Source organism: Klebsiella sp. BIGb0138, assembly GCF_004342285.1.
In the GTDB taxonomy this organism is placed as follows: Bacteria; Pseudomonadota; Gammaproteobacteria; order Enterobacterales; family Enterobacteriaceae; genus Klebsiella.
Genome location: NZ_SMCV01000004.1, coordinates 346029 through 401841, shown reverse-complemented (window position 1 = coordinate 401841; position 55813 = coordinate 346029). Strand labels below are relative to the sequence as shown.

Here is a 55813-nt window from a genome sequence, read left to right as displayed (position 1 = left end):
ATGATCATCCCCGGAATCGCCGCGCACAGACCAATCAGAATCATCCAGCCAAAGTCGGCGTGCATTTGCGATGCCAGCAGCATCGGCGCCGGCCCTGGCAGCAGGAATGCCGCGGCCGCCGCAACGCCGGCGAACAGCGGGATAACCAGCTTCACCAGGTTGGTGCCGGTATGGCGCGCCATTGAGAAGGCCACGCTAATCAGCAGCACGATGGCCACTTCGAAGAACAGCGGCAGCGCGCAGATAAGCCCGGCGAGGCCAATAGCATAATGGGCGCGGCTGTGGCCAAAAGATTTCAACATCTTAACGGCTATCTGATCGACAGCGCCGGTCTCATGAAGAATCTTGCCGAACATCGCCCCCAGCGCCACGACGATCGCCAGAAAGCCCAGCGTACCGCCCATCCCTTTTTCCATCGTCGCTGCGATTTTATCCAACGGCATGCCGGAAAAGAGGCCTGCGCCAATAGAAACCACCATCAAAGCCACGAAAGCATGCATACGCGCCTTCATGACTAAAAACAGCAGCAGCAAAACGGAGCCGACTGCCGTTAAAACAAGCGTTAATGTACTCACTAGTTACTGCCTTTGTTGATCACCTCAATGGTGCTCGCGACCACGCCTTCCAGCGGCTGATCAATATCGACGATTAATACATCGCCTTCGTCTGCACCCGGTTCCTGCAGCGTTTCAAACTGCGTCACCAGCATCTGGGTTTTGAAGAAATGCCCTTTTCGCGCCTTCAGACGGCTTTCGATCAGGTCGAAATCCCCTTTCAGGTAGATGAAAGAGAGGTTTGGATTGCCCTTGCGCAGAATGTCGCGATAGCTCTTTTTCAGCGCCGAGCAGACGATCAGCGAGACTTTATTGGTCCGCTGCATGGCAAACGCGGCATCGTTCAGCGCCTGCAGCCACGGCGTGCGGTCGTCATCGTTTAACGCCTCGCCGGATGCCATCTTATTGATATTGCTACGCGGATGCAGAAAGTCACCATCGAGAAACGCGGCATGCAGCTGATGCGCCACTTCGCTGGCGACAGCGGATTTACCACTGCCGGAAACGCCCATCAGGACATAGACGTGGTGATCATGGTTAATCGTGCTCAAAGCTTCCTCCCACTGGACACATACGCGAGGCGCTTCCGGCTGCAGTGATACAGCGTGAAATGCCGCCTACAGGTTGATTGTTACGGGTAACTGTTATCGGTAACATTGTCATGCCGGACTTAGGGATTAGCAATCACCATTCGTGCCAGAAGTGAATATGTGTGATCTACTTCAAACTTGTCAGTTTAAATAGATCCACCCGGTGACAATGTGAAACCTAAATCTAACATCTTAGGCATCACCGCTTCACCACGAATACGCGCCAGCAGACGTTCGGCGCCGATGCGCCCCATCCGCTCACGCGGGGTCAGCACGCTGGCCAGACGCGGCTCCATCACCTGACCAATATCATGGCCGTGGAAACCGGCAATCGCCATATCATCCGGAATTTTCAGCCCCAGGCGCTGGCACTCAAAGGCGGCGCCCACCGCAAGGTCATCGTTGGTGCAGAAAATTCCGTCAAGCTGCGGGTATTCGCGACGCGCCTGGCGCATCAGCTCAATCCCCGACGAGTAGGAGGACGATTGCTCGACCATCACGCTGTACGGCGTCATGCCGGCATCGAGCATCGCCTGCTCATACCCCTTCTGCTTGATGATAGTACGTTCATCAAGACGCGCGCCCAGATAGGCCACATGGCGATGGCCGCGGGCAATAATCGCCGCGGTCATCTGCCGCGCGGCTTCGAAGTTATCAAAGCCAACGGCAATATCGAGACACGGCGACTGGCTGTCCATCAGCTCGACAACCGGGATCCCGGCAACTTCGATCATTTTCAGCGTGCGCGGCGTGTGGGTGCGTTCGGTGAGGATCAGGCCGTCGATGTTCCATGAGAGCATGGATTCAAGGCGTTTCTCTTCCATTTCCGGCTTATAGCCGTAGTGCGCCAGCATCGTTTGATAGCCAAAGGCGTCGGTGACGCTTTCAATACCGCGCAACACTTCCGAGAAGACCTGGTTGGTTAACGAAGGCAACAGCACGCCGATGGCGCGACTGGTGGCATTGGAGAGGATATCAGGCGCGCGATTGGGAATATAACCCAGTTCATCGAGAGCAACGGCAATCTTGCCACGCAGGGCCTCGGAAACCTGTTCCGGGTTACGCAAAAAGCGACTGACCGTCATTTTGGTCACGCCGACAAGATCGGCTACATCCTGAAGTACGGGTCTTTTCTTTTTCATCGTCCTGACTGGGATAAAGGGGAGACATTCTCCCAGTTTATCACGGACAAAGCGCAACCCGGCCTAATGATTAGGACAGGTTGCGCAATTTATTTAGACCGGCGGCAGATCGAAAAGCAGAATTTCGCTATCGCTATCGGCGTGAACCGAAATCGCCTGCTCATCCCAAATCGCCAGGCCATCGCTGGTGGTCGCTTTGGTGCCGTTGATGGTCACTTCGCCTTTCACCACCTGAATCCATACGCGACGTTCCGCGGCAATCTGGTGCACCGATTGTTCATCTTTCAGCAGCGCCCAGCGGTACAGCTCCATATCCTGGTGTACTTTCAGCGAGCCTTCACGCGCATCCGGTGACAGCACCAGCTGTTTACCCTGCAGGGCATCGAAGCGGCGCTGCTCGTAGCGCGGGGCGATGCCATTTTCTTCAGGCATAATCCAGATCTGATACAGGCGCAGACGGTCAGTGCTGCTCGGGTTGTATTCCGAGTGACGCACCCCGGTCCCCGCGCTCATGATCTGGAACTCGCCTGCCGGAACCTGCTCTTTGTTGCCCATACTATCCTGGTGCTCAACCGCCCCTTCCAGCACATAGGTCAGGATTTCCATGTCTTTGTGCGGGTGAGTCCCGAATCCCTGGCCGGCGTCGATCACGTCATCGTTGATCACCCGCAGCGCAGAAAAGCCCATGAAGTTCGGATCGTAATAGTTCGCAAAAGAGAAAGTATGCCAGGAATCCAGCCAGCCATGATTTGCGTGGCCGCGTTCGTTAGCTTTACGTAAATAGATCATCTTGCACCCCCGTATGTTTTCGATGGAATAAGTGTGGACGCAATCCGTTGCCGATCATAGAGGGTGAAAATTGACTCCTCTGTTCAAAAAATATGAACAACCACAGAGGAGCCAAAGAGGCTTATTTATCGAGGGTTATCGTCGCCGGAGAGGACTGTTCAAAGCCGCGTTCCAGGATCTCCATATTGGTGAGAACGTCAGATTCCTTGACGTAATTTTGCCGGCCGTTGACGAGGGTCTCATACAGGGAATCATAAACGCGACCATAGTCCCCCGGCTCGACGCGGATCTCTTCCCGCACGCTGACGCCGCTCTCATCCACATATTCCAGCACGCCGACGCTGTCATCCGCCGCAAAGCCCGCTTCACCCGGCATAATATTGGCTTTCAGGCTGGTTTCCTGCCGATCGATGCCGTATTTGATAAACGAACCTTTATGGCCGTGGACGATAAATTTCGGGTACTCCAGCTTAACCAGGTGGCTGGTTTTGACGATGGCCTTCAGGTCACCGTAGAACAGCTGCGCTTCAAACGTATCATCCGGGTTGGCTTTGTTCCGCAGGCTGCGGATGTCATAGGCCACGCGGTCCGGGCGGCCGAATAACGAGATGATCTGATCCATCGTGTGTACGCCCAGACCATAAAAGGCGCCATCCTGCGGCAATCCCGGCTGGGTTTCCGCCACCGGACGATAGAGATCGAAATGGCTTTCCACCTCGACGATCTCTCCCAGCTTGCCGCTTTCAATCACCTTTTTGGTGGTCAAAAAGCAGGAGTCAAAGCGGCGGTTCTGGTATGGCGTTACCGTCAGACCTTTGCTCTTCGCCAGGGCGAACAGCGTTTTCGCCTCTGCAAGCGTCGGCGTAAACGGTTTTTCCACCAGCACGTTTTTGCCGGCTTCCAGCGCCCGCCTGGCATAGGCAAAGTGGCTGTCCGCATGGGTGCAGACAATCACCAGGCTGACCTGCGGGTCATTAAGTACCTCGTCGAGATCGCTGGTGAAGTGGATGTGCGAGTATTGCGGCGCCTGCTCTTCCGGCTTCGCGCTACGGCGATAGATATGGGCGACATGCCAGCGGTCTTTGCGGTGCAGAACGTAAGGAAGATGGTAGCGGGTGGTGCTTTTGCCGAATCCAATAAATGCGCAGTGCAGAGTCATAACGCAGTCCTTAGTTGAGGTTTCTGCTGCTAACCATAGCGCACCCCGGCGATGAACTTAACTCTTAACCCATTAAAGATGGCGGAAAACGATCGGCGAAAAAAAGCAAAAAAAAAGCCAGCACCTGGCTGGCTAAAGTAATACTGGAAGCAATGTGAGCAATGTCGTGCTTTCAGGCTTTCCGCAAGGGTCTCCCTGAATGCAGGACAATAATAATCATTCTCATTCGCACTTGTCTACCTCTTTTTGCAAAAATTAGGCGTTGACGCGTTTTTTAAAGTCAGGAATGTTTAAAGAGACTATTGAGCGTACCAGGCCTGCCGCGCAGGCGCTAAGGAGAAGAGGAATGAGTGAAATTGTGATACGCCACGCCGAACCGCGCGATGCAGAACCCTTACGTCAGCTGACTGCGCACCCGGAGGTCTATCACGACACGCTACAACTTCCCCATCCTGCCATGGAAATGTGGCAGGAGCGCCTGCAGCCGAAACCTCACAGCCACCATCTGGTGGCGACCCTCGATGAGCAGGTCGCCGGCCATCTGATGCTGAGCGTTGAACCCCGGCCGCGGCGCAGCCACGTCGCCACCTTTGGCATGAGCGTCGCGGCGCCATTTCACGGTCGCGGCGTAGGCAGCGCGCTGATGCGCGAGATGATTAATCTGTGCGATAACTGGCTGCGGGTTGAACGTATTGAATTAACGGTGTTTGTCGATAACGCCGCCGCCGTTGCCGTCTACCGCAAGCACGGGTTTACCGTTGAGGGCACGGGACGAAACTACGCGCTGCGCAACGGCGAGTACGTCGACGCTTACTTTATGGCGCGGCTCAGATCATAAAGGCGGGATCCGCGGCAGAATCGCCCCCTCCCCGACGGGAAGGGGCGAGATCGGCAGAGAAGCTAGTATCCGGCGGTTAAATCATCCGGTGAACGCGGGTCTGACGCCCCGTACAGCGTCCCGTCCGGGCCCACCATAATGCTCTGGGTGCTGCCCATCGCCTCCTTCACCGCCACTTTCTGCCCCCTTTCTCCCAGCAGCTTCAGCGTATCCGGGCTAAAGCCCTTCTCTACCCACAGCTCATCCGGCAGCCACTGGTGATGGAAGCGCGGCGCGTTGGTCGCTTCCGCGACGTTCATCCCGAAATCGATGCTGTTGACCACCATCTGCAGCACGGTGGTGATAATACGGCTACCGCCCGGGCTCCCGGTGACCAGCCAGGTTTTGCCATCTTTCACCACGATGGTCGGCGACATTGACGACAGCGGGCGTTTTTTCGGCCCCACGGCGTTGGCATCGCCGCCCACCAGTCCGTAAACGTTCGGGACGCCGGGTTTTGCCGAGAAGTCATCCATCTGGTTATTCATCAGTATCCCGGAATTACCGGCCACAATACCGGTTCCGAAGGTGGTATTCAGCGTATAGGTGACCGCCACCGCGTTACCGTCTTTATCCACCACCGAGAAATGGGTGGTCTGGTTACTTTCATACGGCGCCAGCTTACCGGGACGGATCTGGCTTGAAGGCTTCGCTTTATTGATATCAATCTGTTCGGCAATCGATTTGGCGTAGGCTTTGTTGGTCAGCGCCTGCCACGGCACTTTGACAAAGTCCGGATCGCCGAGATACTCCGAGCGGTCGGCATAGGCATGTTTTTCGGCTTCCGCCATCACCTGCATGGCGTCTGCGCTGCCGAAGCCGTATTTATGCATATCGAAGTTTTCGAGGATATTGAGGATCTGCACGATATGGATCCCCCCGGAAGAGGGCGGCGGCATCGAGAATACCTGATAGCCACGGTACTCGCCGCCGATCGGCATGCGCTCGACCGCCTGATAGCCCGCGAGGTCGGCCCGCGTTATTAGCCCGCCGTTTTTCTGCATCTCATCGGCTATCTGATCGGCTATCGCCCCTTTATAAAAAGCATCCGGGCCGTGTTCCGCGATCAGCTCGAGACTTTTCCCCAGTTGCTTCTGTACCAGTTTGTCGCCTTTTTTCAGCGGCTCACCGTTTTTCCAGAAGATGGCTTTGCTGTTCGGGTGGTTCGGCAGCACTTCGCTGCCGTAGGTCTTCAGATCGTCGGCCAACGCATCGTTCACCGTGAAGCCCTCTTCCGCCAGCTTGATTGCCGGACGGATCACTTTGTTAAGCGGCATGGTGCCGTATTTTTCCAGCGCCAGAGAGAAGCCTGCGACGGTACCCGGCGTACCGGAGGCCAGGTGCGAGGTCAGCGATTTTTTGCTATCGGGGTTCCCCTGATCGTCGAGGAACATATCCCGGGTTGCCTGCTCCGGCGCCATTTCGCGAAAATCGATGGCGGTGGTGTGCCCGTCTTTGGTCCGCAGCATCATAAAACCGCCGCCGCCAATATTACCGGCCTGCGGGTGGGTGACCGCCAGCGCGTAGCCCACGGCTACCGCCGCATCGACGGCATTCCCCCCCTGGCGCAAAATATCGACGCCCACCCGGGTGGCCGTCGCATCCACCGAGGCGACCATTCCCTGCCGGGCGCGGACCGGATGAAAGACATCTTCTTCTACGCCGTAGGAGACGGGAGGCGGGACGGGCGCGGCCGCGACGGTAAAACTGCCGCCGGCCAGCAAAACAGCGATGACCACCTGACGCCAGGAATGTGCTTTTATCATTGTCTTACTCCTGAAATGTGTTTTTATCCCCGCATAAGCCTGGTTGATAAGTCCTAAAAAATCATTGTTATGCCGGAAAGGAAGTACACTTAAGTGATCCCACGCACGGGAGGAGAGAATAATGAAAGCACGCTTATTTCTGGCGGCGCTGATGCCGCTTAGCGTTCTGGCGCAGCCGCTCAATACCACCAATAACCCTAACCAGCCGGGGTACGTGGTCCCCAGCCAACAGCGGATGCAAAATCAGATGCAGGTCCAGCAACAGCAGCACCAAAGCATGCTTAAGCAGGATATGCAGAACCAGACGCGCGCCCAGCAGCAGCATCTGCAGACCCAGCTGAATAACAATCAGCAGCGGGTCCAGCAGAGCGGCAATTTGAATTCGTCACAGCAGGCGCTGCCGAATCCCAACGGCGGCATGTTGCCACGGCAGACGACCCCGTAGCGGGGCCGTTTGCCGGCGGCTCAGGGTTGGAAGTGCGGGCCAATAAGGTCAATCGCGTCGGTGCAGATACAGTCCACTCCCCAGCGCAACAGTTCAGCGGCGCGCTGGGGTTTATTGACGGTATAAACGAGGATGCGCAGACCCGCGGCCTTCAGGGTCGCCACGCGCGCCTCATCCAGCAGCTTATGGTTAAGGTGGATAGAGACGCAGCCCAGGCGGGCGGTTAACTCGCGCCAGTCCTCACGCCACTCATCCAGCAACAGCCCGCGCGGCAGCTCGGGTACGGCGTGCTGCGCCGCCTCCAGAGCGTCAATCTCAAACGATGAGAGCAGCGGCGGCGTCATGCCCTGCCACAGCTCACGAGCCGCCAGCGCCACCGCTTTGCCGGTCAGCGGAGCGGTGCCGGTGGTGGGCTTGATTTCAATATTCGCCATCATGCCGTGCTGGCGGCAACGTTGTGCCACCGCAGAGAGCAGCGGCAGCGGCTCGCCTTTGAACTGGTGGCTATACCAGCTTCCGGCATCCGCTTTCAGCAGCTCGTTCCACGTCAGTTCACCCGCGATGCCCCAGCCGTTGCTGGTGCGATCCAGATGGTCGTCGTGGAGCAAAAAGATTTGCCCGTCTTTCGACAGCTTGGCGTCAAACTCGATCATCGTATGACCGAAACGCGCGCCAACATCGATCGCCGCCAGGGTGTTTTCCGGGGCCAGTTTACCGCCGCCACGATGGGCGACGATGTGGGGATAAGGCCAGTCACTCATGCGCGTTGTCCTGTTTCACCATCAAAGAGGTGCAGATGATCCTCCGGCAGATGCAGCCACAGCGTGCTGCCCGCTGACGGACGCTGCTGGTGAGGCAGTCTGACCACCAGTTTCTGCTCGCCCCAGCGCCCGTGGGCCAGGTTATCGGCACCTAAAATTTCCAGCGTATCCATCACCAGCGGTACGCCACCTTCCACCTGGGAGCTTAATGCAAAATGCTCCGGACGGATACCTAGCGTCATCTTACGCCCGGCATGGCGGCGATGCTCGCCATCGATAGGTAAACGCAGGCCGCCTTCCAGTTCAAAACGACGACCATCTGCGCTGATACGCCCTTCCAGCAGGTTCATCGCCGGGCTGCCGATAAAGCTGGCAACGAAGCGGCTGGCCGGTTTTTCGTAAACGTCCACCGGCGTGCCGATCTGTTCGGCAACGCCTTTATTCATCACCATCACCCGCTGGGCAAGAGTCATGGCTTCTACCTGATCGTGCGTCACGTACAGCGAGGTGGTTTTCAACCGGCGATGCAGCTGCTGAAGTTCGAGGCGCATCTGCACGCGCAGCTTGGCATCGAGGTTTGACAGCGGTTCATCAAACAGGAATACCGCCGGGTCGCGGACAATCGCGCGGCCCATTGCCACGCGCTGACGCTGGCCGCCGGAGAGCTCGCGCGGGCGGCGCTTGAGCAGGCCGTCCAGCTCCAGAATCCGCGCCGCTTCCTCCACCCGCTCGGCGATCAGGCCTTTGCCCATCCCGCGGATTTTGAGCCCCCAGGCCATGTTCTCTTCCACGCTCATGTGCGGATAGAGGGCGTAGTTCTGGAACACCATCGCGATACCGCGATCCTTCGGCTCCATCTCGGTGACCCGCTGGCGGTTAATCCAGATATCGCCGCTGGTCACCCGCTCAAGCCCGGCCACCATGCGCAGTAACGTTGATTTGCCGCAGCCGGACGGCCCGACCATGACGATGAATTCCCCGTCCGCGACGTCCAGCGTCAGCGGTTGAATCACCTGGGTTTTGCCGTCCCAGCTTTTGGTTACAGCCTGTAGTTTTAAACCTGCCATTTTATTTCTCACTGTCCACTAAACCACGCACAAACGCCCGCTGCATGGCTAAAACGATAACGACCGGGGGAATCAGCGTCAGCAGCATCGCGGCCATCACCTGATTCCACTGCGTGGTGCCTTCGCCGGTGGCGATCATGCCTTTGATACCCGCCACCGCGGTGCCAAGATTGACGTCCTGAATAATCAACAACGGCCACAGATACTGGTTCCAGCCGTAGATAAAGGTGATCACAAACAGCGCCGCCAGATTGGTTTTCGACAGCGGCAGCACGATGTCGCGGAAAAAGCGCATCGGTGAAGCGCCATCGATACGCGCCGCCTCAATCAGTTCGTCCGGCAGCGTCATAAAGAACTGACGAAACAGGAAGGTGGCGGTCGCCGAGGCCATCAGCGGCAGCGTCAGCCCGGCGTAGCTGTCGAGCATTTTCAGATTGGCGATCACTTCCACCGTGGGAAAAATACGCACTTCAACCGGCAGCATCAGGGTGATAAAGATCATCCAGAAGAACAGATTACGCAGCGGAAAGCGGAACCAGACGATGGCGAATGCGGAGAGCATCGACACCACGATTTTCCCCACCGTGATGCCAAACGCCATGATGAAGCTGTTCAGCATCATCAGCCAGAACGGCGCGCTGTTGGCTCCGACCCCCTGGGTCCAGATAGTGGCCATATTCTCCAGCAGGTGTCCGCCGGGAATTAACGTCATCGGCGTCTCAAAGACCGCCGTGTTATCCAGGGTCGCCGCGACAAAGGCGACATACAGCGGGAACAGGATCACGGCAATCCCGGCAATCAGCATGGTGTGGCTGAAAATCGTCAGCCCGCGACGGTTCTCGATCATTGGTAGCGCACCTTACTTTCAACGTAGCGGAACTGAACGACCGTCAGCACGATCACCAGCAACATCAGCACTACCGACTGAGCGGCGGAAGCAGAGAGATCGAGTCCGGCGAAACCTTCGCGATAGATCTTATAAATCAAGGTGGTGGTAGCCTGTACCGGACCGCCCGCGGTGGCCGCATCGATCACCGGGAAGGTATCAAAGAAGGCATACACCAGGTTGACCACCAGCAGGAAGAAGCTGACCGGCGCAATCAGCGGTAGCGCCAGCTTAAAGAAGCGGCGAATCGGCCCGGCGCCGTCAATTGCCGCGGCTTCCACCAGCGAGCGCGGAATAGATTGCAATGCAGCGAAGAAAAACAAGAAGTTATAGCTAATCTGTTTCCATACCGACGCAAACACCACGAGAAACATCGCCTGACCGCTGTGCTGCGCATGGTTCCAGTCGTAGCCCATCTCAGCGAGGAAGTGGGTGATCAACCCGCGCCCGGGGTTAAAGAGGAAAATCCATAGCACCGCCGCCACCGCCGGCGCCACGGCGTAGGGCAGCAGCATCAGCGTTTGATAGAAGCGGCTGCCGCGCACCACATAGTCAACCAGCGCGGCAAAGAACAGCGAAATGATCAGCCCGCTGAAGGTGACCAGGCTGCTGAACTTGATGGTGGTCCAGAATGAGTCCAGATAGTACGGGTCGTGGAACAGCGTAACGAAGTTGTCCAGGCCGACAAACTGGCTGGAAAGGCCAAATGGATCGACGCTCTGCAGCGAATACCACAGCGCTTCGCCGGCGGGCCAGATAAAGAAAATAATGGTGATAATCAGCTGCGGCGCGACCAGCATATAAGGCAGCCAACGCGAGCGGAATACCGGACGGGATGATGACATGAGGTTACTCTTTTGCTTAACGATGCCGGATAACGTCCCGGATGGCGGCGCAAGCGCCGTATCCGGGCGACTTCACGCGATCGCCCCGGCAGGCTCAACGCCGCCGGGGGAACCTTCCGGCATCTGTACCTTACGACTTAGTCGACTGCTCAAAACGACGCAGCAGCTGGTTACCACGCTCAACCGCTGAATCCAGCGCCTGCTGTGGCGTTTTCTTACCGGTCCACACGCTCTCCAGCTCCTCGTCCACAATGGTACGGATCTGCGGCATGTTGCCCAGACGCAGCCCTTTGGTGAACGGCAACGGCGGCTTGTTCAGCATCTGGCGGGTCGCAATATCCGCGCCTGGGTTCTTGTCATAGAAGCCCTGCTGACGGGTCAGGTCGTAAGCGGCGGTGGTGATCGGCAGATAGCCGGTTTTCTGATGCCATTCCGCCGCGATTTCCGGTTTTGCCAGATACTCGAGGAATTTCGCCACCCCGGTATAGGTTTCCTTATCTTTGCCCTGCATCACCCACAGGCTGGCCCCGCCGATGATGGCGTTCTGCGGCGCGCCTTTCACGTCGGCGTCATACGGCATCATGCCCACGCCGTAGTTGAATTTGGCATACTGACGAATATCGGCCAGTGAACCGGAAGAGGCGGTAGTTATCGCGCAATCACCGTTATAGAACTTCTCGGTGGACTCGTCTTTACGTCCGAAGTAGCTGAAATCGCCTTTCTTGTTCATCGCTTCGAGCATGGCGATATGCTTCACCTGCTCCGGCTTGTTGAATTCCAGAACCGCATCGGTACCGTCAAAACCGTTATTTTGGGTCGCCACCGGCAGGCCATGCCAGGCGCTGAAGTTTTCAATCTGAATCCAGCCCTGCCAGCCGCTGGCGTAGCCGCATTTCATCCCTGCCGCTTTCAGCTTATCGGTATATGCCGCCAGCTCCTGCCAGGTTTTCGGCGGCTGCTCCGGATCTAAGCCGGCTTTTTTGAAGGCGTCTTTGTTGTAGTACAGCACTGGCGTGGAGCTGTTAAACGGTTGAGAGAGCAGATGGCCGCTCTTTGAGTCGGTGTAGTAACCCGAAACGGTGGGAACGAACTGCGATTCATCAAACTTAATGCCCGCATCGGTAAACACCTGATAAACCGGTTTAATGGCTTTGGAGGCCATCATCGTTGCGGTACCGACTTCATAAACCTGAAGGATCGCCGGGGCATTACCGGTACGGAATGCGGCGATGCCCGCGCTCAGACTCTGCTCGTAGTTGCCTTTGTACACCGGGGTAATTTTGTAATCCGGGTTGGCCTCATTGAAACGTTGCGCCAGAGAATCAACTTCTTTACCCAACTCCCCTTCCATGGAATGCCAGAACGGGATGGTAGTTACTGCCAACGCCTGACCAGCACATGCCAGGCTGAGCGCCAGTCCTAAAGCTGTATGTCGTAACGATATCATCGGTTATCTCTCTTGTTGTTCCAGATGCGCGATTTCACGCGTTTTATGTTCGCGGGGGTAACATGACATGCTCGAATTACAGAAAAATAACTTTTTTATTACAAAAAAAAGATAGTAACGCGTCAGAGAGATGGCAAGACGATGAAAGATTGGAGACAGGAAAGTGGGAGCTACGGCACGCCGTTGAATATAAAGCCGTAAAAAATCGGCAAACCGTGAAGTCAGTAGCCCGGCCGGACGTCGCGTCGGGGGAAATGCGCTGAGCGTGTCAGCCCTATCGCTTTCCCGGAGTCGGTAGCAACGCCTCGTCCGGGCTACAGAATTATCGTTTCTGGCAGGGTCATTACCCGCCGAGATAGGCGCTACGTACCGCCTCGTTGGCCAGAAGCCGCTCGCCGGTATCTTCCAGCACCACATGACCGTTTTCCAGCACATAGCCGCGGTCAGCCAGCTTCAGCGCCTGGTTAGCGTTCTGTTCGACGAGGAAAATGGTCATCCCCTGCTCGCGCAGCTGTTCGATGGTGTTGAAAATCTGCTGGATGATGATCGGCGCCAGCCCCAGCGAGGGTTCGTCGAGCAGCAGCAGGCGCGGCTGACTCATCAACGCGCGGCCAATCGCCAGCATCTGCTGCTCGCCGCCAGACATGGTCCCCGCCCGTTGAATACGGCGTTCGAGCAGCCGCGGGAACAGTTCGTAGACCCACTGAATACGGCTCTGAAACTGGTCACGATCGGCAAAAAAGCCGCCCATCGCCAGGTTCTCTTCAACCGTCATACGCGAGAAGACGCGACGCCCTTCCGGGACAATCGCCACCGCTTCGCGCATGATTTTCGCGGTTTGCCAGTCGGTGATGTCTTTACCATCAAAAACCACTTTCCCGCTGGAGGCGCGCGGATCGCCGCACAGAGTGCCGAGCAGCGTGGTTTTACCCGCGCCGTTCGCGCCAATCAGGGTGACGATTTCCCCCTGATTAATGTGCAGACTGACGTTATGCAACGCCTGAATCTTGCCGTAGTGGGCGCTTACGTTGTCAAAAGATAACATCACTTTTTCCATACTTATGCCTCACCAAGGTATGCGCGGATCACGTCCGGGTTGTTGCGGATCTCTTCCGGCGTACCGTTAGCCAACGGCGTGCCCTGGTTGACCACGTAAATACGATCGGAAATACCCATCACCAGCTTCATATCATGTTCAATCAGCAGGATGGTGGTGTTGTGATGACTGCGCAGCTCGGCGATCAGCTCGTCCAGCTCTTTGGTCTCTTTCGGGTTCAGGCCGGCCGCCGGTTCATCCAGCATCAGGATTTCCGGCTGGGTCACCATGCAGCGGGCAATTTCCAGCCGCCGCTGGTCACCGTAGGCCAGGTTGCTGGCCTGGCGGTTAGCATGCTCCAGCAGGCCAATACGCTCCAGCCAGGTGGCGGCACGGTCCAGCGCTTCGCTCTGCGCGCGGCGGAAGGACGGCGTTTTCAGCAGGCCGGAGAAGACCCCGGTTTTCAACTGCTGATGTTGCGCCACCAGCAGGTTTTCAATCACCGTCATTTCACGGAACAGGCGCACGTGCTGGAAGGTACGGACGACGCCCATTCGGGCGATCTGCTGCCCCGGCAGCCCTTCCAGATGCTGATCGCGCAGCATGATGCTGCCGCCGGTCGGCTTATAAAAACCGGTCAGGCAGTTGAAGACCGTGGTTTTCCCGGCGCCGTTAGGGCCAATCAGCGACACGATCTCCTGGGGGTGCAGCTCCAGCGACACGTTGTTGACCGCCAGCAGGCCGCCAAAGCGCATCATCAGGCCGCTGACGGATAATAATGGCTGACTCATGCCTGCTCTCCTTTCGCCTGACCTTTTTTCAGCTTCAGCTGCGGACGCGTCATCGGCAGCAGACCCTGCGGACGCCAGATCATCATCAGCACCATCAAACCACCCAGCATCAACATGCTGTATTCGTTGAAATCACGCATCAGCTCGCGCGACACCACCAGCAGCACGGCGGCGAGAATCACCGCAAACTGCGATCCCATCCCGCCGAGAACCACAATCGCCAGCACAAAAGCCGACTCGGCAAAGGTGAAGGATTCCGGGCTGACAAAGCCCTGGCGCGCGGCGAACAGCGTCCCGGCGAAACCGGCAAACGCGGCGCTGATGGTAAAGGCGGTGAGCTTGATGCGCGTTGGGCTCAGACCCAGCGAGCGGCAGGCAATCTCATCTTCACGCAGCGCTTCCCATGCGCGGCCCAGCGGCATACGCAGCAGGCGGTTAATCACAAACAGCGACAGCACCACCAGCAGCAGCGCCACCAGATAAAGGAAAATCACCCGATCGCCGGGGTCATACTTGAGGCCGAAGAAGTTACTGAAGGTATCCCAGCCGCCTTCGCGGGCGCTGCGGCTAAACTCAAGGCCAAACAGCGTCGGCTTAGGAATCTGGCTGATGCCGTTGGGGCCGCCGGTCACGTCGGTATTATTGAGCAGCAAGATACGGACGATTTCGCCGAAGCCGAGGGTGACGATCGCCAGATAGTCGCCGCGCAGGCGCAGCACCGGGAAGCCCAGCAGGAAGCCCGCGGCGGCGGACACCAGCCCTGCCAGCGGCAGACAGGTCCAGAAGCCGAGGCCGTAGTAGTGATTCAGCAGCGCAAAGGTGTAGGCGCCGATGGCATAGAAACCGCCGTAGCCCAGCACCAGCAGGCCGGACAGCCCCACCACCACGTTAAGACCCAGGCCGAGAATGATATAAATCATGGTCAGGGTGGCGATATCCACCGTCCCGCGCGACACCATAAACGGCCACGCCACGGCGATAACCAGCAGCGCCAGCAGGAACAGCTTCTGCTTCACCGTTGAACCATCGATGGCCGGCATAATAAACTTCGGCCCGGAGACGTTCTTCATCGTTTTCTGGAACAGCGGACGCATCAGCTGAAACAAGAAGACCACTGCGGTGCCGATGAAGATCCACTGCCAGCGAATATCGGCGGCGGTATCGACCACCAGTTTGGTGCCGTCCAGCTCCAGCTGCACGCCCATAAAAACGCCCGCCAGAACGAAGAACATCACCGCAGACAGCAGCGCCATTGCAATATGCATCGGTTTCATACTTTCTCTACCTCCGGGCGACCCAGAATGCCGGTAGGCATGACCAACAGCACCAGGATCAGCAGCGCGAAGGAGACGACGTCTTTATATTCCGTGCTGAGATAGGCCGAGGAGAGCGCTTCGGCGATACCGAGGATCAGGCCGCCGATCATCGCCCCCGGGATACTGCCGATACCGCCCAGTACCGCCGCGGTGAAGGCTTTCATCCCGGCCATAAAGCCGATATACGGGTTGATAACGCCATAGAACTGGCCCAGCAGCACGCCGGCCACCGCCGCCATCGCCGCGCCGATCACAAACGTCAGAGCAATCACCCGGTCGGTGTTAATCCCGAGCAGGCTCGCCATTTTGAGATCTTCAGCACAGGCACGGCAGGCGCGGCCCATGCGTGAATAGCGGATAAACAGCGTCAGCGCCAGCATCGCCACAAAGGTCACGACCCAGATCACCAGCTGCATCGTGGTGACGGTGGCCGCAAAGTTTTCGCTGCTGCCAATGATCCACTGGCCGTTGAACAGGCTTGGCAGCGCCACGTCGCGCGAGCCTTCCGTCAGGCTGACGTAGTTTTGCAGGAAAATCGACATCCCGATGGCGGAAATCAACGCAATCAGGCGTTTAGAGCTGCGCACCGGCCGGTAGGCCACGCGTTCAATGCTCCAGCCGTAGGCGCTGGCGATAATAATCGCCCCGACAAAGCCGGCGGCCACCAGCAGCCAGCTGGTATCAATTCCCATCATCATCAGCGCCGCGATGATCATGAAAGAGACGTAGCTGCCAATCATGTACACCTCGCCGTGGGCGAAGTTGATCATGCCGATAATGCCGTAGACCATGGTGTAGCCGATGGCGATCAGCGCATAGGTGCTGCCCAGCGTGACGCCGTTAAACATCTGCTGCAGAAAGTAGAGAAACTGCTCGGACATAAGGTAACCTTTTTCATGCCGCCCGCTGGCCGCGGGCGGTGGGATAACGCATCTTATTTCGCGACAGAGGATGAACCATCCGCATGCCACTGGAAGACACCAAACTCAAATCCCTTCAAATCGCCTTTTTCGTCCCAATTCAGCGGCCCAATCACGGTTTTCGCCCCGTGAGCTTTCAGATCTTTGATTAAATCCAGCGGTTCCTGACTGCCGCTTCTGTCCATCGCCTGCGCTAAAGACTGCACGGCAGCGTAGGTGATCCAGACGTACGGACCGCTCGGATCTTTCTTCTCTGCCTTCAACGCCTCGACGATAGCGCCGTTCGCCGGATCCTGGTCATAACGTTTCGGCATTGTCACCAGCATGCCTTCCGCCGCCGCGCCGGCGATGTTAGACAGCGAGGCGTTGCCGACGCCTTCCGGGCCCATAAAGACGGTTTTCAGACCAACGGAGCGCGCCTGGCGCAGCATCTGGCCCATTTCCGGGTAGTAGCCGCCGTAATAAACGAAGTCGATATTCTCTTTCTTCAGACGCGCCAGCAGCGCGGAGAAGTCTTTCTCACCGGCGGTGATACCGTCAAAGAAGACAATATTGGCATTGCCTTTCTTCAGACTCTCCTGCACCGAGCGGGCCAGCCCTTCGCCATACTGCTGCTTGTCGTGAATAATGGCAATACGCTGCGGTTTCACGGTTTCCAGAATGTATTTCGCCGCGGTCGGCCCCTGCGAAGAGTCCAGACCCGCGGTGCGCATGATGTACTGATAGCCGCGCTGGGTCAGTTCCGGGTTGGTGGCCCCCGGAGAGATCATCAGAATGCCTTCATCTTCATAGATATCAGACGCCGGCTGCGTGGAAGACGAGCACAGATGGCCGATAACATACTTAATGCCCTCGTTGACGATTTTGTTCGCCACTGCCACGGCCTGTTTCGGGTCGCAGGCATCATCGTACTCGACGCCAACCAGCTTATCGCCCTTAATTCCGCCCTGAGCGTTAATGTCTTTGATAGCCTGACGTGCGCCGTTGAACTCCATGTCGCCCCATTGGGCTACCGGGCCAGACATCGCGCCGACAACGGCGACTTTAATATCCTTGGCCATGACCGCGTGCGACATCGCCAGTGCGACGACCCCCGCAATAATGGTTTTCGCGTTCCTTTTCATGCTTCAGAACCCCGTTCGAGATGTGGTGTAAATATTTTGTATTTTTATGGTTAAAAAGCATTCTGTGCTTTTATTAAACAACGCTACTTTTACCATTATCTTTAATGGTTTAGCGCAGTTTTTACCTGAATTCAGATTAAAATCTCTATATTTCAGGCGATTAAGCAAAGATAATATTCTGTATTTCAGTGAAGATAAACAAAAAAAAGTCCAGTTTGCAGCATAAAATAACGATACATAAGGCGGAATAAAACGCTGCACATTAGGTTAAAATTCTGCTTATTTTTCGATCCATGACGGATTGCGCTGCCCCAACTTCTCCACGAAAACGAATCCCCTGCTGAATGCCGGAAAAACAGCGCCCCTTCTGGTCATAAATTTGGGTACACTGGCCTATCCGTTTTGACTGGACGCATCGAGCATGAAACTGACCATTATTCGTTTATCGCACTTCAGCGATCAGGATCGCATCGACCTGGGGAAAATCTGGCCGTCGCAGGATCTCGCCGCCATCCCGATGGATGATCAGCACCGGGTTTACGCCGCCCGCTTTAACGAGCGCCTGCTGGCCGCCGCGCGCGTCACCCTGCGCGGTACAGACGGTGAGCTTAGCGCGCTGTGCGTACGCGAAGTCACCCGCCGTCGCGGCGTCGGGCAGTATTTAGTCGAAGAGCTGCTGCAGGATAATCCGCAGATCAAGCGCTGGCGGGTCAGCGACGCGGGGGTGGAAGATAAGGCGGTAATGTCCGCGTTTATGCAGGCGCTGGGCTTTAGTGCGCAGCAGAGCGGTTGGCAAAGGGAGCTCCGCTAGACGCCGCGTCGGCGGAAGCGCCTTACCGGGACTACCTGTAACCGTAGCCCCGGTAAGCGTAGCGCCAGCGGAGAAATCCCCGGGAGCTTACATCAGTAAGTGACCGGGGTTGAAGAACACCGCCAACGCACCTGCGGCGCGAGAGGCGATATCCGCCCGTTTAACCGAGAATGTCGCGTTGCAGGCAGGCGGCAAGTTCTGAAATCCCCGGGAGCTTACATCGGTAAGTGACCGGGGTTGAAGAACGCCGCCAACGCACCTGCGGCGCGAGAGGCGAAGGTTAAATTATTTGGCGTCGGTGGCGGTACCATCCGCATGCCAGGTAAACACCCCGAACTCAAAGCCTTTCAGGTCGCCCTTCTCATCCCATGACAGCGGCCCCATGACGGTATCCACTGAATTCGCCTTCAGGTATGTCGCGATGGCCGCCGGGTCTTCGGACTGATTCAGGCCTGCCTGCAGCGACTGAATGGCTGCATAGGTCGTCCAGACGAATGCACCGCTCGGGTCCTGTTTCTTCGCTTTGATCGCATCCACAATCGGTTTGTTCGCCGGAACCTGATCGTAGTTCTTCGGCTTGGTAACCAGCATGCCTTCAGCCGACTGGCCGGCAATGTTAGACAGAGAGACGTTCGCTACGCCCTCCGGCCCCATAAACTGCGTTTTCAGGCCGGCCGCGCGGGACTGACGCAGAATTTGGCCCATTTCCGGGTGGTAGCCGCCGTAATAGACGAAGTCGATGTTTTCTTTCTTCAGACGCGCCACCAGGGTGGAGAAATCTTTCTCACCGGCGGTGATACCGTCAAAGAACACCACGTTAGCGCCGCCCTTCTTCAGGCCGTCCTGCACCGCTCGCGCCAGACCTTCGCCATATTGCTGCTTGTCATGGACGATAGCGATACGCTGAGGCTTTACTTTCTCGATGATGTATTTCGCCGCCGTTGGGCCCTGGTCAGAATCCAGGCCGGTGGTACGCAGGATCATTTTATAGCCGCGCGCGGTCAGCTCCGGAGCGGTGGCCGCCGGGGTGATCATCAGAATGCCTTCGTCTTCATAGATATCGGACGCCGGCTGAGTCGAGGAAGAGCATAAGTGGCCGATAACGTACTTAATACCGTCGTTGACCACTTTGTTGGCTACCGCTACCGCCTGTTTCGGGTCACAGGCATCGTCATATTTAACGATCTGCAGCTTATTGCCTTTGATTCCGCCTTTCGCGTTGATATCGGCCACCGCCTGCTCGGCACCGGTAAACTCCTGGTCGCCATACTGTGCCACCGGACCCGACATCGCGCCAACCACGGCAATTTTGATGTCTTCAGCAAGCGCGGCATTGCTCATTATTAAGGCGATACATCCTGCCAGTAACGCTTTACCCTTCATGTTCATCCTGAGGCTCCCCATTATTATGGTTTTTTGCATTCGTTGTGATGTTGTTTATTAGCGCATTATTCTAATTTTAGTCATAAGTAAAGCATATGACGACTGAATTAAGGTCTGCCGCCTGCGCTTTCGCAGCACACTATGCTAAACATACCGTCATTCTGGAGAATTTGAAATGACAAAATTGCGGGTTATGTAACAGATAAGTGACAAATAAAAAACCGCGCCGGAAGCAACCGGACGCGGTGGAGGATGACATCAAACATCCAGGCGGCAGTGGCGCGTTGGCGCCTGTGTGGTTTGGCTTCTCTGCCGCCGCACAGAATTGGGACACGTTAGCCCTTCAGTACCCGCGCCAGAATATCCAGCGCTTTGGCGAACTGCGCATCGGGGATCGTTAACGGATACAGGAAACGGATCACGTTGCCATAGACGCCGCAGCTCAGCAGCAGCAGGCCCTGTTCCTGCGCCTTCTGCTGGATCTGGCGGGTAAATTCCGGTGACGGGGCGCCGGTGTGCGGATCGTTAAACTCCACGGCCACCATCGACCCCTGCCCGCGAACATCGACAATCGCCGGGCAATACTCACGAGCCTGATTCAGCACCTCTTGCAGCTGGCTACCGAGCCGCCCGGCACGCTGGCAAAGCTGCTCTTCTTCGATAACGTCAAGGACCGCATGCGCGGCAGCCACCGCCAGCGGGTTACCGGCATAGGTGCCGCCAAGCCCACCCGGCGCCGGCGCATCCATCACCTCGGCGCGGCCAACTACGCCGGACAGCGGGAAACCGCCGGCCAGACTTTTCGCCATCGTCATCAGGTCCGGTTTCACAGCATAATGTTGCATCGCAAACAGCTTACCGGTACGCGCAAAGCCCGTTTGCACCTCATCGGCAATCAGCAGAATACCGTGGGTGTCGCACAGCGTACGCAGCGCCTGCATGAACTCAGCGGGAGCGACGTTGAAACCGCCTTCTCCCTGAATGGGCTCGAGAATTATTGCCGCCACCTGGTCCGCAGCGATGTCGGCTTTAAAAATACGATCCAGGCTTTTCATGGCGTCATCGGTGGTAATGCCGTGTGCGGCGTTGGGATATACCCCGTGATACACCGACCCGGGGAACGGCCCGAAGCCAATTTTGTAAGGGGCCACCTTACCGGTCAGCGCCATGGTCATGAAGGTACGCCCATGGAAGCCACCGCCGAAGGTGATCAGTCCCGGACGACCGGTGTAGGCGCGGGCAATCTTGACCGCGTTTTCCACGGCTTCCGCCCCGGTGGTGAAGAAGGCGGTTTTTGCCGGCCCGTCGATCGGCGCCAGCGCGTTAATCCGTTCCGCCAGAGAGACATAGCTTTCGTAAGGGACAATCTGATAGGCCGTGTGGGTAAAGGCCTGCAGCTGCTGCGCGACGGCGGCAACAATTTTCGCATGGCGGTGGCCGGTGTTGAGCACGGCGATGCCGGCAGCAAAATCGATGACCTCGTTGCCTTCCACATCCCACAGCGTGGCGTTTTCCGCCTTCTCAACAAAATAATCGCACATTACGCCTACGCCGCGCGGCGTCGCCTGCTGGCGGCGTTGATTCAGTTCTGAACTTTTCACCCTTGAATCTCCTGTATGTGAGTCACGTTATCGCAACAATCTCGAAACTATGTCGTTTATTTACACAGGAGTTGGCTCTATAATCGAGTACCAGTTTCGATTATCTGAGGGATCCAATTGCGTTCACTGGTCGGTGACCTTATTCTGGTCAGATTGCAGGAGGAGACGGATCCGCTACTGCATAAACGCTTATATAACGCGGTTCGTCGCTCGATTCTCGACGGTTCATTACCGCCGCAGAGCCGCCTGCCTCCCTCGCGGGATTTGGCCGGAGAGCTGGGCGTATCAAGAAACACCATATTAACAACTTATGAACAATTACTGGCGGAAGGTTATGTGGTTTCCCGGCGAGGAAGCGGCACATTTGTCGCGAAAACAGGGCCGGATATATTTCTTCCCGCTGACAGAAGCGGAGAAAACAGTAGCGAACCCGCAGCCATACCTTACCTGTCCCGGCGCGGGCAGCATTTGCTCACGCACGTCAGCGCCAGCCCACGGCAATGGGGAGCATTTATCCCCGGCGTGCCGGATGTCAACGCCTTCCCCCATCCCTTGTTCAGCAAGATTCAGGCGCGCATCAGTCGCCGCCCAAAGCCTGAACGGCTGAGCTACAGCTGTAACGGCGGTACGCCGGAACTGCAACATGCGTTAGTGGATTACCTCAGAGTTTCCCGCGGCGTCCGCTGCCAGGCAGATCAAATTCTGATTACCGAGGGGATCCATCAGGCGATCGATCTGGTCACGCGCATGCTGTGTGACGGCGGCGATCTGGCGTGGGTTGAAGAGCCGTCTTACTGGGGGATTCGCCACGTACTGGCGATGAACGATGTGCGCGCCGCTCCGATCGCCGTCGATGCCAACGGGCTGTGTCCGCCGGAGACGGTGGCAGAGGCCCCGCGCCTGATTTTTGTCACCCCCTCGCATCAATATCCGCTTGGCGCGGTGATGAGTCTGGAACGACGTCAGCGTTTACTGGCCCTGGCTCGCCAGCACGGCAGCTGGATCGTCGAAGACGATTACGACAGCGAGTTTCGCTTTTCCGGCCAGCCGATCCCGGCGCTGCAGGGGCTGATCGCCGACGCGCCGGTAGTCTACGTCGGGACCTTCAGTAAGACCCTCTATCCCGGGCTACGGCTGGGCTATGTCGTACTCCCTCGTCCCCTGATCGGCGATCTTAAAAGCGCCCATGCCGAGCTTTATCGCGGCGGCCACTCGTTGATTCAGATGGCGCTGGCGGAGTTTATTAACGCCGGTCATTACTCAGCGCATATTCGCCGTATGCGCCTGCTTTACAGCCGCCGTCGCGCCTGTCTGACCGAGCTGATACAACGATATTGCAGCCCGCATGCGCTGTCGGATTTCAGCGATAATGCCGGGCTGCATCTGATCCTGAATCTACCGGAGGAAGCGGATGACGTGGCGATCGCCCGGGCGGCCAATGCCCGGCATATTCTGGTGCGTCCGCTCTCACGCTACTATCTGACGGAGCAGCGTAAGAAAGGGTTATTGATGGGGTTTGCCAGCCTGGCGGAGGCGCAAATGGAACCGGCCTTCCGGATCCTGCTTGCGTGCCTGCAGACCTTGTGCCCACAGGCGCTGGCCGCCGGGGAAGAGGCAGAAAAACAAAACGCCCCAACGTAATGTGGGGCGTTATCGGGTATCTGCACAGCGGCGAGCTACAACGCTCGCGCGTTACGCTTCAATGGCGGTGCGCAGTTTCTTCATCGCGTTCTTTTCAAGCTGGCGCACGCGCTCGGCCGATACGCCATAGCGATCCGCCAGCTCCTGCAGCGTCGACTTATTGTCTTCGTCCAGCCAGCGGGCGCGGATGATATCCTGGCTACGCTCGTCAAGGCCCTGCATCGCGTCGGTCAGCTTGTTGGCCGCCTGCTCTTCCCAGTTATCGTCTTCAATGCCATCGGCAAAGTTAGACGTTTTATCCTGCAGATAGAGCACCGGCGCCATCGGCTGGCTATCGGACTCGTCGTCCGACGACATATCGAAGGTCATGTCCTGCGCCGCCATCCGTGATTCCATTTCACGTACGTCTTTGCTCGACACGCCCAGCTCGCGGGCCACCATTTCGACTTCATCCTGGTTAAACCAGCCCAGACGCTGTTTGGTTTTACGCAGGTTAAAGAACAGCTTACGCTGTGCTTTGGTCGTGGCGACTTTCACAATACGCCAGTTACGCAGGACGTATTCATGAATTTCGGCCTTAATCCAGTGTACGGCGAAGGAGACCAGACGCACGCCCACTTCCGGGTTGAAACGACGCACCGCTTTCATCAGGCCAATGTTACCTTCCTGAATCAGATCCGCCTGCGGCAGGCCATAGCCCGAATAATTACGAGCAATATGAACAACAAAGCGCAGGTGAGACAGGATCAGCCTTTTCGCTGCTTCCAGATCGCCCTGGTAATGCAGCTTTTCAGCAAGCTCCCGCTCTTCATCAGCCGATAACATCGGCCAGCTGTTCGCAGCCCGGATATACGATTCCAGGTTACCAACGGGGGCTAAAGCTAAAGTTTGCATATCTTTGGTCATTCAAATCCTCTCAATCGATATCGTCTGGCGCGCTGCGCTTCCCATGAGGTGGGCAACAAACATGCCAGCATTTATGAGCAACGAGAATATCACCCACATTAGTATCAGACAGTGATTTTATCCACAAGTTCCATGCAACGATGTGAGTAGATTACGCACAAATTGTGACATGGGAATGAAAGCGTAGGGAAGAGACGACAGGGACTCTTTCCCTGCAGAGAGACATTCATCAGTGCAGGGAAAGATTATATCAGACTTTTTTTAATCGGGGGTAAAGTGACGTAAATGTTGCACGGTTGCCAGCCAGGCGGCGACCCAACCAATCATCGAGCAGACGATCAGCATCAGCAGACACTCGTCAAAACCTAAGCCGCTGAGTTCGAACTTCGTGCCGAATACTTTCGCCACCTCCGTCACCGCGGAGGACAGGCGCATCACCATAATCTCCGACAGAATCAGCGACAGAAAAGCGCCACAGAAGCCCAGCAACGCGCCGCCATAGAGGAACGGGCGCAGGATAAAGCCATCGGTGGCGCCGATCAGTTTCTGCACGTTGATGGTGTCGCGACGGGCAAAAATGCTCAGGCGCACGCTGTTACCAATGACGAGGAACACGGCCGCGACCATCAGCACGCCAATCAACGCCGACACGCGGCCCACCAGCCCGGTGAGGGAAGAGAGCCGCGCAAACCAGCTGTCATCCATCCGCACTTCATCCACGCCCTGAATATGCGTCACCCGGTCACGAAGGGTATTCAGCGCCTCGGTACTCTGGAAATCCAGCTTCGGCACCACAATCGCCACCGCCGGCAGCGGGTTCTCTTCCAGCATGTCCAGCGCGCCGCCAAAGCCTGACCAGTTGCGGAACTCACCAAGCGCTTCATCCCGCGACAGATAGTTGACCTTCTCCACGCCTTGTTCCGCCTGGAGCTGGCCGACCACCCGCGCCGCGGCATCGTCATCCAGCGTTTTCTCCAGATAAACGGTGATCTGCGGTGAGGGGTAGTACTGCGCCGCCGCGCTGTTGACGTTTTTGTAGACCATATAGCACACGCTCGGCAGCGTCAGCGAAATGGCGATAACCATGATCGTCAGGAAAGTGGCGAGCGGCGTGCTTTTCAAATCCTGCACCGCGCCATGCCAGGCATAGCGAACCTGCTCGTTAAAGACGTTGCTCTTACGGGAAGCCGGGTTCGGTGCCGGTTTTGGCCGCTTCGGCGCGTTGCGCCCGCCGCCGCCCGCGCCTGCGCCATTACGCAGGCGGTCGAGTCTGCTGCCGAACCGGCGAATCTGATTCATTGCGTCGCGCTTATTCACCCCAATGGCCTCCGTGCATATGACCGTCGCTCAGGGTCAGCATGCGATACGAGCGACTGGAAATCAGTCCCAGGTCGTGCGTCGCCATCAGCACCGTAACCCCGACGCGGTTAAATTCCTCAAACAGACGTAAAATACCTTCCGAGAGCGCCTCATCGAGGTTACCGGTGGGTTCGTCCGCCAGCAGCACCGCGGGCTTATTCACCACCGCACGGGCAATCCCCACGCGCTGCTGTTCACCGCCGGAGAGTTGAATAGGGAGGTTTTTCGCTTTGTCCAGCAGCCCGACCTTGTCCAGCGCCGCCGACACGCGACGACGGATGTCGTCGCCGCTGGCGCCGGCAATAATCAGCGGAATGGCCACATTATCAAACACCGTGCGATCCATCAGCAGGTGATGGTCCTGGAAAATCATGCCGATCTGCCGGCGCAAAAACGGCACCTCACGGCTCTTCAGGCGGCTAATGTCGTGACCGCCGAATAAAATTTTCCCGGCGCTCGGCCGTTCGATCCCGCAGATAAGCTTAAGCAGGGTACTTTTCCCCGCGCCGGAGTGGCCGGTCAGGAATGCCATCTCGCCCGACCGCAGGTGGAAATTCACCCCCTGCAGCGCTTGTCTCCCACCGAGATAGGCTTTGCTGACTTGTTCAAAGCGAATCATTCTTAATCCTCTCGGGCAAAAAGTGCCTCAATAAAGTCGCCCGCATTAAACGGACGCAGATCCTCAATACGTTCACCGACGCCAATGTAGCGAATCGGAATACCGAACTGGTCGGCGACGGAGAAGATAACCCCGCCTTTCGCGGTGCCATCCAGCTTAGTCAGCGTGATGCCGGTCAACCCAACGGCTTCATGGAACAGTTTGGCCTGGCTAATCGCATTTTGCCCGGTGCTGGCGTCAATCGTCAGCATGACCTCATGCGGCGCGTTTTCGTCCAGTTTTTTCATCACCCGGACGATTTTTTTCAGCTCTTCCATCAGGTGCGATTTGTTCTGCAAACGGCCCGCCGTATCGGCAATCAGCACGTCAACATTTCGCGCCTTCGCCGCCTGAATAGCATCGAAAATGACCGAGGCCGAGTCGGCGCCGGTGTGCTGAGCAATCACCGGGATGTTGTTACGCTGGCCCCAGACCTGCAGCTGTTCCACCGCGGCGGCGCGGAAGGTATCCCCCGCCGCCAGCATGACCGATTTACCCTGCTGCTCAAACTGACGCGCCAGCTTACCAATGGTGGTCGTTTTACCGACACCGTTAACGCCGACCATCAGAATAACAAATGGCGTTTTCCCTTCAACATTCAGCGGCTCATCCACTTTCGCGAGGATATCGCCCATCTCTTCTTTCAGCAGGCCATACAGCGCTTCCGCGTCGCGAAGCTGTTTCCGGCTGGCGCCCTCGGTCAGGTTAGTAATGATCTTACGGGTCGTTTCCACACCGACGTCGGCAATCAGCAGCTGCTCTTCCAGCTCTTCAAACAGATCATCGTCGATTTTTTTGCCGCGGAACAGACTGATAAATCCGGAACCGAGGTTCTGTTTGGTTTTAATCAGGCTGCGCTTCAGGCGCGCGAAGAAGCCCTCTTTGGTCGGTTTTTCCTGCTCCTGTTGCGCCGGATCCTCTACCTGAGCCTCTTCTGCTGCTTCGGCATCAGCCGCCAGCGCCTGAGCGTCCAGTTCCTCATCAGACAGCGCAACATCGTGCGGCTCTTCAGCGACCTCCTCGCTCAGCACCGCCTCTTCAACAGCGGCGACCTCCGGCTCGGCAATGAGCGCTTCCGGCGCCTGTTCAGCCAGCGCTTCGGCGACGGCCGGCTGCGCAATGCTCTCTTCGACCAGCGGTTCCGCGACGACATTCCCGGCAACCCCCTCTTCGACTCCGGGCTCTTCCACGCCGTCACTGACCACCGGCGCGGGTTCCATAACCGCTGGCGCCTGATGCAGCTCTTCCGCTGCGGCCGGCACCTCTAGCGCTTCCGCAGGCGTAGCAGGGTGCGCTAATTCGCTCCCGACAACCTGTTCGGTGACGTCGACGATATCGGCCGCAAAAGCCTGCGGGTCTTCTTTTTCCACGGCAGGTGCGCTTGCCGCATCCGCTTCTGGCGTCGCCACGGTCTGTTCAGGCACCTCTGCCGCCGGATGCGATTCGGCAACCCCGGCCTGCCCTTCTACTTTTTGTTCGCTCTCTGTTTCCTGCGCCTGTTCTTTTTGTCCAAAGCCCAGCCAGGAAAAGAAGCCACGTTTTTTCTCTTTTGCCATTTGCGACGACACTCCCGCGGTTTATTCATGGCACAGCTCCGGCATAACAATAGCGGAAGCTGAAAAATGATGAAATTAGTCGGATAGTCTATCACTTAACTTAACTCGCATCACCGCCCCCGGATTAAGGTTTCGTCATCCGCGTTCGATCGCTAGAATAGCGGGCTGAAAGTTGAGACCTGAGCAAAGAGATGAAGAAACCAAACCACGCAGGCAGCGGCCAGATCCGCATTATCGGCGGGCAATGGCGGGGCCGTAAATTACCGGTGCCGGAGAGCCCGGGTCTGCGCCCGACCACCGACCGGGTGCGTGAAACCCTGTTTAACTGGCTGGCGCCCTCGATGGTCGACGCCCGCTGCCTCGATTGCTTCGCCGGCAGCGGCGCTCTGGGGCTGGAGGCGCTCTCCCGCTATGCCGGCAGCACAACGCTGCTGGAAATGGAGCGCGGCGTCGCCCAGCAGCTGCAAAAGAATCTCGCGACCCTGAAAGCCGATAGCGGCAAAGTGGTCAACACCAACACGCTTACCTACCTCAACCAGCCCGGCACGCCGCACCATATCGTGTTCGTCGACCCGCCGTTCCGCAAAGGTCTGCTGGAAGAAACGCTGCGCCTGCTGGAAAATAACGGCTGGCTCGCCGACGAAGCGCTAATCTACGTTGAGAGCGAAGTTGAAAATGGCTTACCGCCGGTGCCGGAAAACTGGCATCTGTATCGTGAAAAAGTGGCCGGACAGGTCGCCTACCGTCTCTATCAACGTGAGGCACAAGGAGAAAGTAATGCTGATTAATTTTGGCCGCGTGCTGATGCTGTGCGTTTGGGCGTTTTTGCTGTTAAATCTGTTTCAGCCTTTCCCCAAGCCGCTGAATATCTTTGTTAACGTCGCGCTGATCTTTATGATCCTGATGCACGGTCTGCAGTTGACGCTGCTGAAAGCCACTCAGCCGAAAGATGCCCCGCCGCTGAGCCGCTTCGAACAGATCCGCATTTTCGTGTTCGGCGTGTTTGAACTGGTGGCCTGGCAGAAAAAGCTCAAGGCCACCCTGCGTAAGAAGTAATGGCGACGGGCTCAGGGGTCAGGCGTAAACGCGACAAACCTTGAGCCTTTATAACTCAGCATTCCCCGGTCGCCGACGCTCAGCGCATGATATTGCGTCTCCTCCAGGCGAAAACTGACTTCCAGCCCGCCGGTCTCCGGCCTGAAGCTCGCCTCATAGCGCATATCGCTGCCGGCAGGGGTGACCGTTTGCTGGCGCGAGCGGCGATCGTTAAGCACCTTTTCCCGCTTGTTGCTCACCACGACCCGCTTTTGTAACAGCGGCGCGGCGTCATTATCCATACTTTCCCGTCGTTGCTGGACGTAGCGAACCGATGCTGCCACCACAATGATGGCCACAACGATCATAAAAAACAGTGGAACCTTGCTCATCGATCTTACCCCCAGGAATTCTCAGGAATAAGCATACCGCGCCTTGATTAACATTGTCATCTGCCCGCCCGAACCACTACACTAAGTTTCAGTACTGAAAATATGCCACTCACTTAATAATAACAGATACAAGGACTTACTATGCTTTGGTCGTTTATTGCTGTCTGTTTTTCCGCATGGCTTTACGTCGATGCTTCCTATCGTGGCCCGACGTGGCAACGCTGGGTTTTTAAACCCGTCACCCTGATCCTGCTGCTGCTGCTGGCCTGGCAGGCGCCGATGTTCAACGCCATCAGCTACCTGGTGCTTGCCGGGCTGTGTGCTTCGCTGCTGGGCGATGCGCTGACGCTGCTGCCTCGTCAGCGGATAATGTACGCAGTGGGGGCGTTTTTCCTGTCGCACCTGCTCTATACCATCTGGTTCGCCAGCCAGATGACGATGTCGTTTTTCTGGCCGCTGCCGCTGGTGCTGCTGGTGATTGGCGCCCTGCTGTTTGCAGTTATCTGGAGTCGGCTGGAAGAGATGCGTATGCCGGTATTTACCTTTATCGGCATGACGCTGGTGATGGTGTGGCTGGCGGGCGAACTGTGGTTCTTCCGCCCGACGGATACCGCGCTCTCCGGCTTCGCCGGCGCGACCTCCCTGCTACTGGGCAACATCGTCTGGCTGGTCAGCCACTATCGTCGTCGTTTCCGCGCCGATAACGCCATCGCCGCCGCATTCTACTTCGCCGGCCACTTCCTGATCGTCCGTGCGCTGTATCTCTAATTTAGCGCTTGACTCTGGAGTCGGCTCCAGAGTGTATCCTCCGCGTAATGAGAAAATTATCATTACCGGAGGGTCTCATGTCGACTCCAGAAGCTCAGGATAAAAAAGTTCCGCAATTCTCGTCATTCACACTCAAACCGGCTACCGCGCCGTCCGACAGCTGCTGTACCGAGTCGACCTGTACCACCGCTTCCGAGGCTGACCGATTAAACGACGCGCGCTATAGCTGGCTGGTCGATGGAATGGACTGCGCCGCCTGTGCTCGTAAGGTTGAGAATGCGGTGCGCCAGGTGCCGGGCGTCAGCCAGGTACAGGTACTATTTACCACCGAAAAACTGCTGGTTAATGCCGATGCCGATGTCCGCGCCAGGGTAGAGCGCGCGGTGCGCGCTGCCGGCTATACGCTACGCGATGAAAACGCGCCGCAGGCAGCAACCTCGCGTCTGCGTGAGAATCTGCCGCCGATCGCCCTGCTGCTGATGATGGCGCTGAGCTGGGGTCTCGAACAGTTCAACCACCCGTTCGGCGAGCTGGCATTCATCGCGACGACCCTCGTCGGCCTGTGGCCCGTCGCCCGCCAGGCCGGGCGCTTGATCAGAAGCGGCAGCTGGTTTGCCATTGAAACGCTGATGAGCGTCGCCGCCATCGGAGCGCTGTTTATCGGCGCCACCGCCGAAGCGGCGATGGTGCTGCTGCTGTTCCTGATCGGCGAGCGCCTCGAAGGCTGGGCCGCCAGCCGCGCCCGCCAGGGCGTTAGCGCCTTAATGGCGTTAAAACCCGACACCGCCATTCGCCTACGTGACGGAGTAAGGGAAACCGTCGCCCAGCGCGATCTGCGTCCCGGCGACGTCATTGAAGTGGCGGCTGGCGGCCGTTTACCTACCGATGGTCAACTGCTGTCGCCGTTCGCCAGCTTTGATGAAAGCGCCTTAACCGGGGAATCCGTCCCGGTCGAGCGCAACGCAGGCGAACGCGTGGCGGCAGGTGCGACCAGCGTCGACCGGCTGGTACAGCTGAGCGTTATCTCCGAACCGGGCGATAGCGCCATCGACCGTATTCTGAAGCTGATTGAAGAAGCCGAGGAGCGGCGCGCGCCAATCGAACGTTTTATCGACCGCTTCAGCCGAATCTATACCCCGGCGATTATGCTTGTCGCCCTGCTGGTTGCCATCGTCCCGCCGCTGTTCTTTGCCGGGGCCTGGCTTGCGTGGATCTACAAAGGTCTGACGCTGCTGCTGATCGGTTGCCCCTGTGCGCTGGTCATTTCCACTCCTGCGGCGATGACTTCCGGGCTGGCAGTCGCGGCCCGTCGCGGCGCCCTGATTAAGGGCGGCGCAGCGCTTGAGCAACTGGGGCGCGTGCGTCAGGTTGCCTTTGATAAGACCGGAACGCTCACCGTTGGCCAGCCGCGCGTCACCGCCGCGCTTGCCATTAACGAGATGGATGAAAATAGCCTGCTGGCGCTGGCGGCCGCGGTTGAGCAAGGATCCAGCCATCCGCTGGCGCTGGCCATCGTGCGCGAAGCGCAGCAACGGCAGCTGACGATTCCGCTCGCTCGCGACCAGCGTGCGCTGGCGGGTTCCGGTATCGAGGCCGACGTCGACGGTTATCGGGTATTGATTTGCGCGGCGGGAAAGGAGACCGTTGCTCCGCAGTATGAGGCTCAGATTCAACAGCTGGAGAGCGCGGGACAGACGGTGGTGCTGGTGCTGCGCGAGCAGTCGCTGCTCGGCATTCTGGCGCTGCAGGATACGCTGCGCGATGATGCCCGCCAGGCGGTCGATGACCTGCATCGGCTGGGGGTCCAGGGGGTGATTCTCACCGGCGATAACCCCCGAGCGGCGGCGGCGATTGCCAACGAACTGGGGCTGGAGTTCCGCGCCGGGCTGCTGCCTGCCGATAAAGTGGCGGCCGTGACGGCGCTTAACGCCGATGCTCCGCTGGCGATGGTCGGCGACGGGATTAATGACGCCCCGGCGATGAAGGCGGCGAGCATTGGGATCGCGATGGGCAGCGGCACCGATGTCGCGCTGGAAACCGCAGACGCCGCCCTAACGCATAACCGCTTAACCGGCCTGGCGCAGATGATTTCCCTCGCCCGCGCCACCCATGCCAATATCCGCCAGAATATCGCCATGGCGCTGGGGCTGAAGGGGATTTTCCTTATCACCACGCTGCTCGGGTTAACCGGGCTATGGCTGGCGGTGCTGGCCGATACCGGGGCGACGGTGCTGGTGACCGCGAACGCCCTGCGGTTGCTGCGTAAGAAGTAAGCGGAAAGACTGACCTGCAAGTCGGTAGCCCGGATAAGGCGCATCGCGCCGCCATCCGGGTTCTGCCAGAGTTGATGATAGCGTGTTCCCCGGCCGCGCGCGCTTTGCGGGGAAAGCGGTCTGGTGGGCAGCACCGTCTCGGTAAAGCCGGCGCCGGGACTCAGTGGCTTTTACGGATCAGATAGCGGTAGGGCAACGCCTGCGTTTCCTGCGCCACCAGCTCATGTTCCATAAAGCGGCAGAAACCCGGAATATCGCGGGTGGTTGCCGGATCGTCGGCAATAATCAGCAAAGTCTCGCCCACCGGCATCGTGCGCACGGTCTTACGCACCATCATTACCGGTTCCGGGCAACGCAGACCCTGAGCATCCAGAGTGTGGTCAGGGCTGGAGAAAAGTTCGGTCATTTTCATCTCACATCAACAAAACGGCCCTAGTTTACCCCCACTTTTCCGCTACGCAAGTCAGGTTAACGTTTGCGCGAAAAACAACCGTTGCATTACCGGCCCAACGCAGTATCATTCTGCCGCTTCATCCTGGTACATGCGCATTGGCAAGTCGCGCGGCATGTATTGATTTATTGGGTTCCCTCACCCCAACCACTAAAAAGGTCACAATATGAGTCCCTTTACTACGTCACAGCGTAAAAAAGCGCTGTTCTGGCTAGCGCTTTTCCATTTGCTGGTGATCACTTCCAGTAACTATCTGGTGCAGCTACCGATCTCCATTTTTGGTTTCCATACCACCTGGGGCGCGTTCAGTTTTCCGTTCATCTTTCTCGCCACCGACCTGACGGTGCGGATTTTCGGCGCTCCGCTGGCGCGACGGATTATCCTCGCGGTAATGGCCCCGGCGCTGCTGATCTCCTATGGCGTCTCGTCCCTGTTCTATATGGGCGAGTGGCAAGGCTTGGCCGCGCTGACCCATTTTAACCTGTTCGTCGCCCGCATCGCCGCTGCCAGCTTTATGGCCTACGCGCTGGGTCAGATCCTCGATGTCCACGTCTTTAACCGCCTGCGGCAGAACCGTCGCTGGTGGCTGGCGCCGACCGCATCGACCCTGTTCGGCAACGTCAGCGACACGCTGGCCTTTTTCTTTATCGCATTCTGGCGCAGCCCGGACCCGTTTATGGCGGCGCACTGGGGAGAAATCGCCATTGTCGACTACTGCTTCAAGGTACTGATTAGCATTGTTTTCTTCCTGCCCATGTACGGCATGTTGTTGAATATGTTGCTGAAAAAACTGGCAGATAAATCTGATTTATCGGCATTGCAGCCAGGTTAAGAGTACTCGCAAGCTGATGTGATAAGATAAGCGAATGAGCCATTAATGGCCGTTTATCGAAAGGAAGATGTCAATGCGCAATTTGGTTAAATATGTCGGTATTGGCCTGCTGGTTATGGGGCTTGCGGCCTGTGATAACAGCGATTCAAAAGCGCCAACCGAAGGGGCGGCGGCGGAAAGCAACGCCAGCGGGCAGACGATCGAGCTGCTGGATGGCAAGCTGAGCTTCTCCCTGCCGGCCGGGATGACCGACCAGAGCGGCAAGCTGGGCACCCAGGCCAACAACATGCACGTCTACTCCGACGTCACCGGGCAGAAAGCGGTGATCGTGATCGTCGGCGACAGCACCAACGAAGAGTTAAGCGTGCTGGCTCAGCGCCTGGAAGATCAGCAGCGCAGCCGCGATCCGCAGCTGCAGGTCGTGACCAATAAATCCATTGAGATCAAAGGCCACACGCTACAACAGCTGGACAGTATTATCTCCGCCAAGGGTCAGACCGCCTGGTCTTCGGTTATTCTCGGCAAGATTGACGATAAGCTGTTGACCCTGCAGATCACCCTGCCGGCAGACAACCAGCAGCAGGCGCAAACTGCGGCGGAAAATATTATCAACACCCTCGTCATCCAGTAATTACTGGCCTGACGTCGCGGCCTCCGGCGCCACCGCCGGGGGCCGTTTTTTTAAGCGCCAGCCCAATAAGAACGCTACGGCCGCCAGCCCCGCCGCCGCCAGATAAATCGTCGATATTCCCGCCCACGCCATCAGCAGCCCGGCTAACGGACCGCTCAGCCCTAAAGAGAGATCCATAAAAACCGTATAGGTGGCCAGCGCCGACCCCTGGTTCTGCTGCGGCACCGCCTTCACCGCCACCACCCCCAGCGCCGGGAAAACCAGCGAAAAGCCGGCTCCCGCTAAAAACGTGCCGGCTTTCGCCATCAGCGAGCTCTCTGCCAGCCCCACCAGCAATAAGCCGACAATCTCAACGCTAAAGCACAGCAGCGCCACGTTCAGCCCCCCCAGACGCTGAATCGCGTTGGGGAACAATAGCCGCGTGCCGACAAACGCACAGCTGAACAACGTCAGGGCGAACGCCGCGCCGTCCCAGCCTTTAGCGGCGTAAAATAGCGTAATAAAGGTGGCGATCGCGCCAAATCCGGCGGAAGCCAGCGCCAGCGCCATACCATAGAGCCAGACCCGGCCCAGCACCGCCCGAAACGACATGGCCTTCCCCTTCGCCGCCTTCACCGCCGCCCTCGGCAGCGCGCAGCAGATAGCCGCCAGCGCGACCGCCATAATCGTCAACGCCAGGCCATGCAGGCCAACGAGGGTGTAACACAGTACCCCGAGCGGCGCCCCCATCGCCATCGCCCCGTAGGTGACGATGCCGTTCCACGAAATCACCCGCCCGATATGTAACGATCCCACCACTCCCACGCCCCACAGGGTTGAACCGGTGCCGGCAAAACTTTGCCCGATACCGAGGATCACGCGGCCAAGGCACAACAGCGCCAGGCTCAGCGTCGGCCAACCGCTCCCGCTCGCCGCCAGGAGATAGCTCAGGCCGCTGAGAAAACAGCCGCACAGCCCGAACACAACAATCTTTTTGGGCCCGAGGAGATCGGCATAGCGCCCGGCATGGGGGCGACTGAGAAGGGTCGCAAAATATTGCAGACTGATCACCAGACCGGCCCAGAACGCGCTGAATCCCATCACATCATGAACATACCCGGGCAGCACCGCCAACGGCAGGCCGATCGTCAGGTAGCTGGCAAAATTAAACATCACAACAGAGACAATCCGCAGATTGAGGCGCAATCCATTCAGCGCCGGTGCGTCAACGGGTTCGGGCATCGGGTCCACCAGATTTTTACCACAAGGTTTCACTATTACCATGTCGCCCGCCCAAAAGCAGCACGCGGCGTGGAAATTCCCGCTTCGGCGGGCCGCGCGGTCGCCCTCAGCCTAAGGAGCCGGTTCCGCACGCGGCAATAATAACCCTGCGATATATGATGATTGACTTTCTTTTTCGCCTGGCTACGGCGTGAATGATTTTTTGTATATCCCCTCAATAAGGCGCCAGGAGAGAGAGCAATTCGCCAGGTACGAATTTGAACCGCTGAAGGCGGTCCCCGGCGAGCGACAGGGATGTCCTAACCCTTCCCCTGGAGCACCGCCCCCCACAGACAACGTGAAATATGGCGGGGATATATTTAAATACCGCCAACGATATGGCTGAATATCCCCGCGAATTAACTGTCTGGCGAATAATAATGTTGATTGTATAAATTTTGTGAATTCCCGTTACGTCGTTAAAATTCAACTTCATAACACCATGGTTCATCACTCATTGCTGCTGGTGGCCTCGCTCGCTATCCTTTATGATAAAAACTGTCCCACCTTGCGATAACACGGAAATCCACACGGGATATTTATCCGGGACGCTCTTGTGGCTGATATTCATTTTAAGGTCAGCCATTTCATTGTATTACCGGTAATTTGACAGGGAGTATTCATGAAAAAATATGTGCAGTGGTTTGCCGCTATTGCGGTGGTGGGTACGTTGGCGGGCTGCGCGCGCACCGCGCCGGTTGAGCAGATTCAGACCACCGTCAGCGCTGGCCATAGCGATGCTCAGGTGAAGCAGGCCATTCTGCGGGCCGGGGTGCAGCGCCAGTGGATCATGTCGGAAACCGCCCCTGGCACGATCGCCGCGCGGCAGCAGGCGCGTGACCATGTCGCTGAGGTCCGTATTAATTACTCCGCCACCGGTTATTCTATTCACTACGTCAGCAGCAGCAATCTGATGGCGTCCGATGGGAAAATCCATAAAAACTATAACCGCTGGGTCCACAACCTGGATAAAGATATTCAGGTAAATCTGGCCGCGGGTTCGAGCCTGTAATCGCCCCCGTCGCAGCAATCCATCGTTGCTTCAGGGGTTGGCGCGCCAATGCTTACCCCTGAAGAGGAATAGGGTCAGAGACTATTCTGCTGCGATACTGGATTCGGCATTATCCTATGTATTCATTTGCCGCCCGGTACAATATGTGGCGGAAATGTCGAAGACGGGCCATCAATCTGTTAACGACGGGATGGAATATCTCTGTCAGACGCTGATATTTGCCATAATAAATTGCACTGACGGGCGAAAATATCGAAAATACGCCCGGATCTCGCCCCATAAATTGTCATGCGGTGACTACGCTTGCCCGATATGTCCTCAAGCCAATCCTGAGGGCGGACATCCGGTCGGCAAAAAAACGGAACGCTAAACAATCCAGGTCGTTAACGCGCCGTTCGTTGAGGCGTTAGCCATACTGTATACGCGGGCCAGAACAAAAATAAAAAGTGACGTTAAAAAACGGCACTCAGATCACCGGTTTATCGCGGATACGCGTTGATGAAATTTGCACTAAACATAGTTGACTGGCAGGGCCGGGCCCCGGGAATGAGCGAAACGACGCAGTGGCAGCAATGGTCACGGCATCCGTACGCCATCGATCCCTCATCCCCACAGGCAAAACTAACCGAATTACCGATGATGACCGCCAGACGCCTCAGTTCCGGCAGTAAACTCGCCGTCGAGTGCGGGCTGGCCATGCTGCGCCGCCATCATATCGATGCCGTACTGTACACCAGCCGCCATGGCGAACTGGAACGCAATTATCGCATTCTCCACGCTCTGGCGACGCAACAGGCCATCTCCCCGACCGACTTCGCCCTTTCCGTCCATAACTCGGCGGTGGGGAATCTGACGATTGCCGCCCAACGGCCGATCGTTTCCTCTTCGCTTTCGGCCGGGCGGGATACCTTCCAGCAGGGGCTATGTGAAGTCATGTGCCTGCTGCAGGCGGGCTATCAGCGGGTGCTGATGGTGGATTTCGACGGCCACCTGCCCGAGTTTTATCATCCGCAGCTACCGCCGGCGATGCCCATCTGGCCCTACGCGCTGGCGCTGGTGATTGAAGCCGGAGAATCCTGGCGCTGCGCCAGCCACAGCGCTAGCCCATGTGCCGAAACAGAACTTCCGCAGAGCTTATTATTTTTACAACACTATTTGCGGGACCGCCCCGCCTTCACCCTCCCCGGCGAACGCGTACAGTGGCAATGGAGTCGCGCATGAAGCGTCTGAACCGGGTCTGGCGGGGAGCCATGACCGGCGTCTGTTTCGCCCTGTTTGGTCTTGGCGGGCTGCTGCTGTCCCTCATCTGGTTTAACCTGCTGCTGGTGGTGGTCAGGAATAAAACCCGTCGTCGTCGCCTGGCGCGCCGCAGCATTGCGGCCAGTTTCCGCCTCTTTCTGACGGTGGTGAAAGCCGTCGGCGTGCTGGATTATCGCATTGCAGGCGGCGACATTTTGCGCCAGGAGCGCGGTTGTCTGGTGGTGGCCAATCATCCAAGCCTGATCGACTACGTGATGCTGGCTTCGATCATGCCGGAGACCGATTGTCTGGTAAAAAGCGCGTTGCTGAAAAACCCGTTCGTCAGCGGCGTGATTCGCGCGGCAGATTATTTGATTAACGATCAGGCGGATTCGCTGCTGCCCGCCAGCCGGCAGCGGCTACAGCAGGGCGATACCATTTTAATTTTCCCCGAAGGGACGCGTACCCGCCCCGGCGAAACCATGACCCTGCAGCGCGGCGCGGCCAATATTGCCGTACGCTGCGCCAGCGATTTACGCGTTGTGACGATCCGCTGCACCGAGCATATGCTCGGCAAGCAGTGCAGATGGTACGATGCGCCGCCGACAAAACCGCTGTTTACCATTGAGGTACGCGATCGGGTACAAATCGACTCATTTTACGATGCCCGCTCGCAGGAGCCGTCGCTGGCGGCAAGAGAGTTAAATCGGCATCTTTTGCTTCAATTACAAACAGGTACTACGCCTACTTCAGGAATTAATGATGCAAGCGCTCTATCTTGAAATTAAAAATCTGATCATAACTACGCTGAATCTCGAAGAACTGTCGGCTGACGACATTGACTCCGATGCGGCACTCTTTGGCGATGGCCTGGGTCTGGATTCCATTGACGCCCTGGAGCTGGGGCTGGCGGTGAAGAACCGGTATGGCGTGGTGCTCTCCGCCGAAAGCGACGAGATGCGCCAGCACTTCTTCTCCGTTGCCACCCTGGCCGCTTTCATCCACGCCCAACGTACCTGAGGCAAGCCCTATGACTCAATCACCCGATATTTATGCAGAAGTCTCGGCACTTCTGGTCAAGCTGTTTGAAATCGACCCGCAGGATATCAAGCCGGAAGCGCGCCTGTATGAAGACCTTGAGCTCGATAGCATTGATGCTGTCGATATGATCGTCCATCTGCAAAAGAAAACCAGCAAGAAGATCAAGGCGGAAGAGTTTAAAGCCGTGCGCACCGTGCAGGATGTGGTTGATGCGCTCGAACGCCTGTCCCGGGAAGGCTGAGCCGCATGTCGGGGGGGCTCTCACGCAAGGGCATACCGCTGCTGACAAGCCTGCTCCTGCTGGCCTGGCCATGTGTCATCTGGCTGGGCCTCGCGCATAACAGCCTGCACTGGCTGCTTCCATTAATGGCGCTGCTGCTGTGTTTACGCCTGCGTCAAACCCGGCGCCAGGCGGGCCCGCTGCGCGTCGTCACCCAGCTGGCGGCGCTGGCGGGGATCGTCCTGTGCGTGGCCAGCGCGCTGCTGAAAACGCACCAGCTGCTGCTGTTTTACCCGGTAGCGGTGAACGCCGTCATGCTCGCCGTGTTCGGCGGTTCGCTGTGGTCAGCCATGCCGCTGGTGGAACGCCTGGCTCGCTTACAGGAGCCTCACCTTCCCGCCGCCGCCGTGCGCTATACCCGCCGGGTCACGCAGGTCTGGAGCCTGTTTTTTATCGCCAATGGCAGTATCGCCCTCTGTACGGCGCTGTATGGCGATATGGCGCTCTGGACCACGTGGAACGGCATGATTGCCTATCTGCTGATCGGCGCGCTGATGGCCGGAGAGTGGCTGGTACGCCGGCGGATGATTAAGCGAGAATCCTCATGACCTTGCCTCTTTCTATGGCCCGCTGGCTGAATGCTCCCCGCCCGGCCGACACCCTGGTGGCCTGGCGGGACGATCGGGTCTGGACATTAGGCCATTTGCGCGATGACGTCGCGCGCTGGGCGGAACAGCTGCTGCAGCACCCGGGGCAACGCTGGGCGCTCTGTTTTGACGACAGCTATCTGTTTCTGGTCGCGCTGCTGGCCACGCTGCATGCCCATAAAACGCCGGTGATCCCGGGGCATAACCGACTCTCCCTGCTGGAGGAGCAGCGCGCGCTGTTCGACGGCGTGCTCAGCGACACACCTCTTGGCTGGAGCGGCCCGGCATGGGTCATCAGCAGCGCCCGGCGCTCTCCGCCGCAGGCCGTCGCCTGGCGCGAGCTGGCCGATGACGCCTGCATTGAGCTTTTCACCTCGGGTTCGACGGGGCAACCGAAGCGGATTAGCAAATCGTTAGCCTGCCTCGACCGCGAGGCAGCGCTGCTGGCCACGCGTTTTGCCGCCCGGCTGGAAAGCTGCCGTATTGTCGCCTCGGTGGTGCCGCAACATCTCTACGGATTGACCTTTCGCATCATCCTGCCGATGGCGCTCAGCCTGCCGCTGCACGCGGCCATGCTGCATTATGCCGAGCAGCTCAGCGCGCTGAATCCCCGGCACCGCTATGCGTTTATCAGTAGCCCGGCCTTCCTGAAGCGCCTTGACCCCCGGCTGATCCCGCCGCCGGTAGCGGCCGTCTTCTCTGCGGGCGGACTGCTGCCCTGGGAGAATGCCACCCAGGCGGCCGGGTGGCTTAAATGCTGGCCGGATGAGATCTACGGCAGTACCGAAACCGGCGTCCTTGCCTGGCGCTGCCGCGAACAGGAGCACGGCGCCTGGCAGCCTTTCCCCGGCGTCAGGTTCATTGCGCAAGGCCCGAAAATTCGCGTATTTTCGCCGCTGATCGCCGATCGAGACGGCCTGTTACTCGACGATACCCTGCAATTCACCGAAGATGGGCAGTTTCGCCTGATCGGGCGTCAGGGACGGGTGGTAAAAATTGAAGAAAAGCGGGTTTCGCTCAGCGAGATCGAGCGGCGCCTGCTGGAGCTGGAAGGCATTTGCGAGGCGGCGGCTATCCCCGTCAGCCACGCTGGCCGCCAGGGCGTCGGCGTCCTGCTGGTGCTGGATGAAAGTACCCGTCAGGAGTGGCACTCCGCGAGCAGAGCCCTTGAGCAAAGGTGGCGGCAGGCGCTACGCCCCACGCTGGAGCCGGTCGCCATCCCTCGCTACTGGCGGATTATCGACGAAATTCCGGTTAACAGCATGAATAAGCGTGTCTATGCGCAATTACAGGAGCTGTTTCATGAAACCCCATGAAATTGAACGTCATCGGGCCCAGCAGCAGAGTGAAGTGGTTCTCCATCTCGACCCCAACCTTTTCTGGTTCAGCGGCCATTTTGCCGTACAGCCGCTGCTGCCCGGCGTCGCCCAGCTGGACTGGGTGATGCATTATGCCACCACGCTGCTGGCGCCAGGCTGGCGGTTCCACAGCATTCAGAACGTCAAATTTCAGGCGCCGCTGCTGCCGGATGCTACCGTCACGCTCACCCTGAACTGGCAGGAGGCGCGCCAAATCCTCACCTTCAGCTATCAGCGCCACGATGGCGAAGCGCGACATACCGCCAGCAGCGGGAAGATCCGATTATGTCGCTAACCTTCACCCCCTGCGTGGTGATCCCCTGCTACAACCACGGCGCGATGATGTCTCAGGTGCTTGCCCGGCTGCAGCCGTTCCACCTGCCCTGTATCGTGGTGGACGACGGCAGTGACGAAGCCACCCGGCAGGTGCTGGAGCAACTGGCGATGCGGGAACCGAATCTGACGCTGATTCGGCTGGCGAACAATGCCGGTAAAGGCACGGCGGTAATCCGCGGCCTGCAGGCGGCGGCCGAAGCCGGGTATAGCCACGCCGTGCAGGTCGATGCCGACGGGCAGCACGCCATCGAAGATATTCCGCAGCTGCTGGCGCTGGCGCAGGCCCATCCGAGAGGGCTGATCTCCGGGCGGCCGATTTACGATGACTCTATTCCCCGCTCGCGCCTGTATGGCCGCTGGATAACCCACGTCTGGGTGTGGATTGAAACGCTCTCGCTCCAGCTCAAAGACAGCATGTGCGGCTTTCGCGTGTACCCGATTGCGCCAACCCTACAGCTGGCGCAGCGCGTGGCGCTCGGGAAGCGGATGGATTTCGATACCGAAGTGATGGTGCGCCTCTACTGGCAGGGCCATAACAGCTATTTTGTTGCGACCCGAGTCACCTATCCCGCCGACGGGCTGTCTCATTTTGATGCCCTGAAGGACAACATCCGCATCTCCCGGATGCACACCCGCCTGTTCCTCGGCATGTTGCCGCGTATCCCTGCCCTGCTGTTTCGCCGCGCCGCCCCCCACTGGGCGCAGCAGGAAGAGCTGAAGGGGCTGTGGGGGATGCGCCTGATGCTGCTGGTCTGGCGTCTGCTGGGACGCGGCGCGTTTTCATGGCTGCTCTACCCGGTGGTGGGCGCCTACTGGCTGACGGCGCATCGCGCCCGTCGGGCCTCGCAAAACTGGCTCTCCCGCGTGCGCGATCGGCTTAGCGCCCGCCGGCTACCGCTGCCGCCGCGCCTCAACAGCTATCGCCACTTTCTGCGTTTTGGCGAGGCGATGCTCGATAAGATAGCCGGCTGGCGCGGCGAATTGCGCTTCGACCGCGATGTGGTTTTCGCGCCGGGAGCGGAAGAGGCGCTCAGCAACACAACGCCAGGCGGCAAGCTCTTGCTGGCCTCCCATCTCGGCGATGTCGAAGCCTGCCGGGCGCTGGCACAACTGCAGGGCAGCCAGATCATTAACGCGCTGGTGTTTAGCGACAACGCCCGCCGTTTTCAACAGATCATGGCGGAGATGGCCCCGCAGGCCGGGGTAAACCTGATACCGGTAACCGATATCGGCCCGGATACCGCCATCCTGCTGCAAGAGAAGCTGGACCGTAACGAATGGGTAGCCATCGTCGGCGACCGTATTGCCGTGACGCCCCAGCGCGGCGGCGAATGGCGCGTCTGCTGGAGCGAGTTCATGGGGCAGCCCGCGCCGTTCCCGCAGGGTCCGTTTATTCTGGCGTCAATTCTGCGCTGCCCGGTACAGCTGATTTTTGCTCTGCGCCAGCAGGGCAAGCTGCATATTCATTGTGAACCCTTTGCCGACCCGCTGACCTTGCCGCGGGCCGGACGCCAGGCGGCGTTGCAGGAGGCGGTCGACCGCTACGCGCAACGTCTTGAACACTACGCGCTGCAGTCGCCGCTGGACTGGTTCAATTTTTTCGATTTCTGGCAGCTGCCGGATGCCAAAGAGAAGGAGTAAAGGGTGCTTAACGATCCCCGTTTTGCTGCCGAGGTAGAGCTGACCGTACCGTTTCACGACGTCGATATGATGGGCGTGGTGTGGCACGGCAACTACTTTCGCTACTTTGAGATCGCCCGCGAGGCGCTGCTCAATCAGTTCAACTATGGCTACCGTCAGATGAAGGAATCCGGCTATCTCTGGCCGGTGGTGGATACCCGGGTGAAGTACCGCGACGTGCTGACTTTTGAACAGCGTTTTCGCGTGCGCGCCCGGATAGAAGAGTACGAAAACCGGCTGCGCATCGGCTATGAGATTTTCGCCGCCGACAGCGGAAAACGCACCACCACCGGCTACACCATCCAGGTGGCGGTGGCGGAGCAAAGCCGCGAGTTGAGCTTCGTCTGCCCGGATATCCTGTTTGAACGTATGGGGGTGAAGCCATGAGAGGGTGGCCCCTGCTGGCGCTCTTGATCAGCCCGCTGGTCAGCGCCCTGACGCTTGACGATCTGCAACAGCGCTTTAGCGAACAACCGACGATCCGCGCCCACTTCGATCAAACCCGTACCATTAAGGATCTGCCGCAGCCGCTGCGATCCCAGGGCCAGATGTTGATCGCCCGCGACCAGGGGCTGCTGTGGGATCAGACCGCGCCGTTCCCGATGCAGCTGCTGCTGGATGATAAACGGATGGTGCAGGCGATCGGCGGCCAGCCGCCGCAAACGATCACCGCCGCCAACAATCCGCAGATGTTCCAGTTCAACCATCTGCTGCGCGCGCTGTTCCAGGCCGACCGGCAGGTGCTGGAGCAGAACTTTCGCGTCGAGTTCGTCGATAAAGGCGAAGGGCGATGGACCCTGCGCCTGACGCCGAAAACCACGCCGCTGGATAAAATCTTCGCCACCATCGACCTGGCCGGCCAGAGCTACCTGGAAAGTATTCAACTCAATGATAAACAAGGCGATCGTACCGATATCGTCCTCTCTCAACATCAACTGACGCCCGCGCAACTGACCGATGACGAACGACAACGATTTGCTGCACCGTAACCGCAGGCGCATCGCGCTGCTCTGGGGAGCGATCTGCCTGCTGATGCTGGGCCTCCTGCTGACGCAGCTGCCCCGGTCGCGCATCAACAGCAGCGTGCTGGCGATGTTACCGCAACAGACGCTCGGAGCCATTCCGCCAGAACTGAACGATGGCTTTGTCCAGCGCCTTGACCGGCAGCTGGTCTGGCTGGTCAGCCCTGGCCAGCAGGCCGATCCTCAGGTGGCGCGCGCATGGCTCAGCCTGCTGCAAAAATCCCACGTCCTGGCCGACGTGAAAGGTCCGATGGATGCCGCCAGCCAGCAGGCCTGGGGAGCGTTTTTCTGGCAGCACCGCAACGGCCTTATCGATGACGCTACCCGCGCGCGCCTGCAAAACGGCGGCGCGGCGCAGGCGCAGTGGGTCCTCTCCCAGCTCTATTCGGCGTTCTCCGGGGTCAGCGGCCAGGAGCTGCAAAACGATCCGCTGATGCTGATGCGCGGGTCGCAGCTGGCGATGGCAAAAAACGGTCAGCATCTGCAGCTCAAAGACGGCTGGCTGGTGGCGCAGGATAAACAGGGAAACAGCTGGTATCTGATCCACGGCGAGCTGGCCGGTTCCTCATTCGATATGCAGCAGACGCACCGCTTAGTCACCACCCTGGCGGCGCTGGAGGGGGAATTAAAAGCACGCTACCCGCAGGCGCAGCTGCTGTCGCGGGGTACGGTATTTTACAGCGACTATGCCAGCCAGCAGGCCAAACGCGATCTCTCCACCCTCGGCGTGGCCACGATACTGGGGGTGATTCTGCTCATCGTTGCGGCCTTCCGCTCGCTTCGTCCGTTGATACTGTGTCTGATCTCCGTCGGTACGGGCGCGCTGGCGGGAACCGTCGCCACGCTGCTGCTGTTCGGCGAACTGCATCTGATGACGCTGGTGATGAGCATGAGCATTATCGGTATCTCCGCTGACTATACGATCTACTATCTGACCGAACGCATGGTGCACGGCCAGGAGGCCACGCCGTGGCAAAGCCTCGCCAAAGTCCGCAACGCGCTGCTGCTGGCGCTGCTGACGGCGGTGGTGGCCTATCTCATCATGATGCTCGCCCCCTTCCCGGCCATCCGCCAGATGTCGGTGTTCGCCGCCGCCGGGCTCAGCGCTTCGTGCCTGACGGTGATTTGCTGGCATCCGCTGCTCTCCCGCGGTTTACCGGTTCGCCCGGTTCCGGCGCTGGTGCTGATGCTGCGCTGGCTGGCGGCGTGGCGGCGCAATAAAAAACTGTTCATCGGCCTGCCGCTGGCGCTGGCGCTGGTATCAGTAGCGGGAATCGCCACGCTGCGCGTCGATGACGATATCGCGCAGCTGCAGGCGCTGCCGCAGCCTATTCTGGCTCAGGAAAAGGCGATCTCCGCCTTAACCGGCCAGAGCGTCGATCAGAAATGGTTCGTGGTCTACGGCGCGACGCCGCAGCAAACCCTGGAACGGCTGGAAGCGTTTATTCCCGCGCTTGAGCAGGCGAAAAAAGCGGGGACGATCGCCGGGTATCGCACCCTCCCGCTGAACTCGCTGACCCGCCAGCAGCAGGATCTCGCGCTGTTAAACAAAGCCGCGCCGGCGGTCGCTGCCGCGCTGCAAAGCGCCGGGCTGAAAAACATAAACGCCGATCTTCAGCCGATGCCGGTCACGGTCGATGCCTGGCTTGCCAGCCCGGCCAGCGAAGGCTGGCGTCTGCTGTGGCTGACGCTGAAAGCGGGCGAAAGCGGCGTGCTGGTCCCGGTTGACGGGGTCAAAGAGAGCGCTGCGCTGCGGGCTCTGAGCGAAAAACAGAGCGGCGTGGCATGGGTGGACCGCAAAAGCGCCTTTGACGATCTGTTCATGCTCTATCGCCACCTGCTGACGGGGCTACTCGGCATCGCGCTGGCGGTCATCGCCTGCGGCGCGATGCTGCGTCTCGGCTGGCGCAAAGGGCTTATCAGCCTGCTGCCTTCGGTGCTGTCGTTAGGCTGCGGGCTGGCGGCGCTCTCCCTGAGCGGCCATCCGCTGAACCTGTTTTCCCTGCTGGCGCTGGTGCTGGTGCTGGGAATCGGCATCAACTACACGCTGTTTTTCAGTAATCCGCGCGGGACGCCGCTGACGTCGCTGCTGGCGATCGTGCTGGCCATGCTGACCACTCTGCTGACCCTGGGGATGCTGGTATTCAGCGCCACTCAGGCGATCAGCAGTTTTGGTATTGTGCTGGTCAGCGGTATTTTCACCGCCTTCCTGCTGTCTCCCCTGGCGATGCCCGGTAAAAAAGAGAAAAAAAGACGATGATTAAGCACAGACTCTGGCGCGCCGCCGCGCTGGCCGCCACCCTCATCCTCGCCGGCTGCAGCCACTCGCCTCAGCCTCAGCAAGGGCGTCCGCAGGCCTGGCTGGAGCCGGGAACCCGCGTGACGTTACCGGCGCCGGGCATCACTCCGCCGCTGAATGCGCAGCAGCTGCTCACCGGACGGTTCGACGGCCAGAGCCAGTCGCTGCTGGTGATGCTCAATGCCGATGAGCAAAAAATCACCCTCGCCGGCCTCTCCTCGGTGGGGATCCGGCTGTTTCTCGTGACCTATGATGATAAGGGGCTGCGCGCCGAGCAATCGATCGTCGTCCCGCAGCTGCCGCCGGCAAGCCAGGTGCTGGCCGACGTGATGCTCAGCCACTGGCCGATAGCGGCCTGGCAGCCGCAGCTGCCGCAAGGCTGGACGTTGACCGACGCTGGCGACCGCCGCGAGCTACGGAACGCTCGCGGCCAGTTGGTGACGGCGATCGCCTATCTGAACCGGCATGGCAAGCGCGAACCTGTCAGCATTGAGCAACGGGCCTTTAAATACCACATCACCATTCAATATCTGGGCGACTGAGATGATCTACCTTTCCGCTGTCGGCATGATCAATGCGCTGGGCGACAACTGCGACGACATCGCCGCAAATCTGACGCGCGGCGTCGCCCCCGGTATGCGCCCGCGCGCAGGCTGGCTTCAGGGGCAGCCCGCGGCGGTACTCGGCGGCGTTGACGGCGAACTGCCCGCCATCCCTGACGCGTTTGCCGCCCACCGCTCGCGCAACAACCAGCTGCTGCTGGCGGCGCTGGCGCAGATCCGGCCCCAGGTCGACGACGCTATCGCCCGCTACGGCCGCGACAGAGTCGCCGTGGTGCTCGGCACCAGCACTTCCGGGCTCGATGAAGGCGATATTCACGTTGCGTTAACGCTCAACGGCAAACAGAGCGCCGCCTGGCAATATCCGCAGCAGGAGCTTGGCGACCCGTCGCGTTTTCTGAGCCACTGGCTGGCGCTGGACGGCCCGGCGTTTACCCTTTCCACCGCCTGCTCCTCCAGCGCCAGGGCCATCATCAGCGGCCGGCGGCTGATTGAAGCCGATCTCGCCGACGTGGCGATTGTCGGCGGCGCCGATACGCTGAGCCGAATGCCGATCAACGGCTTTCATAGCCTGGAGTCACTTTCGGCAACGCGCTGCCAGCCCTTTGCCCGCGACCGCTGCGGGATTACCATCGGTGAAGGGGCGGCGCTGATGCTGCTGACGCGCGAAGCGCAGCCCATCGCGCTGCTGGGCGTCGGCGAATCAAGCGATGCGCACCATATTTCGGCGCCCCATCCGCAGGGCGAAGGGGCCATCCGCGCGATTACCCAGGCGCTTGATGACGCCGGTATCCCCGCCGGGGCGGTGGGCTACATCAACCTGCACGGCACCGCCACGCCGCTTAACGATCGGGTGGAATCGCAGGTCGTGCAGCAGCTGTTCGGCGACCAGGTGCCGTGCAGCTCAACCAAACACCTCACCGGGCATACCCTCGGCGCCGCCGGGATTACCGAAGCGGCAATCAGTATGCTGATTTTGCAGCGCCATTTGCCGCTGCCGGCCCAGGATTTTAGCCTCTCGCCGCGCGACCCGGCGCTGCCGGCGTGCGGTATCATCACCGCCACACAGCCCCTTGAACGCCCGGTGATTTTGTCCAACTCATTTGCCTTTGGCGGCAATAACGCCAGCATTCTGCTCGGGAGACTTTCATGAGCCACTACCTGTCGCCCGGCGACTATCTGCCACACGACGCCCCCATGCTGTTGCTCGAAGAGGTACTGGACGTTACCGACGAGACGGCGATCTGTCAGGTGAAGGTCGCCGCCGGGGGCGTGCTGGCGCCGTTTCTTGATGCCAACGGCGATCTGCCAGGCTGGTTTGCGCTGGAGCTGATGGCGCAGACCATTGGCGTCTGGTCCGGCTGGCATCGCCGCCGCCGGGGTCAGAGCAGCATCGCCCTCGGCATGGTGCTCGGCGCCAGAGAGCTGGTATGCGCCGCAGGCGTCCTGCCCGCCGGGAAAACGCTGACCATCGCGGTCAGCTTATTAATGCAGGATGAGCGTTTCGGTAGCTTCGAATGCACCCTCCGCTCCGGGGAGGAAACGTTGGCAACGGGTCGTATCAACACCTTCCAGCCAACCCCCGAAGAGTTAACGACGCTTTTTAATCAGGGAGAGAAACCATGAGTCGTTCCGTATTAGTGACCGGTGCCAGCAAGGGTATCGGGCGTGCTATCGCCTGCCAGCTGGCGGCCGATGGCTTTGTCGTCGGCGTCCATTATCATCGTGACGCAGCAGGCGCGCAGGAGACGCTGAATACCCTCCGCGCCGCCGGTGGCGCAGGCCGGACGTTGAGCTTTGATGTTGCCGACCGCGAACAGTGCCGCGAGGTGCTGGAGCAGGACATCGCCGCCCATGGGCCGTGGTACGGCGTGGTGAACAATGCCGGCATTACCCGCGATGGCGCCTTCCCGGCGCTCAGCGACAATGACTGGGATGCGGTGATCCACACCAATCTCGACAGTTTTTATAACGTCATTCAGCCGTGTATTATGCCGATGATCGGCGCCCGTCAGGGCGGAAGGATTATTACCCTCTCCTCCGTTTCCGGGGTGATGGGCAACCGCGGGCAGGTTAACTACAGCGCCGCCAAAGCGGGAATTATCGGCGCGACCAAAGCGCTGGCCATTGAGCTGGCGAAACGCAAAATCACCGTTAACTGCATCGCGCCAGGGCTGATTGATACCGGGATGATCGACATGGAAGAGGCGGCCCTCAAAGAAGCGATGTCAATAATCCCGATGAAACGCATGGGCCAGGCAGAGGAAGTCGCCGGGCTTGCCAGCTATTTAATGTCGGATATTGCGGGCTATGTGACGCGTCAGGTGATTTCCATCAATGGAGGTATGCTATGACCCGGCGCGTAGTCATTACCGGCATGGGCGGCGTCACCGCCTTCGGCGAAAGCTGGCAGGCGGTATCCGCCAGGCTGCAGGCCTACGAGAACGCCGTGCGCAAAATGCCGGAATGGCAGATCTATGACGGGCTGCACACCCTACTCGGCGCGCCAATCGACGATTTCGCGCTACCGGAACACTATACCCGCAAGCGTATCCGCGCCATGGGCCGCGTCTCGCTGATGTCCACCCGCGCCAGCGAGCTGGCGCTGGAACAGGCGGGGCTGATTGGCGATGCGGTGCTGACCAACGGCGAAACCGGGATTGCCTACGGCTCCTCCACCGGCAGTACCGGCCCGGTCAGCGAATTCGCCACCATGCTGACGGAAAAGCACACCAATAACATCACCGGCACCACCTACGTCCAGATGATGCCGCATACCACCGCGGTGAACACCGGCCTGTTCTTCGGCCTGCGCGGCCGGGTAATCCCGACCTCCAGCGCCTGCACCTCCGGCAGCCAGGCGATTGGCTACGCCTGGGAAGCCATTCGCCACGGTTATCAAACGGTAATGGTCGCCGGCGGGGCTGAAGAGCTGTGTCCGTCAGAGGCGGCCATCTTCGACACCCTGTTCGCCACCAGCCAGCGCAACGACGAGCCGAAAACCACCCCGTCGCCGTTCGATGAACAACGTGACGGCCTGGTGATTGGCGAGGGCGCCGGCACGCTGATTCTGGAAGAGCTGGAGCACGCCAAAGCGCGCGGGGCGACCATTTACGGTGAAATTATCGGCTTCGCCACCAACTGCGACGCCGCGCATATCACCCAGCCGCAGCGGGAAACCATGCAGATCTGCATGGCGCAATCGCTCAACATGGCCGGGCTAAGCCCCCAGGATATCGGCTACGTGTCGGCGCACGGGACGGCGACCGATCGCGGCGATATTGCCGAGAGCCAGGCCAGCGCCGCCATTTTCGGCGACAAGGTGCCGCTCTCCTCGCTGAAAAGCTATTTTGGCCATACCCTGGGCGCCTGCGGCGCGCTGGAGGCCTGGATGAGTCTGCAGATGATGCGCGAAGGCTGGTTTGCCCCAACGCTTAACCTGCGCCATCCGGACCCGCAGTGCGGCGAGCTGGATTACATTATGGGCGAAGCCCGCCGCATCGACTGTGAGTTTTTGCAGAGCAATAACTTCGCCTTCGGCGGGATCAATACCTCCATCATCATTAAGCGTTGGCCCTGATATGTATCGCTTTTATCTGGGAAAAATCTCGACATTCAGCACGGGTTCCCTGCCGCCAGCGCTCGCTGCGCAGGCGCCGCAGGGAGCGCGTCGCGCAAGCTGGTTAGCCGGACGCGCCCTGTTAGCTCAGGCGGTATCGCCGCTGCCTGAGATTATCTACACCGGGCAAGGAAAGCCGGGCTTCTCCGGCGAAACGACGCTGTGGTTTAACCTCAGCCACAGCGGGGATGATATCGCCCTGCTGCTCAGCGATGAAGGCGAAGTGGGCTGCGATATCGAAGCCATTCGCCCACGGCAGAACTGGCGTAGCCTGGCCAATGCGTTATTTAGCCTCGGGGAACATGCGGAGCTGGAAGCGGAGCCTCCGGATCGGCAGCTCAGCGCCTTCTGGCGCATCTGGACGCGTAAGGAAGCGATGGTGAAACAGCGCGGCGGCAGCGCCTGGCAGATTGCCAGCGTCGACAGCACGCGGCATCCCACGCTGTCGGTCAGCCAGATCCAGCGCAACGGTCTGAGCATGGCGGTCTGTACGCCCACGCCGTTTGTATTGCAGGCGGAGAGTATTGGCTGAATCAGGCGCCGCGCTTCACCGGCCAGAAGATCGTCATTACGCCAGCGACAATCATCAGCACGCCCGACAGCGACCGCCAGTGGAAAGGTTCATGCCAGCCGGGCAGCCAGATGGCGGCGGCCCATACCAGGATGTAGCTCAGACTCAGCAACGCATAGGCTTTGGCGAGCGGCAGCCGATGTAGCGCAAAGTACCAGCACACCATCGACAGAAGATAGCCGCTCAGCCCGAGCGCCAGGCCGAAAGTCCCGGCGCGCAGATGCAAAAGATGATTGAGAAACGCCAGCAGCCCGCTCAGCGGCGGCAGTTCAACCATCGCCCCGCGTAGCAGCAGCTGCGCGGCGCTGACCAGCCCAACGCTGAGTAACGCCCAGAATAAGCCCATCAGACGCTGCTCCCCAGCACCACAATGCCGACGACAATCAGCCCCACCCCCACCCAGTGACGTCGCGCCACCGGCTCGCGCCAGATCCCCCAGGCCGCCAGCGTCACCCAGACAAAATTGAGGCTCAACATGGGATAGGCAATACTCACCGGAATGGCCTGCAGCACGCTTAACCACAGCAGCATACCGCCGCCGAGCGCCAGCAGCGCCAGTCCAAGCCAGCCGACAATGTGGCGACCGCGCCGCCGGGATTTAGACGGACGCGTCGCCTGTTTCTGACACAGCTGTCCGACGCAGCTCAACAGGCTGGCGAATGCCAGACAAATCCAGACGCTCATTGCGGCAGATACTGGAGAAACACAACCCGCCCTGACACATAGATGTTGTCAGGTTGCGGTAGTGGTAAATCGTCGATACTTTCCCCCTTGTCCATCAGCAGTACCAGAGATACCGGCCCCTGCTGGCGATGCGTTGCCAGCCAGTCGGCAAAGTCACGCTGGCTGACAAAGCTGCGCTGCGCATCCGGCCAGCCTAAACCGTACTTCAGCTCGCCCTGTTTGTCATACATGATGATATCGTCGCGCTTGAGCTCCCATGCCAGAGCGGCGGCAATGCCGACGCTATTACTCAGCACATAGCGGCTTGGCGTCAGTGATTCACTGACAATATCCACCATGAACTGCGGCTGTTTGCTATCAATCACCCGATCGGGGATGGCGAAGCCCATCAGCAGCGCCAGGCCCAGCGGACAACAGGCGGCCAACGGCCAGCGACGACCGTTCTCTTTCATCGCCAGCCAGCCCATCAGCGCCCAGATGGCAAACGCCACCGCCGCCAGCAGGCATTTATACAGCTCAATCTGCGTCCACACCGGTTTATGCATCAGGCCCCACGGCGACACCACCAGCACCGTCACGAGGCCCGCCAGGCCGAAGAGGAGGTTGATCAGGCCGTTAATCCGTAGCGCTTTCGCTCCCGCCCTCGCCGCATCCAGCGCATAGCGCGCCATCAGAATCGCCAGCGGCCCAAAGCAGGGCAGGATGTAGGTTGGCAGTTTGCCTTTGGCTATGCTGAAGAACAGGAGCGGCATCGCCACCCAGCCCAGCAGATACAGCGCCCCGCGGGCGTCATCCCGCTCGGTCCAGCCGCGCTTTAGCGCTCCGGGCAGCAGCGCCAGCCACGGCAGGCTGCCGGCCGCCAGGTACGGGATGTAGTACCAGAACGGCGCTTTATGCTGGGCATCCTCCTCGGCAAAGCGTTGAATATGCTCCACCCAGAAGAAATAACGCCAGAAATCCGGCTCGCGTTTAGCGATAGCCAATCCCCAGGGCAGGACCATCAGCACACAGACGCCCACCGCCAGCCAGCCGTAGGTTAACACTTCACGCCAGCGTTTACGGGCAATCACCCACGGCAGAACGCCCACGACCGGCACCGCCAGAGCGAGGAAACCTTTGGTCATCACCCCCATCCCGCAGGCGGCTCCCAACAGCACATAGCCGATGATTTTACCGTTGCGGGTCTGCGCCTGAGCCGCCGCCCAGAAGCTGCACATCGCGAGGGTCATCCACAAGGCGATCATCGGATCCAGTACGGCATAGGTACCAATACCGTAAACCAGCAGCGCGGTCAGGAAGATCGCCCCTGACAGGATCGCCACCCGTTTGTCCTGCCAGATCCGCCACGCCAGCCAGCCGACCAGCAGCGCGGTCAGGCTAATGGAAAATACCGAGCCGAAGCGTACGCCAAAGTTATTATGGCCAAATAACCACTGGCCGATGCTATTAATCCAGTAGCCGGCAATCGGTTTTTCAAAATAGCGTAGCCCAAGCAGATGCGGCACCACCCAGTCGCCGGACGCCAGCATTTCGCGACTGATCTCCGCGTAGCGCGTTTCGTCGGGCTGCCAGAGCATGCGGAAATTCAGCGGAAGTACATAATAGAGAGCAAATAACACCAGCAAAGCGAGGCTATAACGAATGCTTTTCATACGTCGAACTCAATAATTGTTCACGCCCAAGCCAGCCTTCCCGGCCGGCCAGCTCACCGCGCACCACTTTCCCCACCGGCAACACGCTGAAATCAGCGGGCAGCAGCTGGCTAAGCGGACAAAACTGAATCTCCTCTTCCGCCGCCATCGTGAGCAGGGCATCAAACTGCTGCGCAAAAGCAATCCCTTCGACTTCCGCATGAATGGTATACACCGGCGTGCCGGTATCACGATGAATGCAGTCCAGCAGATAGCGATTGAAACCGTCGGCGTCGACGGCGCTGCCGACCACCTCATCCCAGGTAGGTAACGTCACCGGGACCTGCACGGTCCCCAGCGCCTCCTGCCCGGTCTGCGGTAGAAATGGCCCGCTCCCCCGACAGTCGCTGTTGTAGAGGAAATCAAACGACTCTTTCGCTTTAATCACCCGCTGGTCGGCCCGCCAGCCCGCCACGGCCGAGCAGGTGACCGGGCGGCCGATGATCCGTTCCAGCTCCAGCAGGCCACGCTCCACCTCCAGCACCAGCCGTTCCTGCGGCCAGACGCCGCTCCAGGTCTGCCAGCTGTAATGATCCCAGGCATGTAGCCCCACTTCATGCGTTTGCGCCGTCTCGCGGATCACCGCCTCATTGCCGGCGCCGATGCGCCGCCCGGGCCACGCGGTACCGGCCAGCAGAATATCCCAGCCGTACAGCGAGGCGGCGTTGGAGCGCAGCATCTTCCACAGAAACTTCGGTTTTATCAGACGCCATAAATGACGCCCCATATTGTCCGGCCCAACGCTGAAGAAGAAGCTTGCCTGAATCCCGTGCCGGCCCAGCAGGGTCAGCAGCCGCGGGACCCCGTCCCGCGTACCGCGAAAAGTATCAACATCGATGCGTAAGCCGACCCGTTTCATGATGTCTTGTCGTCCGCCAGTTCTACGGTGCGCAGGAAAAAGTCGAGGGTCTGTTCCACGGTCGCTTCCATCGGTACCGTCGGCGCCCAGCTCAGACAGCGCTTCGCGTTGCGAATGCTCGGTTTACGATGCTCCACATCCTGATAGCCTTTACCGTAGTAATCGCTGCTCTCCACATCGCGGAAACCGGCGAACGGCGGGAAATTGCCGCGCAGCGGATGACGTTCGAAGCAGTCCAGCAGCATTTCCGCCAGCTCTTTGATACTGGCTTCGTTGTCCGGGTTGCCGATGTTGATAATCTGCCCGTCACAGCGGCCATCTTTGTTCTCGATAATCCGGAACAGGGCTTCGATACCGTCGCTGATATCGGTGAAACAACGCTTCTGCTTACCGCCTTCGATAAGCTTAATCGGCGAGCCTTCCACCAGGTTCAGGATCAGTTGGGTAATCGCGCGGGAGCTGCCGATACGCGCGGCGTTGAGGTTATCCAGACGCGGCCCCATCCAGTTGAACGGACGGAACAGGGTGAAGCGCAGGCCGGACTTGTCGCCGTAGGCCCAGATAACGCGGTCGAGCAGCTGCTTCGATACCGAGTAAATCCAGCGCTGTTTATTAATCGGCCCCACCACCAGGTTCGAGCTGTCCTCATCGAAGTTGTTGTCGGTGCACATGCCGTAGACTTCCGAAGTCGACGGGAAGATGATGCGCTTATCGTATTTCACACAGTCGCGGATGATCTTCAGGTTCTCTTCAAAATCCAGCTCGAACACGCGCAGCGGGTTGCGGGTGTATTCAATAGGGGTGGCAATCGCCACCAGCGGCAGGACCACATCGCATTTCTTGATGTGATACTCAATCCACTCGGAGTGAATGCTGATATCGCCTTCAACGAAGTGGAAACGCGGGTTGCCAAGGAAACGGCTGATGGCGTCAGAACCGATATCCAGGCCATAGATTTCGTAATTATCGTCCTGCAGCAAGCGTTCGGTCAGGTGGTTGCCGATAAACCCGTTCACGCCGAGGATCAGTACGCGGGTGCGGCGTTTGATCGCCGCCACCGGTTTGCTGCTCAGCACCGCGCCGGATACCAGCCCCAGCGCCTGCGCCAGCTGTGCGCCCTGCATGTACACGCCGTGTTCGGTTTGCCCGGTGACGATCTCCAGCGCGCCGTCCTCACAGGCCACCAGCAGCGGCGCAGTGGAGATCACCGTTCCCGGTTTTGCCGCCGTCAGATCGCGACGCACGCGGGATGTCCAGACGATAAACTTGTTGGCGCCGACATAGCCAAAGGCGCCCGGCCACGGATCGGAAACGGCGCGAACCAGGTTATGCAGCGTCAGGGCCGGTTTGTCCCAATCAAGACGCCCGTCTTCCGGCGAGCGGCGGCCGACATAGGTCGCCTGGCTCTCATCCTGCGCGCGCTCCTGAGTGTTGCCATCGCGAATCGCCGGCAGCGCCTGCCCCAGCAGGTCTGCAGCCGCGGAACACAGCTTGCGATGCAGGGTCAGCGCCACGTCATCGGCCCCGATAGCGACCGCCTGCTGCGCGACGATATCGCCCGCATCGGCACGGCCGATCATCCGGTGCAGGGTGACGCCGGTTTCGCTTTCGCCGTTAACCAGCACCCAGTTCAGCGGGGCGCGGCCGCGGTATTTCGGCAGCAGCGAACCGTGCAGGTTAAAGGCCCCTTTTTCTGCCAGGCTGAGGATCTCATCACCTAACAGGTTACGATAATAGAAAGAGAACAGCACATCCGGCTGCATTTCGCGGATGCGTTCCACCCACAGCGGATGGTTGACGTCTTCCGGCGCCCATACCGGGATACCTTGTTCCGCCGCAATGCGCGCGACCGAACCAAAGAAATGGTTTTCGCCAGCATTATCCGGATGGGTGAAAATAGCCG

At 59.0% G+C, this 55813-nt stretch carries 58 protein-coding genes (2 of these 58 only partly in view); 28 read left to right on the top strand and 30 right to left on the bottom strand.

Features of this window, described 5'->3' with window-relative positions:
* The 5 genes from gntU to EDF73_RS12610 form a co-directional block, all read right to left on the bottom strand.
* Nucleotides 1-575: the start of a gluconate transporter gene (gene gntU / locus EDF73_RS12630; RefSeq protein WP_132729468.1), read on the bottom strand. It extends 766 nt beyond the left edge of the window; only the first 575 of its 1341 coding nucleotides appear in the window; it begins with the start codon at nt 573-575; its stop codon lies off the left edge, out of view.
* Nucleotides 575-1105 carry a gluconokinase gene (gene gntK / locus EDF73_RS12625; protein WP_132729467.1) on the bottom strand — a complete coding sequence of 177 codons (531 nt, stop codon included), beginning with the start codon at nt 1103-1105 and terminating at the stop codon, nt 575-577. Before gntK ends, gntU begins: the two co-directional genes overlap by 1 nt.
* Before the next feature lie 185 nt (nt 1106-1290).
* The gene (gene gntR / locus EDF73_RS12620) at nt 1291-2286 is read right to left on the bottom strand and encodes a gluconate operon transcriptional repressor GntR (protein ID WP_132729466.1); all 996 of its coding nucleotides are present in this window, start codon (nt 2284-2286) and stop codon (nt 1291-1293) included.
* Between the two features lie 93 nt (nt 2287-2379).
* Entirely contained in the window at nt 2380-3075 is a 696-nt protein-coding gene (gene yhhW / locus EDF73_RS12615; protein WP_132729465.1) for a quercetin 2,3-dioxygenase, read from the bottom strand.
* A 121-nt stretch (nt 3076-3196) separates the two neighbouring features.
* Nucleotides 3197-4234, bottom strand: coding sequence for an oxidoreductase (locus EDF73_RS12610; protein ID WP_132729464.1), 1038 nt, complete (start codon nt 4232-4234; stop codon nt 3197-3199).
* A 358-nt stretch (nt 4235-4592) separates the two neighbouring features.
* Between EDF73_RS12610 and yhhY the strand changes: the two genes are divergently transcribed.
* Complete coding sequence (gene yhhY, locus EDF73_RS12605) at nt 4593-5072, top strand: N-acetyltransferase (protein WP_165905714.1); 480 nt, start codon at nt 4593-4595, stop codon at nt 5070-5072.
* A gap of 62 nt (nt 5073-5134) precedes the next feature.
* On the opposite strand, the gene ggt is transcribed toward yhhY, so the two are convergent.
* Nucleotides 5135-6877 (bottom strand): gamma-glutamyltransferase, encoded by a 1743-nt coding sequence (gene ggt, locus EDF73_RS12600; RefSeq protein WP_132729462.1) that lies wholly within the window; start codon nt 6875-6877, stop codon nt 5135-5137.
* A gap of 121 nt (nt 6878-6998) precedes the next feature.
* Between ggt and EDF73_RS12595 the strand changes: the two genes are divergently transcribed.
* A complete protein-coding gene (locus tag EDF73_RS12595) occupies nt 6999-7322 on the top strand; it encodes a DUF2756 family protein (RefSeq protein WP_132729461.1) in 324 nt (107 codons plus the stop codon).
* Nucleotides 7323-7342: 20 nt separating this feature from the next.
* Here the strand turns inward: EDF73_RS12595 and ugpQ are convergent, their stop codons facing one another.
* From ugpQ to livK, 10 genes are all read right to left on the bottom strand, one after another.
* The gene (gene ugpQ, locus EDF73_RS12590; protein ID WP_132729460.1) at nt 7343-8083 is read right to left on the bottom strand and encodes a glycerophosphodiester phosphodiesterase; all 741 of its coding nucleotides are present in this window, start codon (nt 8081-8083) and stop codon (nt 7343-7345) included.
* Nucleotides 8080-9150, bottom strand: a complete 1071-nt coding sequence (locus EDF73_RS12585) for a sn-glycerol-3-phosphate import ATP-binding protein UgpC (protein ID WP_132729459.1) — start codon at nt 9148-9150, stop codon at nt 8080-8082. The genes ugpQ and EDF73_RS12585 overlap by 4 nt, the downstream gene beginning before the upstream one ends.
* A 1-nt stretch (nt 9151) precedes the next feature.
* A complete protein-coding gene (gene ugpE / locus EDF73_RS12580; protein WP_132729458.1) occupies nt 9152-9997 on the bottom strand; it encodes a sn-glycerol-3-phosphate ABC transporter permease UgpE in 846 nt (281 codons plus the stop codon).
* On the bottom strand, nt 9994-10881 hold the full coding sequence (gene ugpA, locus EDF73_RS12575; protein ID WP_132729457.1) for a sn-glycerol-3-phosphate ABC transporter permease UgpA: 888 nt from the start codon (nt 10879-10881) through the stop codon (nt 9994-9996). Before ugpA ends, ugpE begins: the two co-directional genes overlap by 4 nt.
* 130 nt (nt 10882-11011) lie before the next feature.
* Nucleotides 11012-12328 carry a sn-glycerol-3-phosphate ABC transporter substrate-binding protein UgpB gene (gene ugpB, locus EDF73_RS12570; protein ID WP_132729456.1) on the bottom strand — a complete coding sequence of 439 codons (1317 nt, stop codon included), beginning with the start codon at nt 12326-12328 and terminating at the stop codon, nt 11012-11014.
* A 343-nt stretch (nt 12329-12671) separates the two neighbouring features.
* Nucleotides 12672-13385 (bottom strand): high-affinity branched-chain amino acid ABC transporter ATP-binding protein LivF, encoded by a 714-nt coding sequence (livF, locus tag EDF73_RS12565; RefSeq protein WP_132729455.1) that lies wholly within the window; start codon nt 13383-13385, stop codon nt 12672-12674.
* A 2-nt stretch (nt 13386-13387) separates the two neighbouring features.
* Complete coding sequence (gene livG, locus EDF73_RS12560) at nt 13388-14155, bottom strand: high-affinity branched-chain amino acid ABC transporter ATP-binding protein LivG (protein ID WP_132729454.1); 768 nt, start codon at nt 14153-14155, stop codon at nt 13388-13390.
* The gene (livM, locus tag EDF73_RS12555) at nt 14152-15429 is read right to left on the bottom strand and encodes a branched chain amino acid ABC transporter permease LivM (protein ID WP_132729453.1); all 1278 of its coding nucleotides are present in this window, start codon (nt 15427-15429) and stop codon (nt 14152-14154) included. The genes livG and livM overlap by 4 nt, the downstream gene beginning before the upstream one ends.
* The gene (gene livH, locus EDF73_RS12550; RefSeq protein WP_132729452.1) at nt 15426-16352 is read right to left on the bottom strand and encodes a high-affinity branched-chain amino acid ABC transporter permease LivH; all 927 of its coding nucleotides are present in this window, start codon (nt 16350-16352) and stop codon (nt 15426-15428) included. The genes livM and livH overlap by 4 nt, the downstream gene beginning before the upstream one ends.
* 53 nt (nt 16353-16405) lie before the next feature.
* Nucleotides 16406-17515: a high-affinity branched-chain amino acid ABC transporter substrate-binding protein LivK gene (livK, locus tag EDF73_RS12545; protein ID WP_132729451.1), complete on the bottom strand. Its 1110-nt coding sequence runs from the start codon at nt 17513-17515 to the stop codon at nt 16406-16408.
* A gap of 421 nt (nt 17516-17936) precedes the next feature.
* Here livK and panM point away from each other — a divergent pair, with 421 nt between their 5' ends.
* Nucleotides 17937-18326, top strand: coding sequence for an aspartate 1-decarboxylase autocleavage activator PanM (gene panM, locus EDF73_RS12535; protein WP_132729450.1), 390 nt, complete (start codon nt 17937-17939; stop codon nt 18324-18326).
* A gap of 285 nt (nt 18327-18611) precedes the next feature.
* On the opposite strand, the gene livJ is transcribed toward panM, so the two are convergent.
* Together livJ and EDF73_RS12525 are read right to left on the bottom strand one after the other, a co-directional pair.
* Nucleotides 18612-19715, bottom strand: coding sequence for a branched chain amino acid ABC transporter substrate-binding protein LivJ (livJ, locus tag EDF73_RS12530; RefSeq protein ID WP_132729449.1), 1104 nt, complete (start codon nt 19713-19715; stop codon nt 18612-18614).
* Nucleotides 19716-20044: 329 nt separating this feature from the next.
* Nucleotides 20045-21310, bottom strand: a complete 1266-nt coding sequence (locus tag EDF73_RS12525) for a 4-aminobutyrate--2-oxoglutarate transaminase (protein ID WP_132729448.1) — start codon at nt 21308-21310, stop codon at nt 20045-20047.
* A 117-nt stretch (nt 21311-21427) separates the two neighbouring features.
* On the opposite strand from EDF73_RS12525, the gene EDF73_RS12520 reads away from it, so the two are divergent.
* Nucleotides 21428-22951 (top strand): PLP-dependent aminotransferase family protein, encoded by a 1524-nt coding sequence (locus EDF73_RS12520; RefSeq protein ID WP_132729447.1) that lies wholly within the window; start codon nt 21428-21430, stop codon nt 22949-22951.
* 51 nt (nt 22952-23002) lie between these two features.
* On the opposite strand, the gene rpoH is transcribed toward EDF73_RS12520, so the two are convergent.
* The 4 genes from rpoH to ftsY all read right to left on the bottom strand — a co-directional run bounded on the left by rpoH (nt 23003) and on the right by ftsY (nt 27430).
* Nucleotides 23003-23857, bottom strand: coding sequence for an RNA polymerase sigma factor RpoH (gene rpoH, locus EDF73_RS12515; protein WP_004868561.1), 855 nt, complete (start codon nt 23855-23857; stop codon nt 23003-23005).
* Nucleotides 23858-24118: 261 nt separating this feature from the next.
* Nucleotides 24119-25174, bottom strand: coding sequence for a permease-like cell division protein FtsX (gene ftsX / locus EDF73_RS12510; RefSeq protein WP_132729446.1), 1056 nt, complete (start codon nt 25172-25174; stop codon nt 24119-24121).
* Nucleotides 25167-25835: a cell division ATP-binding protein FtsE gene (gene ftsE, locus EDF73_RS12505; RefSeq protein WP_132729445.1), complete on the bottom strand. Its 669-nt coding sequence runs from the start codon at nt 25833-25835 to the stop codon at nt 25167-25169. Before ftsE ends, ftsX begins: the two co-directional genes overlap by 8 nt.
* 2 nt (nt 25836-25837) lie before the next feature.
* Entirely contained in the window at nt 25838-27430 is a 1593-nt protein-coding gene (ftsY, locus tag EDF73_RS12500; RefSeq protein ID WP_132729444.1) for a signal recognition particle-docking protein FtsY, read from the bottom strand.
* Between the two features lie 191 nt (nt 27431-27621).
* Here ftsY and rsmD point away from each other — a divergent pair, with 191 nt between their 5' ends.
* Nucleotides 27622-28218, top strand: coding sequence for a 16S rRNA (guanine(966)-N(2))-methyltransferase (gene rsmD, locus EDF73_RS12495; RefSeq protein WP_132729443.1), 597 nt, complete (start codon nt 27622-27624; stop codon nt 28216-28218).
* Nucleotides 28208-28486, top strand: a complete 279-nt coding sequence (locus EDF73_RS12490) for a DUF1145 family protein (RefSeq protein ID WP_100686594.1) — start codon at nt 28208-28210, stop codon at nt 28484-28486. Before rsmD ends, EDF73_RS12490 begins: the two co-directional genes overlap by 11 nt.
* A gap of 11 nt (nt 28487-28497) precedes the next feature.
* On the opposite strand, the gene EDF73_RS12485 is transcribed toward EDF73_RS12490, so the two are convergent.
* On the bottom strand, nt 28498-28857 hold the full coding sequence (locus EDF73_RS12485) for a DUF2500 domain-containing protein (protein ID WP_165905705.1): 360 nt from the start codon (nt 28855-28857) through the stop codon (nt 28498-28500).
* Between the two features lie 141 nt (nt 28858-28998).
* Between EDF73_RS12485 and EDF73_RS12480 the strand changes: the two genes are divergently transcribed.
* On the top strand, nt 28999-29625 hold the full coding sequence (locus EDF73_RS12480; RefSeq protein ID WP_132729441.1) for a lysoplasmalogenase: 627 nt from the start codon (nt 28999-29001) through the stop codon (nt 29623-29625).
* Nucleotides 29626-29702: 77 nt separating this feature from the next.
* The gene (gene zntA / locus EDF73_RS12475; RefSeq protein WP_132729440.1) at nt 29703-31898 is read left to right on the top strand and encodes a Zn(II)/Cd(II)/Pb(II) translocating P-type ATPase ZntA; all 2196 of its coding nucleotides are present in this window, start codon (nt 29703-29705) and stop codon (nt 31896-31898) included.
* A 160-nt stretch (nt 31899-32058) separates the two neighbouring features.
* On the opposite strand, the gene tusA is transcribed toward zntA, so the two are convergent.
* Nucleotides 32059-32304, bottom strand: coding sequence for a sulfurtransferase TusA (gene tusA / locus EDF73_RS12470; RefSeq protein ID WP_132729439.1), 246 nt, complete (start codon nt 32302-32304; stop codon nt 32059-32061).
* A gap of 211 nt (nt 32305-32515) precedes the next feature.
* Between tusA and EDF73_RS12465 the strand changes: the two genes are divergently transcribed.
* Both EDF73_RS12465 and EDF73_RS12460 read left to right on the top strand, forming a co-directional pair.
* Nucleotides 32516-33181: a 7-cyano-7-deazaguanine/7-aminomethyl-7-deazaguanine transporter gene (locus tag EDF73_RS12465; protein ID WP_132729438.1), complete on the top strand. Its 666-nt coding sequence runs from the start codon at nt 32516-32518 to the stop codon at nt 33179-33181.
* 73 nt (nt 33182-33254) lie between these two features.
* Complete coding sequence (locus EDF73_RS12460) at nt 33255-33812, top strand: DcrB family lipoprotein (protein ID WP_132729437.1); 558 nt, start codon at nt 33255-33257, stop codon at nt 33810-33812.
* Here EDF73_RS12460 and EDF73_RS12455 read toward each other — a convergent pair whose 3' ends face one another.
* Nucleotides 33813-35033 (bottom strand): MFS transporter, encoded by a 1221-nt coding sequence (locus EDF73_RS12455; protein WP_132729436.1) that lies wholly within the window; start codon nt 35031-35033, stop codon nt 33813-33815.
* Nucleotides 35034-35694: 661 nt separating this feature from the next.
* On the opposite strand from EDF73_RS12455, the gene EDF73_RS12450 reads away from it, so the two are divergent.
* From EDF73_RS12450 to acpT, 18 genes are all read left to right on the top strand, one after another.
* The gene (locus EDF73_RS12450; RefSeq protein ID WP_132729435.1) at nt 35695-36084 is read left to right on the top strand and encodes a hypothetical protein; all 390 of its coding nucleotides are present in this window, start codon (nt 35695-35697) and stop codon (nt 36082-36084) included.
* Between the two features lie 498 nt (nt 36085-36582).
* Entirely contained in the window at nt 36583-37305 is a 723-nt protein-coding gene (locus EDF73_RS12445) for a beta-ketoacyl synthase chain length factor (protein ID WP_132729434.1), read from the top strand.
* Nucleotides 37290-38105 (top strand): lysophospholipid acyltransferase family protein, encoded by an 816-nt coding sequence (locus EDF73_RS12440; RefSeq protein ID WP_132729489.1) that lies wholly within the window; start codon nt 37290-37292, stop codon nt 38103-38105. Before EDF73_RS12445 ends, EDF73_RS12440 begins: the two co-directional genes overlap by 16 nt.
* Nucleotides 38086-38343 carry a phosphopantetheine-binding protein gene (locus EDF73_RS12435; RefSeq protein WP_132729488.1) on the top strand — a complete coding sequence of 86 codons (258 nt, stop codon included), beginning with the start codon at nt 38086-38088 and terminating at the stop codon, nt 38341-38343. The genes EDF73_RS12440 and EDF73_RS12435 overlap by 20 nt, the downstream gene beginning before the upstream one ends.
* Before the next feature lie 10 nt (nt 38344-38353).
* Complete coding sequence (locus EDF73_RS12430; RefSeq protein ID WP_132729433.1) at nt 38354-38605, top strand: acyl carrier protein; 252 nt, start codon at nt 38354-38356, stop codon at nt 38603-38605.
* Between the two features lie 5 nt (nt 38606-38610).
* Nucleotides 38611-39192, top strand: a complete 582-nt coding sequence (locus tag EDF73_RS12425; RefSeq protein ID WP_132729432.1) for a hypothetical protein — start codon at nt 38611-38613, stop codon at nt 39190-39192.
* Nucleotides 39189-40547: an acyl-CoA synthetase gene (locus EDF73_RS12420; protein ID WP_132729431.1), complete on the top strand. Its 1359-nt coding sequence runs from the start codon at nt 39189-39191 to the stop codon at nt 40545-40547. Before EDF73_RS12425 ends, EDF73_RS12420 begins: the two co-directional genes overlap by 4 nt.
* Nucleotides 40534-40884, top strand: a complete 351-nt coding sequence (locus EDF73_RS12415) for a beta-hydroxyacyl-ACP dehydratase (protein ID WP_132729430.1) — start codon at nt 40534-40536, stop codon at nt 40882-40884. Before EDF73_RS12420 ends, EDF73_RS12415 begins: the two co-directional genes overlap by 14 nt.
* Nucleotides 40875-42566, top strand: a complete 1692-nt coding sequence (locus EDF73_RS12410) for a glycosyltransferase family 2 protein (RefSeq protein ID WP_132729429.1) — start codon at nt 40875-40877, stop codon at nt 42564-42566. Before EDF73_RS12415 ends, EDF73_RS12410 begins: the two co-directional genes overlap by 10 nt.
* Before the next feature lie 3 nt (nt 42567-42569).
* Nucleotides 42570-42992, top strand: a complete 423-nt coding sequence (locus EDF73_RS12405; RefSeq protein WP_132729428.1) for a thioesterase family protein — start codon at nt 42570-42572, stop codon at nt 42990-42992.
* A complete protein-coding gene (locus EDF73_RS12400; RefSeq protein WP_132729427.1) occupies nt 42989-43594 on the top strand; it encodes an outer membrane lipoprotein carrier protein LolA in 606 nt (201 codons plus the stop codon). The genes EDF73_RS12405 and EDF73_RS12400 overlap by 4 nt, the downstream gene beginning before the upstream one ends.
* A complete protein-coding gene (locus EDF73_RS12395; RefSeq protein WP_132729426.1) occupies nt 43563-45887 on the top strand; it encodes an MMPL family transporter in 2325 nt (774 codons plus the stop codon). Before EDF73_RS12400 ends, EDF73_RS12395 begins: the two co-directional genes overlap by 32 nt.
* Nucleotides 45884-46468 carry a DUF3261 domain-containing protein gene (locus EDF73_RS12390; protein WP_132729425.1) on the top strand — a complete coding sequence of 195 codons (585 nt, stop codon included), beginning with the start codon at nt 45884-45886 and terminating at the stop codon, nt 46466-46468. Before EDF73_RS12395 ends, EDF73_RS12390 begins: the two co-directional genes overlap by 4 nt.
* Nucleotide 46469: 1 nt before the next feature.
* A complete protein-coding gene (locus EDF73_RS12385) occupies nt 46470-47639 on the top strand; it encodes a beta-ketoacyl-[acyl-carrier-protein] synthase family protein (protein WP_132729424.1) in 1170 nt (389 codons plus the stop codon).
* Entirely contained in the window at nt 47636-48112 is a 477-nt protein-coding gene (locus EDF73_RS12380; RefSeq protein ID WP_132729423.1) for a 3-hydroxy-fatty acyl-ACP dehydratase, read from the top strand. Before EDF73_RS12385 ends, EDF73_RS12380 begins: the two co-directional genes overlap by 4 nt.
* Nucleotides 48109-48840: a 3-ketoacyl-ACP reductase FabG2 gene (locus tag EDF73_RS12375; protein WP_132729422.1), complete on the top strand. Its 732-nt coding sequence runs from the start codon at nt 48109-48111 to the stop codon at nt 48838-48840. The genes EDF73_RS12380 and EDF73_RS12375 overlap by 4 nt, the downstream gene beginning before the upstream one ends.
* Nucleotides 48837-50066 (top strand): beta-ketoacyl-ACP synthase, encoded by a 1230-nt coding sequence (locus EDF73_RS12370; protein ID WP_132729421.1) that lies wholly within the window; start codon nt 48837-48839, stop codon nt 50064-50066. Before EDF73_RS12375 ends, EDF73_RS12370 begins: the two co-directional genes overlap by 4 nt.
* A gap of 1 nt (nt 50067) precedes the next feature.
* Nucleotides 50068-50637 carry a 4'-phosphopantetheinyl transferase AcpT gene (acpT, locus tag EDF73_RS12365; protein WP_132729420.1) on the top strand — a complete coding sequence of 190 codons (570 nt, stop codon included), beginning with the start codon at nt 50068-50070 and terminating at the stop codon, nt 50635-50637.
* 1 nt (nt 50638) lies between these two features.
* Here acpT and arnF read toward each other — a convergent pair whose 3' ends face one another.
* The 5 genes in view from arnF to arnA are tightly spaced (each overlapping or abutting the next) and all read right to left on the bottom strand, a layout consistent with a single transcriptional unit that may run on beyond the window.
* On the bottom strand, nt 50639-51022 hold the full coding sequence (gene arnF / locus EDF73_RS12360; RefSeq protein WP_132729419.1) for a 4-amino-4-deoxy-L-arabinose-phosphoundecaprenol flippase subunit ArnF: 384 nt from the start codon (nt 51020-51022) through the stop codon (nt 50639-50641).
* On the bottom strand, nt 51022-51360 hold the full coding sequence (arnE, locus tag EDF73_RS12355) for a 4-amino-4-deoxy-L-arabinose-phosphoundecaprenol flippase subunit ArnE (RefSeq protein ID WP_132729418.1): 339 nt from the start codon (nt 51358-51360) through the stop codon (nt 51022-51024). Before arnE ends, arnF begins: the two co-directional genes overlap by 1 nt.
* Nucleotides 51357-53012 (bottom strand): lipid IV(A) 4-amino-4-deoxy-L-arabinosyltransferase, encoded by a 1656-nt coding sequence (arnT, locus tag EDF73_RS12350; protein ID WP_132729417.1) that lies wholly within the window; start codon nt 53010-53012, stop codon nt 51357-51359. The genes arnE and arnT overlap by 4 nt, the downstream gene beginning before the upstream one ends.
* Entirely contained in the window at nt 52993-53910 is a 918-nt protein-coding gene (gene arnD / locus EDF73_RS12345) for a 4-deoxy-4-formamido-L-arabinose-phosphoundecaprenol deformylase (RefSeq protein WP_132729416.1), read from the bottom strand. Before arnD ends, arnT begins: the two co-directional genes overlap by 20 nt.
* Nucleotides 53907-55813, bottom strand: the 3' portion of a protein-coding gene (gene arnA, locus EDF73_RS12340) for a bifunctional UDP-4-amino-4-deoxy-L-arabinose formyltransferase/UDP-glucuronic acid oxidase ArnA (protein ID WP_132729415.1). The gene runs 79 nt beyond the window's last position; the window shows 1907 of its 1986 coding nt (coding positions 80-1986); its start codon lies off the right edge, out of view; it ends in the stop codon at nt 53907-53909. The genes arnD and arnA overlap by 4 nt, the downstream gene beginning before the upstream one ends.

Coding starts and splice junctions, on each gene's coding strand:
- gntR (WP_132729466.1), bottom strand. CDS start 2,286: ATGAAAAAGAAAAGACCCGTACTTCAGGATGTAGCCGATCTTGTCGGC.
- yhhW (WP_132729465.1), bottom strand. CDS start 3,075: ATGATCTATTTACGTAAAGCTAACGAACGCGGCCACGCAAATCATGGC.
- EDF73_RS12610 (WP_132729464.1), bottom strand. CDS start 4,234: ATGACTCTGCACTGCGCATTTATTGGATTCGGCAAAAGCACCACCCGC.
- ggt (WP_132729462.1), bottom strand. CDS start 6,877: ATGATAAAAGCACATTCCTGGCGTCAGGTGGTCATCGCTGTTTTGCTG.
- EDF73_RS12595 (WP_132729461.1), top strand. CDS start 6,999: ATGAAAGCACGCTTATTTCTGGCGGCGCTGATGCCGCTTAGCGTTCTG.
- ugpQ (WP_132729460.1), bottom strand. CDS start 8,083: ATGAGTGACTGGCCTTATCCCCACATCGTCGCCCATCGTGGCGGCGGT.
- EDF73_RS12585 (WP_132729459.1), bottom strand. CDS start 9,150: ATGGCAGGTTTAAAACTACAGGCTGTAACCAAAAGCTGGGACGGCAAA.
- ugpE (WP_132729458.1), bottom strand. CDS start 9,997: ATGATCGAGAACCGTCGCGGGCTGACGATTTTCAGCCACACCATGCTG.
- ugpA (WP_132729457.1), bottom strand. CDS start 10,881: ATGTCATCATCCCGTCCGGTATTCCGCTCGCGTTGGCTGCCTTATATG.
- ugpB (WP_132729456.1), bottom strand. CDS start 12,328: ATGATATCGTTACGACATACAGCTTTAGGACTGGCGCTCAGCCTGGCA.
- livF (WP_132729455.1), bottom strand. CDS start 13,385: ATGGAAAAAGTGATGTTATCTTTTGACAACGTAAGCGCCCACTACGGC.
- livG (WP_132729454.1), bottom strand. CDS start 14,155: ATGAGTCAGCCATTATTATCCGTCAGCGGCCTGATGATGCGCTTTGGC.
- livM (WP_132729453.1), bottom strand. CDS start 15,429: ATGAAACCGATGCATATTGCAATGGCGCTGCTGTCTGCGGTGATGTTC.
- livH (WP_132729452.1), bottom strand. CDS start 16,352: ATGTCCGAGCAGTTTCTCTACTTTCTGCAGCAGATGTTTAACGGCGTC.
- livK (WP_132729451.1), bottom strand. CDS start 17,515: ATGAAAAGGAACGCGAAAACCATTATTGCGGGGGTCGTCGCACTGGCG.
- panM (WP_132729450.1), top strand. CDS start 17,937: ATGAAACTGACCATTATTCGTTTATCGCACTTCAGCGATCAGGATCGC.
- livJ (WP_132729449.1), bottom strand. CDS start 19,715: ATGAACATGAAGGGTAAAGCGTTACTGGCAGGATGTATCGCCTTAATA.
- rpoH (WP_004868561.1), bottom strand. CDS start 23,857: ATGACCAAAGATATGCAAACTTTAGCTTTAGCCCCCGTTGGTAACCTG.
- ftsE (WP_132729445.1), bottom strand. CDS start 25,835: ATGATTCGCTTTGAACAAGTCAGCAAAGCCTATCTCGGTGGGAGACAA.
- ftsY (WP_132729444.1), bottom strand. CDS start 27,430: ATGGCAAAAGAGAAAAAACGTGGCTTCTTTTCCTGGCTGGGCTTTGGA.
- rsmD (WP_132729443.1), top strand. CDS start 27,622: ATGAAGAAACCAAACCACGCAGGCAGCGGCCAGATCCGCATTATCGGC.
- EDF73_RS12490 (WP_100686594.1), top strand. CDS start 28,208: ATGCTGATTAATTTTGGCCGCGTGCTGATGCTGTGCGTTTGGGCGTTT.
- EDF73_RS12485 (WP_165905705.1), bottom strand. CDS start 28,857: ATGAGCAAGGTTCCACTGTTTTTTATGATCGTTGTGGCCATCATTGTG.
- EDF73_RS12480 (WP_132729441.1), top strand. CDS start 28,999: ATGCTTTGGTCGTTTATTGCTGTCTGTTTTTCCGCATGGCTTTACGTC.
- zntA (WP_132729440.1), top strand. CDS start 29,703: ATGTCGACTCCAGAAGCTCAGGATAAAAAAGTTCCGCAATTCTCGTCA.
- tusA (WP_132729439.1), bottom strand. CDS start 32,304: ATGACCGAACTTTTCTCCAGCCCTGACCACACTCTGGATGCTCAGGGT.
- EDF73_RS12465 (WP_132729438.1), top strand. CDS start 32,516: ATGAGTCCCTTTACTACGTCACAGCGTAAAAAAGCGCTGTTCTGGCTA.
- EDF73_RS12460 (WP_132729437.1), top strand. CDS start 33,255: ATGCGCAATTTGGTTAAATATGTCGGTATTGGCCTGCTGGTTATGGGG.
- EDF73_RS12455 (WP_132729436.1), bottom strand. CDS start 35,033: ATGCCCGAACCCGTTGACGCACCGGCGCTGAATGGATTGCGCCTCAAT.
- EDF73_RS12450 (WP_132729435.1), top strand. CDS start 35,695: ATGAAAAAATATGTGCAGTGGTTTGCCGCTATTGCGGTGGTGGGTACG.
- EDF73_RS12445 (WP_132729434.1), top strand. CDS start 36,583: ATGAAATTTGCACTAAACATAGTTGACTGGCAGGGCCGGGCCCCGGGA.
- EDF73_RS12440 (WP_132729489.1), top strand. CDS start 37,290: ATGGAGTCGCGCATGAAGCGTCTGAACCGGGTCTGGCGGGGAGCCATG.
- EDF73_RS12435 (WP_132729488.1), top strand. CDS start 38,086: ATGCAAGCGCTCTATCTTGAAATTAAAAATCTGATCATAACTACGCTG.
- EDF73_RS12430 (WP_132729433.1), top strand. CDS start 38,354: ATGACTCAATCACCCGATATTTATGCAGAAGTCTCGGCACTTCTGGTC.
- EDF73_RS12425 (WP_132729432.1), top strand. CDS start 38,611: ATGTCGGGGGGGCTCTCACGCAAGGGCATACCGCTGCTGACAAGCCTG.
- EDF73_RS12420 (WP_132729431.1), top strand. CDS start 39,189: ATGACCTTGCCTCTTTCTATGGCCCGCTGGCTGAATGCTCCCCGCCCG.
- EDF73_RS12415 (WP_132729430.1), top strand. CDS start 40,534: ATGAAACCCCATGAAATTGAACGTCATCGGGCCCAGCAGCAGAGTGAA.
- EDF73_RS12410 (WP_132729429.1), top strand. CDS start 40,875: ATGTCGCTAACCTTCACCCCCTGCGTGGTGATCCCCTGCTACAACCAC.
- EDF73_RS12400 (WP_132729427.1), top strand. CDS start 42,989: ATGAGAGGGTGGCCCCTGCTGGCGCTCTTGATCAGCCCGCTGGTCAGC.
- EDF73_RS12395 (WP_132729426.1), top strand. CDS start 43,563: ATGACGAACGACAACGATTTGCTGCACCGTAACCGCAGGCGCATCGCG.
- EDF73_RS12390 (WP_132729425.1), top strand. CDS start 45,884: ATGATTAAGCACAGACTCTGGCGCGCCGCCGCGCTGGCCGCCACCCTC.
- EDF73_RS12385 (WP_132729424.1), top strand. CDS start 46,470: ATGATCTACCTTTCCGCTGTCGGCATGATCAATGCGCTGGGCGACAAC.
- EDF73_RS12380 (WP_132729423.1), top strand. CDS start 47,636: ATGAGCCACTACCTGTCGCCCGGCGACTATCTGCCACACGACGCCCCC.
- EDF73_RS12375 (WP_132729422.1), top strand. CDS start 48,109: ATGAGTCGTTCCGTATTAGTGACCGGTGCCAGCAAGGGTATCGGGCGT.
- EDF73_RS12370 (WP_132729421.1), top strand. CDS start 48,837: ATGACCCGGCGCGTAGTCATTACCGGCATGGGCGGCGTCACCGCCTTC.
- acpT (WP_132729420.1), top strand. CDS start 50,068: ATGTATCGCTTTTATCTGGGAAAAATCTCGACATTCAGCACGGGTTCC.
- arnF (WP_132729419.1), bottom strand. CDS start 51,022: ATGGGCTTATTCTGGGCGTTACTCAGCGTTGGGCTGGTCAGCGCCGCG.
- arnE (WP_132729418.1), bottom strand. CDS start 51,360: ATGAGCGTCTGGATTTGTCTGGCATTCGCCAGCCTGTTGAGCTGCGTC.
- arnT (WP_132729417.1), bottom strand. CDS start 53,012: ATGAAAAGCATTCGTTATAGCCTCGCTTTGCTGGTGTTATTTGCTCTC.
- arnD (WP_132729416.1), bottom strand. CDS start 53,910: ATGAAACGGGTCGGCTTACGCATCGATGTTGATACTTTTCGCGGTACG.